Source organism: Pseudomonas sp. UBA1879 (assembly GCF_002338065.1).
In the GTDB taxonomy this organism is placed as follows: domain Bacteria; phylum Pseudomonadota; class Gammaproteobacteria; order Pseudomonadales; family Pseudomonadaceae; genus Aquipseudomonas.
The window spans coordinates 635-57,122 of sequence record NZ_DDHJ01000025.1; the positions used below are offsets into that span (position 1 = coordinate 635).

Consider the following 56,488-nt stretch of genomic DNA (forward strand, 5'->3'; position numbering starts at 1 on the left):
AGTTTTGTGAATCGCCGGCAAGCCGACTCGCGGGGTGCGAGTCATGCGAAAAATCCCGCCACACCCCAACCTTGCCGGCACTTCTTTGTACGTGCTGTACGAACAGGCGCACGCGCCACCGTGACTCAATGCGAATGGCGTGGCTCGCCGCTTCGGGCGATGACCCGCAGATGCAACGTCGCCGGTTCAAGGCAGCCGCCTGTGGACAACTGCCCTACCAACTGACGGTACAGCTCCTGCCACGGTGTTTGCGATGCAGGCATTTTCGGTTCGAACTGCGCGCGGCGCTCGGCCATTTCTTCGTCGCTGACTAGGACGTTCACGCTGCGATTGTTCAGGTCCACGCGCAGCCGATCATTGGTCTTCAACAGCGCCAGTCCCCCGCCGACCGCCGCTTCCGGCGACATGTTCAGAATCGAAGGGCTGGCCGACGTGCCGCTCTGGCGTCCGTCGCCCAGGCAGGGCAGAGAATCGATGCCGCGTTTGATCAGCTCGGCGGGTGGCGCCATGTTCACCACCTCGGCGCTGCCCGGATAACCCACGGTGCCTGCGCCACGGATCACCAGAATGCAACGCTCGTCGATGTCCAGCGATGGGTCGTTGATGCGCGCGTGATAATCCTCAGGCCCTTCAAACACGATAGCCCGCGCTTCAAAACTGTTCTCCGCGCCCGGTTCGGACAGGTACGTCTTGCGAAACGCCTCGCCGACCACCGACATTTTCATGATCGCGCTGTCGAAAAAATTCCCGCTCAGCACGATGAAACCCGCGCGGTGCTTGAGCGGATCTTCATAAGGCCGGATGACGTCGGCGTCGTGGGCGGCCGCGTTGCGCACAATCTCGCCAACGGTTTTGCCCGACACCGAGCCGCAATCTTCATGCAGCTTTCCGGCTTTCTGCAGTTCATGCATCACCGCCGGAACCCCGCCCGCGCGGTGGAAGCCTTCGCCAAGGTATTTGCCCGCCGGCATGCAATTGACCAGCAACGGCACGTCTTCGCCGATGCGTTGCCAGTCGTCCAGGCTCAGTTCGACTCCCATGTGCCGCGCAATGGCGATCAGATGCGGCGGGCAGTTGCTCGACGCGCCGAGGGCCGAGGCGACGGCGATGGCGTTCTCGAAGGCCTCGCGGGTCATGATTTGTGAGGGGCGCACGTCGTCGCGGACCAAGTCGCAGATGCGTTTGCCGGTCATGTACGCCATCTGGCCCCGTTCACGGTAGGCCGCCGGAATGCTAGCACAGCCGGGCAATGACATGCCCAGCGCCTCCGCCAGCGCGTTCATCGACAGCGCCGTGCCCATGGTGTTGCAGTGGCCCACCGACGGCGAGGCTGCGGTGGTCATTTCCATGAAGCCTTCGTAATTGATTTCGCCCGCCGAGAGCAGATTGCGCGCATGCCACAGCACAGTGCCGGAGCCGATGAGTTCGCCTTTGTGCCGACCGTCGAGCATCGGCCCGCCCGACAGGACAATGGCGGGCAGATCAGTGGTCGCGGCTGCCATCAGACACGCTGGGGTGGTTTTGTCGCAGCCGGTGGTGAGCACCACGCCGTCGAGCGGATAGCCGTGCAGGATCTCGACGAGGCCCAGATAGGCCAGATTTCGGTCCAGCGCGGCGGTCGGGCGACGGGTCTGTTCGGCCATAGGGTGGACCGGGAATTCCATGGGGATCCCGCCCGCGTCGCGAATTCCCGCTTTAACTCGCTGCGCGAGCTCCAGATGATGGCGATTGCAGGGGGCCAGGTCGCTGCCGGTCTGGGCGATCCCGATGATGGGCCGTCCAGATTGCAGCTCTTCCCGGGTCAGGCCGTAATTCATGTAGCGCTCGACGTAGAGGGCCGTCATGTCGGCGTGTGAGGGGTCGTCGAACCATTGCTGGCTGCGCAGGGGACGTTTCGGTGAGTCGGACATGGTTCGGGTTTCTCTTGTAATTGGGGTATCTGAAGGCGCCGCGACAGCATGGCGCCAACGCACGGATCAGCGCGACAGCAATCCACGTTCGGCCAGGTTGCGAAACAGTGCGCCTACGCCAAATGTCCACGGTGTCGCGAGGCTGCTGTGGGTCACTTCGTTGTGCAGGCCGCCGAGCAACCGGCTGCTGATGCTGACCTGGTCCAGCAGTTTATGGGTGAAGCCGCCGCCCACCGTGTCGCGGTCCTCGGTGGGGGCGAAGAGGGTGCCGAGGAACAGCAAGAAGCCGTCCGGGTACTGGTGATTTTCGTTGAGCGCCTGGGCTGCGATGTCTTCGGGATCGCGGCTGATCTGCGACATTGAACTGGAGCCCTTCATCACGTAGCCGTCTTCGCCTTTTACGTGCAGATCGACAACGCAACTGCGCACGTCGTCCATCGAAAAGGTCTCGTCGAACAGCCGAATGAACGGGCCAATGGCGCAAGACGCGTTGTTGTCCTTGGCCTTGCTGAGCAGCAACGCGCTGCGGCCCTCGAAATCACGCAGATTGACGTCGTTGCCGAGGGTCGCGCCTTGGATCTGCCCGCGACTGTTCACGGCCAGCACCACTTCCGGCTCGGGGTTGTTCCATTCCGATTTTGGGTGAATGCCGATCTGGCTGCCACTGGCGACCGAGGCCAGCACTGGCGCCTTGGTGAAAATCTCGGCATCCGGGCCGATGCCGACCTCCAGGTATTGCGACCACATTTTTTGCTCGATCAGCAGCGCCTTGAGGGTGCTGGCCTGATCGGAGCCGGGCTTGATATTGCGCAGGTTATCGCCAATGGCGCCTTGAACGATGGCGCGCACACTCTCGGCCTTGGCAGGGTCGCCTGCGGCCTGCTCTTCGATCACGCGCTCGATCATGCTGGCGGCGAAGGTCACCCCGGCGGCCTTGATCACTTGCAGGTCGGCAGGCGCCAGCAGGAAAGCTTTGCCGAGGTCCGGCGTGGTGCTGGAGTTGGCGAGCAAATCTTCGAGGCTGGCAATCAGCGTGCCTTGGGTTTCACGCACCGCCTTGAGGGGAGATTCCGATTCCAGCAACTCGCTCAACGTAGCGAAACGTTCAGACAAATCGAACACCCCGTCGCTGCGCAGGACCACGGGAGAGGGCCCGCTGACGTTGCCCGGCACCCAGGCGCGGCCAATCAAGGTTCCGTTCAGGCCGTCGGCAGGCAGTGTGTTCTCGGGAGTGAGTTGAATGGGCATGGCAGTCCTCGAAGGTTCTTGTGCTTTTGATACCGACCCTAATGAGCGTCGGCGATAAACTCCAATGACATCTGCTCAATTATCGATAACACTGGGTTATCGCCAATCGAGGCTGTCTCCATGTCCGATCTGTCTTTTTCAACGGTCTGTAACTGGCTCAAATTCAAGCATCTCGTGCTAATCGACACCCTGGCGCATACCCGAAACATGCACGCCGCCGCAGTGCACATGAACCTCAGCCAACCCGCTGTCAGCAAGATGCTGCGCGAGATCGAGCGGCTGCTGGGGTTCGACCTGTTCGAGCGTCTGCCACGCAACATGCCACCGACCGCGCTGGGTGAGCACGTGGTGCGGTATGCGCAGATCGCCCTGAACGACGCGAATAAGTTCGTCGACCAGATCAGCAGCCTGCGCGAAGGGGGTCACGGATTTTTGAAAGTGGGCGCTATCTTCGCGGCCACGGCCGTCGTGCTGCCCAGCGCCATCGTGCAGTTGAAACAGCGCTGGCCATTGCTGTCGATCGAGATCGTAGAGCAGACCAGCGACCATTTGATGGAAATGCTCGACGACAAGAAGCTCGATCTGGCCGTGGCCCGGTACACCGATGAGAACCAGCAGCAGGTCTATGACTTCCAGGCGCTGGCGCCCGAGCCCTTTTGCATGGTCGTCAACAGCCACCACCCGCTTAACGAATTGAAAGAGACGCCGCTCGAGGAATTGGGCAACTGGCCGTGGATTCTCTACCCGGTGGGCACTCCAATCCGCGCGCGGATGGAGCAGGCATTTGCCAAGGCGGGCATCCCGCTGCCCAGAAACACCATCGACACCATCTCGATGCAGACCTTCCTTCAAGTGCTGCAATCCGGCCCGATGATCGCGATGCTGCCTGCTGCAATGGCTCAGCCGCATCTGGAAAGTGGTCTGCTCAAGGTACTCAACACCCCGCTGAAACTGGCTCCGCAGGACTACGGAATCCTCACCCGCAAGGGCGAGCCATTGCTGGGCGCGGCGTCGGAATTTGCCAAAATTCTCCTGGCGAACACACAAGGGGGGTCGCTCGTGACGCGATAACTCCGGGTTATCGATCAATGGAAACATCTCATTATTCTTCATCTGTCGGTTGTCAGTAACATCCGCTCGTGTCTCGACCCCCATAACAACAATACAGGCGCGTCATGTGCCTGGAGGTCCCACCATGGCAACCGCATCTGATCGCCTGCCCGATTCCTCGGGCGCCGGGCAAGCCAGCTTCGAAGATCGCACCTACCGCAAGGTCATCCTGCGCATCCTCCCCATCCTGCTGCTGTGTTACATGGCGGCGTATCTCGACCGCGTGAACATTGGCTTCGCCAAGCTCGACATGCTCAATGACCTGCAATTCAGCAACACGGTCTACGCATTGGGCGCGAGCATCTTCTTCTGGGGCTATTTCATCTTCGAAGTGCCAAGCAACCTGCTGTTGCACCGGTTCGGCGCTCGGTTCTGGATCGCTCGGATCATGCTCAGTTGGGCCATCATCTCGATGGCCGTAGCGTTCACCGTGCCACTGGCGACGTTCTTTCACATCCAGTCGGAAACCATGTTCTACGTGCTGCGCTTTCTGCTCGGCATTTGTGAGGCGGGGTTCTTTCCGGGTGTCATCCTTTACCTCAATTACTGGTTTCCGACTCGCCGTCAGAGCCGCGTGATGTCCGGCTTCCTGATGGCCATGCCGATCAGTCTGACACTGGGCGGTGTGGTTTCCGGCTGGCTGATGACGCGCATGCAAGGTGTGCAGGGCATGGCCGGCTGGCAATGGCTGTTGATCATTGAAGGCATTCCGTCGGTGATCATGGCGTTCGTGGTGCTGGCGTTCATGGCCAACAACATCGATGCCGCCAAATGGCTCTCGCCAGAAGAGAAGGCGATGCTCAAGGCCAACCTGCAAACCGACAACATAGGCAAAGCGTCGAACCTGCGCGAGGTGTTTTTCAACGGTCGGGTCTGGTTGCTGGTGCTGATCCTGCTGACCTTCAACACCGGCTTCTACGGCCTGGCGTTCTGGATGCCCTCGATCATCAAAAGCGCCGGCATTTCCAACCCGCTGGACATTGGCCTGCTGACCGCCATTCCCTACGGCATCGCTGTCATCGCCATGACCCTCAACGCGCGCCACTCCAACAAGACCGGCGAGCGCCGATTGCATGCGGCGATTCCCGCCATAATCGGTGGCATTGGCCTGATCCTCAGCGCCTATTTCGCCAACAACGTCGTGCTGTCGATCATCTTCCTCAGCGTTTCGGCGTCCGGCGTCTTGAGCCTGATGCCGATCTACTGGACCCTGCCTGGCACGGTATTGTCGGGCGTGGCCGCCGCCGCAGGCATCGGCATGATCAACGCCATCGGCAACTTGTCGGGCTTTACCGGCTCGATGATCACCGCCGTCGCGGAGAACCTGACCGGCAACATCAACAACGGCACCTACGTACTGGGCGCCTGTTTGTTCGTCAGTGCAGGCCTGATCCTGTCGATTCCGCGTTCGATGCTGCAACGTCATGACCAAGCGGCGCCTGTGCCGAGTGGTGCGCTGCCCCAGGCCTGATGGTCCCCTTCCTTCACACACCTGCCATCGCCGTACGCGATGGCAGGCTCGTCAATGCCTGATATACGCCCCGCCCACGCACTCCTAACATCGGTCTGACATGACCACTCGCCACCGGCGAAATGAAGGAGAGCCCATGAAAAACTTTCGTATCGGCCAGATCGTTCCCAGCTCCAACACCACCATGGAAACCGAAATCCCGGCGATGCTGACCTCGCGCTACGGTCTGTTTCCGGAAGAGCACTTCACCTTCCACTCTTCGCGCATGCGCATGATGCATGTCAGCCCTGAAGAACTGAAAAAGATGGACATTGACAGCGACCGTTGCGCGCTGGAACTGAGCGATGCACGGGTGGATGTCATGGCCTATGCCTGCCTGGTGGCGATCATGTGTCAGGGTGCGGGTTACCACAAAGTCTCGCAGGAACGTCTGGGCAAAACGGTCGTTGCCAACAAGTCCAACGCCCCGGTACTCAGCTCGGCGGGCGCGCTGATCGACAGCCTCAACCTGCTCAACTACAAGAAAGTCTCGATCATCACCCCGTACATGAAGCCCCTGACCCAGCAAGTCATCGACTACATCGAAGCGGCGGGCATCGAAGTGGTGGATTCCATCAGCCTGGAAGTGTCCGACAACCTTGAAGTCGGTCGTCTGGACCCAATGAACCTCGTGGCCCACGCCGACAAGCTCAACATCGGACAAGCCGATGGCGTCGTTCTGTCGTGCTGCGTTCAGATGCCGTCGCTGCCAGCGATCCAGGTCGTACAGGACCGCCTCGACAAACCTGTGCTATCGGCCTCAGTGGCCACCGTCTACCAAATGCTGAAAACCCTGGGCCTCAAAGCACAGGTACCCAACGCTGGCCATCTGCTCTCGGGCCAGTTCTGACCCACCACGTGACGGGGTACTATGGCGGCCACACAGGCCAACGCCCGGTACCCCCCATGAAGCTCGACCCTGTCTCGCTGCGTCTTTTCGTCAGCGTCGTCGAAGAAGGCACCATTGCCGCCGCTGCCAAGCGTGAACACATCGCCGCGGCGGCAGTGAGCAAGCGGCTCAGCGAACTGGAAGAGCTGCTCGACTCCAAACTGCTCAACCGCACCAACAAAGGCATCGCCCCGACCGACGCAGGGTTGTCGCTGCTGTTCATGGCCCGCAGCGCCCTGAACAACCTCAATGAAATCGTTGTGCAAATGCGCGACTATTCCCACGGTCGGCGCGGCTCGGTCAGCGTTCTGGCCAACATCTCCGCCATCACCCAGTTCATGCCCAGCCTGATCAAATCCTTCATGGCTCACTACCCGCTGATCAACATCAGCCTCGAAGAACAGCAAAGCCTGTCCATCACCAAAGCTGTCGCCGAAAACCGCGCCGACATCGGCATCTTCACCCGCTTGCCCCACGGCGCCGACATCGAAGTCTTCCCCTTTCGCACCGATCGACTCGTCCTGCTCGTGCCAAACGACCACCCCTTGGCCGAGCGGGATTGCGTCTGCCTCAACGACACCCTCGACCATCAATACGTCACCCTGCGCAGCGGCACCCACCTCAACTTTCAACTGATCAAAGCCGCCAATGACCTCGGTCGCTCCCTGAAAATCCGCATGGAAGTCTCCAGCTACGACGCACTTTGCCTCATGGTCCAAGCAGGCGTCGGCATCGGCATAATGCCCGAGGGCAGCGTAGGCATTTACAAACTCGAGGGTGCAAAGGCGGTGCATCTGGATGAAGCGTGGGCGAGTCGGGAGTTGAGCGTTTGCGTGAGGGCGAAAGAAGGACTGTCGACAGCGGCGGGGCTGTTTCTTGAGCACATCCTAAAAGCCGAACCGCAGGCGGATTGATGCTTCTGGGCTACAAAAAACCTTTTTTGCATTGGTTTTGATGCTCGCGGGCTACAGCATCAGCCTTTCCGGTTTGCCTCCCGATCATTCTTGTCTTGAATTGTTGTGTCTCATGGGCTACAAAAATAGGCATTACCTACGTTTTTGATGCTTGAGGGCTACAACGTGTCTACTCTTTTCGATATCGCCGAGATGCTCAAGCACGCGCGCAGCGAGGCCCAACTAAGCCAAGAAGCCATCGCCAGTCGAGCGGGCGTGTCGCGCTCGACCGTCGCCCGCATGGAAACCCTGGCCAAAGGTGATATGAGCGTTTCAGCGTTAGTCCGCCTACTCGAAGCAGCAGGGTATAACTTGAAACTGGTGAGGGCCGGTCATCAACGGACGGTTGAGGACATCCTGGCAGAGCAGCGTTCAGGGGCGTTCGAATGATGCGCCTGGATGTGCATGTCGGCGCCAATAAGGTCGCCCAGCTTTATCGCGAGCGCGACGAGTATGTTCTCCACTACCTGCCGGGCACTTCCGTTACAGGTTTTGTGAGCCTTGCCTTACCGGTTCGTGAGGCGCCGTGGCGCTGGCCGCGCGATCTGTTTCCATTCTTCCGGCAAAACCTGCCTGAAGGGTATCTACTCGGCGTCATTCGGGAAGAATTCGGGCCGCTTCTGGATGGCACCGATCTGTCCTTGCTCGCTGTCATTGGCGGTGCGGGTATCGGGCGCGTCGCGGTGACCCCGGAAGGCGTCGCGCCTGGCGTGGCAATGGCCCCACTGGAAATCGAACAGCTGTTGAAAGCGGAGAACACCACCGAGCATTTCGCAGAGCTGGTCAGACGCTACGCCCGCGCAGCGGTCTCTGGGGTAGTCCCAAAATTCATCGCCCATGACGTCGAGCCAACTGACGTCCCGCTCGGAAAGCCGACGATCCGTACGGGCTTTCACATCATCAAGGGCTCGGACGACACCACGCCTTATCTGGGTTTCAACGAGTTCTACACGATGAGGGTGCTTGCGCGGCTACAGGTCGTGTCGGTCGCCACGTGCCAAATGTCCGAAGACGGTCGCGTGCTGGTCGTAGACCGTTTCGACGTCGACCAACAAGGGCGTCCGCTTTACGGCGTCGAAGATGCCTGCGGCCTTCTCGGCCTGCCGCCCCATGAAAAATATGCAACCACGACCGAGCGTGTGTGGAATGCCACTCGACCTTATATCCCCAGTGAGCGGATGCGGAATGCGCGGGAGCATTTTGGTTGGCAGATCCTGACGAACTACGTCGTTCGCAATGCTGATTGCCACGCTAAAAACATCGCGCTCTATTACACCTCTCGGGGCGACGTGACCTACACGCCAATCTATGACCTCGTCACCACTCAGGCCTATCCCCGTTTCGCGACCAATCCGCCAGGGCTGCCCGTTGGCGGGCGTCAGACCTGGACACCGGGGCGGACGCTGGAGGTCTTCTTTAACAGTGTTTTAGGCATCCCCCCGAGGCAATATGCGGCGATGGTCGAGCAGCTTTGCGAGTCTGCTGTTGAGGTGGGTAAAGAGCTGATCCAAGCGTCGAAAAATGAACCTGCGTGGCGGGACGTCGCCAAGCACATGGTTCATGCGTGGAACGAAGGTATGGAAACATTACGTAGCGCGAAATCTGCACCGCATCTGCGAGGGCTGGATGCCGCCATTAGCGAGGCGGGATTTTCAGGGCCGCGTGCAGCGGACAATGGACGTGTTCAGATTGGTCGTTCTGAACTATTGGCACCTCGGCGACCCAAGTAGCTTGCGTGACCCCATCGCTGCCAAGAACTGCGCGTACGCCATGTTTTCGCGCGGGCATGTCGCTGCCGTTGGCCACGGCGGTGCGCAGGTTGGCAGAAATCAGCTCGACGGCTTTCAGTGGGCAGACGTCGGTGATCGGCGTTGCGGCCGTTGAGACGTAGGCTTTGATGGCATGATTCAGTGCGTCGATGCCTGTGGTGGCGGTCAGGCCTTTCGGCATCGCAGCCATCAGCGAAGGGTTCGTTTACGGACAGAAGCGGGGTGACGTTGCGGTCAACGATGGCCATTTTCACGTGGCAGGTGAGATCTGCTATGGAACGGCGCGAGGCGCGGTCGTCATGACTTCAAGCCGACGGGTACTCGCCTGCCCTTGCAACAGGCGAGTATGAAAGTGCGGCTGAGCGTTAAGCGTTAGCCCGCAAGGCCCTGACCGACTCCTCAGCATTCGCCTTCCTCGCCATTTCGGCGACTTCCTTGGCTACGATGGTCTTCCCGATCGGTGCGAGGGCGATGCCAGCCAGTTTCAGATGTTGAATTCCGAAGGGGATGCCGATGATGGTGATGAAGCACGCGAGGGCCGACATCACATGCCCCAACGCCAGCCAGAATCCACCGAGGACAAACCAGACGATGTTGCCCAGCAGGCCTAGGCCGCCGGTGCCGATGTCATCCTTCAAGTGCAGTTCTTTACGGCTGATGGCTTCTTTGCCGAAGGGGAAGAAGGAAAACTGCCCGATCACAAAGCAGGCCCTGCCCCACGGGATGCCGATGATAGTCACAAAGGCGAGGACGCCGATGATCCACCAGGCCAGGCCCATGAAAAGACCACCGAGGATGAACCACAAAAAGTTGCCGATAGCGCGCATTGCTTACTCCTTGTTTGAGAACTCAGTCCATTGAGGTACAGCGGGGACGGAAGGCTAGCACGGTGCCTTCATCTGGAAAAGATGCTGAAACGTGCAAAGTCTCGATAAGCGGACATTAAAAAGCCGGCTTGTGGCCGGCTTCTCGGTGACAGGTTTGGTGAGTTTTTGGCTCATCGCACCCGTCCGCAAAAGTGCGCGCTGCGTGCAGGCGCTTGTGAGGTAGACCAGACGTGCCCCGTGGGAGCGTCTGGTCGGCCACCTGTCCGCGGGTAGCCGACCGGTGTTGAAACGAAGGCGTGCAGGATACGCACTCTGCTGCTGTCTGCCCAGTCTTGATGCGCCGCGCTACGTCTTTATCTCTCATATGCACAGGTTCAGCCATCGGGCAGGGTGGCGGGGTGGCGGCGATTGTTGAGGGTGGACCACCAGAAGATCCAGCCGAGAATGTGGATGTGTTGTTCCTGTATCTGCTCGGCGCTGAAGATTTCGTCCGGGTATTCGCTGGCGTTGTGGCTGCGCAGGCGAAGGCCGCCGCCGGGGAGGCGATAGAGGTATTTCACCCGCAGCATGCCGTCGTGTTCGATCGCATAGATTTCGCCGTCGATGACGTTGACGCGTCCACGGTCCACGCCGATGAGCGAGCCGTCCTGAATCTTGTCGGCCATGCTGTTGCCGACCATGGCGACGCAGATGGCGTTGTGCGGGTTCACGTCCATGGCGTCGAGCACGCGTCGCGCCAGACGCACTTTGTGATGAGGGATTTCGCCGACGACGCTCTGCCCGGGGGTGCGGGTTTCCAGTTCGCAATAGAACGGCATGTCCAGCTCTTCACGCGCGACGTGCCGTCCGGTGCGCTGTCGGGTCACGGCGTCCACGCCGGTTTTGTCGCGGCCTTCGCCGGGGTGTTTGGGGCCCTCGCCGCTGCGCAGCCAGCGCACGTTGACGCTGAGCAGTTCGGCCACTTCTTCCATGCGCGCCATGGGGATGCCGCGTTTGAACCAATTGTTCACGTGTTGCGGCGTTACCTTGCGGTTGGCGGCGAAGTCCGTTGCGGAGAGATGGCACTCCCGAAGAAGAACGCGTAGTCGATCACCTGATGTATTCATGAGGCGAAGTTTACGTGCGGTTCAAGTTTGTTTAAATGAACGAAGTGTTCAAATGCGCGGGCAGTCAAAGTTGCCAAAGATGGTGGGGATTACAACTTCCGACCGTAGTTGTAGGGCGATTCATTCACTGTTTTGCAGGCGCTCAACAATGGTTGAAAGGCGTGGACGGCCTGGCTTGGGGCTGTTGGCGCGAGAGGAGGCGAACTAGAGCCTTATTGGCGAGTACTGTTGCGGAGTTTCTTTCCAGAAATGCCGTGAGTAACGACTGCATTAAACACCGTGTTTGATGTGGCGCTGATTTAAACATTTCTTCGGTCGCACTGCTGCAAAAAAAGTGCGAAAGACATGACGAGGGGCAATATATGAGGTTGAAGGCGCAACGAAGTCGCGTGAGAGGTGACTGCTACCTCCGAAGCGACAGGCGCCTCGGAGGTGGCGATCCGGATCAGCCTTTGTAGGCAGCGACGGATTTGGTGATGGCTTCGCGTGCGGCATCAGCGCCTGCCCAGCCTTCGATCTTCACCCATTTGCCTTTTTCGAGGTCTTTGTAGTTGGCAAAGAAGTGCTCGATCTGCTGAATCAGCAGTGGCGGCAGGTCGGTGTATTCCTTCACGTCGACATACAGCTGGGACAGCTTGTCGTGCGGGACTGCGATGACTTTGGCATCGCCGCCGCCGTCGTCGGTCATGTTCAGCACTCCGACTGGGCGAGCGCGAATGACCGAACCTGGCGCAACCGGGTAAGGGGTCACGACCAGCACGTCGAGGGGGTCGCCGTCGTCAGCCAGGGTGTTCGGGATGAAACCGTAGTTGGCCGGGTAGAACATCGGGGTGGCCATGAAGCGGTCAACGAACAGAGCGTCGCTTTCTTTGTCGATTTCGTATTTGATCGGCGCGTGGTTGGCCGGGATCTCGATCGCGACGTAGATGTCATTCGGCACGTCTTTGCCGGCCGGAATCTTGCTGTAGCTCATTGGGCTTTGCCCCCCTTGGTTGACCATTCAGAATCTGGCGTCCAGCGCCAAAAGTGGCCCGGATTATAGGCACATTCCCGAAGCGTTGCCACGCGTGGCAGGCGTCTTCAGGCCTCGTGATTGCGCTTGATAGACCGGCGTTCGAGGACTAAGTGCCTTGATGGGCCATAAGTCGCGCCAGAGGGTCTTGCCGGTAGAAGGCTTTGAGTTGCGCGTAGACCTCGGGATAGGCCTCGACCAGCACATCCGGGGCGCTGAAGAAGTACTCGCTGGTGACGGCAAAGAACTCGGCGGGGTTCTCGGCGGCATAGGGATCGATGGCGGTTTCTGCGTCAGGGTCGGCGTCCAGCTGGCGGTTCATGTCATCGAACGCGCTTTGCATCGCACCGGCCCAGTCGGCGATGCGCATGTCGTTGTGCAGCGGCGGGTGACCATTGGCGTCGCCGTTGAGCATGTCGAGCTTGTGCGCCAACTCATGAATGACCAGGTTGTAAGCCTCCCATCCACCACTCGACAGCACGCCCGGCCACGCAAGAATCACCGGGCCTTGCGACCAGGCTTCGCCGCTGTGTTCGCCGTCCCATTCATGCTCGATACCGCTGGCGTCGCGATGCCGTTGCGGACTGATGAAATCGTCGCCGTAGAGGATGATTTCGTGGAAACCCTGATACCAGTTCAAATCCCCCAGCGCCAGCAACGGCAGCTGCGCCTGCGCAGCCAGGAACAGACGCGACTCGTCATCCAGCTCGACGCCTTCCAGTGCGGTGAGGTGTTTGGCGTGGAGGAACAGCACGCAACTGTCGAGCAGGTAGCGATCCTCTTCAGCGGTCAAACCGTCGAGGATCGGCAGGCGCTCGCGAACCCGGTTCCAGAGTGCTGGGTCGATCGGGTTGCGTGCCAGCGTGCGGCGTTTGAGCCAGTCGCCCAGCGACCACATGACTCAGCGCGCCGCGGCGGAACGGCCCATGCGGCTGCGGACCAGACCAACGATCATCGGCAGCAACGACAGCAGGATGATCGCCAGCACCAGCAGCGTCAGGTTCTTCTTGATGAACGGAATGTTGCCGAAGAAGTAACCCAGGGTGACCAGACCGCCGACCCAGAGGATCGACCCCAGCACGCTGAAGCCCAGGAAGCGGAAATAGTGCATTTTGCCGAGGCCCGCGACGAAGGGTGCGAAGGTGCGGATGATGGGCAGGAAGCGCGCAAGGGTGACTGTCTTACCGCCATGACGCTCATAAAACTCGTGGGTTTTGGTCAGGTAGTCGCGGCGGAAAATCTTCGAATCCGGGTTCTTGAACAGCCTGTCCCCCAAGGTGCGACCGATGACGTAGTTAGTGCTGTCGCCGATGATCGCAGCGGCCATCAACAGGCAGGCCAGCAGCACCGGGTCCATGCCGCCACCAGCTGCCACAGCGCCTGCGATGAACAGCAGCGAATCGCCCGGCAGGAATGGCATCACCACCAGACCTGTCTCGCAAAAGATCACCAGGAACAGGATCGCGTAGACCCAGGTGCCGTAATGGGTCACCAGCAAATCGAGGTAGACGTCGAGGTGGAGGATAAGGTCGAGCGGGTTGAAATCCATGTACGGCACCTGAGTGAAAGGCCTTGGCCGGGCCCTGTGCGGGTCGATGATGAGGGCGAAGTCGGACGCATTATAGAGGGAAGAAACCGGATGTTGCCGAGCGCGATAGTTGAATCGCAACATTTGGTAGTAACACCGCAGACGACGTCGAACCCGACCTGCGGGCGTGAGCAAGATCATGAAAGGGGCGCGGTGAAGCAGGCAGACGACCAGCGGCTTGCTCGCGAACCGGGTTGGGCGGTGACCGATGGGCTGTCTGACACACCGCCGTCACTGCCGCGGTGCGTCCGGCATGTCCCACTTCGACGCGTGGTGTCTGGATGCCTTGCAACATTCAATAAAAACGGCCTCCGAAGAGGCCGTCGTTCACACGCTATCGCCGAATCAGAAGAAGCCCAGCGGGTTGATGTCGTAGCTGACCAGCAGGTTTTTGGTCTGTTGGTAATGTTCCAGGGCGACCTTGTGGGTCTCGCGGCCAACGCCGGATTTTTTGTAACCACCGAACGCCGCGTGCGCCGGGTACAGGTGGTAGCAGTTGGTCCACACGCGACCGGCCTTGATGGCGCGGCCCACGCGGTAGGCGCGGTTGATGTCGCGAGTCCACACGCCTGCGCCGAGGCCGAATTCGGTGTCGTTGGCGATGGCAATGGCTTCCGCTTCATCCTTGAACGTGGTCACGCTGACCACCGGGCCGAAGATTTCTTCCTGGAACACGCGCATGGCGTTATTGCCTTTGAGCAGCGTCGGTTGGATGTAGTAGCCGGTGGCGAGCGAGCCTTCCATCTTCTCCACTTTGCCGCCAGTCAGCAGTTCGGCGCCTTCGCCCTGCGCGATTTCAAGGTAAGAGAGGATCTTGTCGAACTGCTGCTGCGAGGCCTGGGCGCCGACCATGGTCTCGGTGTCCAGCGGGTCGCCGCGCTTGATCTTCAGCACCTTGTTCATCACCACTTCCATGAATTGCGGGTAGATCGACTCTTGAACCAGGCAGCGCGAAGGGCAGGTGCAGACTTCCCCTTGGTTGAAGAACGCCAGCACCACGCCTTCAGCGGCTTTATCGATAAATTCCGGCTCGGCTTTCATCACGTCTTCGAAATAGATGTTGGGCGATTTGCCCCCTAATTCCACCGTGGACGGAATGATGCTGTCGGCCGCCAATTTCATGATGTGTGAGCCCACTGGCGTCGAGCCGGTGAACGCGATTTTGGCGATGCGTTTGCTGCTGGCCAAGGCTTCACCGGCTTCACGGCCATAGCCTTGCACCACGTTCAACACGCCTTTTGGCAGCAGATCGCCGATCAGCTCCATCAATACGCTGATGCCTAGCGGCGTTTGCTCGGCGGGCTTGAGCACGATGCAGTTACCGGCGGCGAGCGCGGGCGCGAGTTTCCAGGCGGCCATCAGCAACGGGAAGTTCCACGGGATGATCTGACCGACCACGCCCAGCGGTTCGTGAATGTGGTACGCCACGGTGTTGCCGTCGATTTCAGCGGCAGAGCCTTCCTGGGCACGCAGCACGCCGGCGAAGTAGCGGAAGTGATCGACCGCCAGCGGAATGTCAGCGTTGAGGGTTTCGCGCACGGCCTTGCCGTTGTCCCAGGTTTCGGTGACGGCCAGCAGCTCGAGGTTCTGCTCGATGCGATCAGCGATTTTCAGCAGGGTCAGCGACCGTTCCTGAACGGAGGTCTTGCCCCACGCATCAGCAGCGGCGTGTGCGGCGTCCAGCGCTTTATCGATGTCTTCGGCAGTGGAGCGAGGAAAGGTTGCGATCAGCTTGCCAGTGATGGGCGAGGTGTTTTCAAAGTACTGGCCTTTGACCGGCGGCACGAATTCGCCGCCGATGTAATTGCCGTATTGGGACTTGAAGGTAACGATCGAGCCTTCAGTACCGGGATGGGCATAACGCATGGTGAATATCTCCTTGCTCTTGTGATTGTGTGGGGAGAACGCGGCTTCACTTTTCATGAATGCGCTTATGGAAAGCGTAGAGCAAAGCGCGGGCCATTGCCGTGTGGTGCCCGGGCTATAGGCGTTTGAGCCAAAAAAGGGAGACTTGCTGGTGTCGCCTGTGTCGGTTGCGAAACAGGCTGCGTGACACTTTGTACCGAATGTGGGACAGCCGGCGCCGGTACGGTTGGCCCAGCATTGCAATGGCTCAAAGTGAGGAGGATGCTGGTCAACGAATCCCCAAGCCCTCACTGGGACGAACAACAAAAATGCACAGCAATCCGTTCGCACGCCACGCCCAGCAAGTTCTGACGGTCGCTCAAGGTCACGTGCCCCATCGTTATGGCCCCGGTGCCGATCCTTCCATCGCCCGCTCATGGGTGCGTTGCCTTGAGGACTACCACCTCGACCCCGCCCAAGCGATGGCGCCGACCGTCCTGGAACATGCCCGCGTGCTGGAAAGCCGAGAGCGCCTGCAGCAGGTATTGACGATTGCGGGCAGCGAGATGAACAGCCTGCATCAGCAGCTCTCGGGCGGTAACGCGGTGTTGCTGACCGATGCGCGCGGTGTGATCCTCAACTGCGTGACCGAGCCGAGCGAGCGCAAGATTTTCGAACGTGCCGGTCTTTGGCTCGGTGCGGACTGGAGCGAGGCCCGGGAAGGCACCAACGGCATTGGCACCTGTGTGGTCGAGCGACAGTCGGTGACGATCCATCGAGACGAGCATTTCCGAGGCCGCCATACGGGGCTCACCTGTTCGGCCAGCCCGGTATTCGATCCCCACGGCGAACTGCTGGCCGTTCTCGACGTTTCATCAGCGCGGCACGATGTCTCGCGGCAAAGCCAGTTTCACACCATGGCGTTGGTCAACCTGTCGGCGAAGATGATCGAAAGCAGCTATTTCCTGCGCCATTTCGACGATCAGTGGCTGCTTCGCTTCCATCTGCAGGCCGGTTCGGTCGGGCTGTTCAGCGAGGGGTTGCTGGCGTTCGATGGCGAAGGGCGACTCAACGCGCTGAATCAGAGTGCTCTGAACCTGTTGAGCCTGAATCGGGCTGATCTGGTAGGGCAGTCAGTCGAAGCCCTGTTCGATTGTTCACTTGATGAGCTGATGAGCCGCGCGGCACCCGATGCCGCTGCCAGCTGGCCGCTGCGCACCCGCGATGGGCGAGGATTCTTCGCCGTTGTGCGTGGGCAATCGCGGCCAGGGCTGAAAGCCATTCCGACGCCGGTTGTCGCCAAGGTCGCGGCGCAGCCTGCCTTCAACGGCATCTGTCTGAGCGATGAAGCGCTGCGTAGCCACTTCCGCCGCGGGATGAAGGTGTTCGAGCGGGATGTGCCGCTGTTGCTCAATGGCGAAACCGGCTCGGGCAAAGAGGCGTTCGCCAAGGCGGTGCATCAAGCCAGCCAGCGCGCAGACAAGCCGTTCGTGGCGCTGAATTGCGCGGCGATCCCGGAAAGCCTGATTGAAAGCGAGTTGTTCGGTTATCGCGGCGGCAGTTTCACCGGCGCGCGCAAGGAAGGCATGCGCGGCAAGTTGCAGCAAGCCGATGGCGGGACGTTGTTCCTCGACGAAATCGGCGACATGCCGGTGGCGTTGCAGACGCGTCTGCTGCGCGTGCTGGAAGACCGTCTGGTGGTGCCGATCGGTGGCGAACCGCAACCTGTCGATGTGCGAATCATCAGTGCGACTCATAGGGATCTGCTCGGTCGGGTGGAGGACGGCAGCTTTCGAGAAGACCTCTATTACCGGCTCAACGGCTTGGAAATCGCCTTGCCGCCGTTGCGTGAGCGCAGTGACAAATCACAGTTGCTCGACTTCTTGCTGAAAGAGGAGGCGGGCGGGCATCCGGTGCAGATCGATGCCGATGCGCGAGCGGCGCTAATGGGTTTCAACTGGCCGGGCAATGTGCGGCAAATGCGCAATGTGTTGAGGACGCTGGCGGCGTTGTGTGAGGACGGGGTCATCGGTGTGAGTGATCTGCCGCAGGTGATCTGCCAAAGGGCGGCGCAAAAGGTCGACGCCCCCGAGCTTTCGGATTCTCCGCTGGAATGCGCCGAGCGTTCAGCGCTGATCGCCACCCTCGACGCTCAACGCTGGCACATGACCCACGCAGCGCGGGAGTTGGGGGTGAGTCGCAACACCTTATATAGAAAGCTGCGCAAGCATGGGATCACTCGCTAGGCACCCCTGCGGGTGCGGTCCAAATTGTGGGAGCCGGGTCCTACCCATGACATCGCGTGGCGACCTGCACCTGTAGGAGTGAGCTTGCTCGCGATAGCGATGAGTCATATGGCTGCTTTGCTTCTGAAAGGGCGCGATCGCGAGCAAGCTCACTCCTACAGTGGAATGCATCTCCCAGTTGATTCCGAATTGCCCTGTGCGAACCGACCCTCTCTACGCTAACCTGCGCCCATGTTTTAAGAGGTCGGTCATGCACATTCATATTCTGGGTATTTGCGGCACGTTCATGGGGTCGCTGGCGGTACTGGCCAAGGACTTGGGCCATAAAGTCACGGGCTCTGACGCCAACGTCTATCCGCCGATGAGCACGCAGCTCGAAGCGCAGGGCATTGAGTTGATGCAGGGTTATGACCCTTCACACCTCGAACCGGCGCCGGATCTGGTGGTGGTCGGCAACGCCATGTCGCGGGGAAACCCGGCTGTCGAATACGTTCTGAACAAAGGACTACCTTACGTTTCTGGCCCGCAATGGCTGGCGGACCACGTGTTGCGCGGTCGTTGGGTGCTGGCCGTTGCCGGGACCCACGGGAAGACCACCACCAGCAGCATGCTGGCCTGGGTGTTGGAACACGCGGGCATGGCACCGGGTTTTTTGATCGGTGGCGTGCCCCAGAACTTCGCTGTCTCGGCGCGTTTGGGCGACACACCGTTCTTCGTGGTTGAAGCCGACGAATACGACAGCGCCTTTTTCGACAAGCGCTCGAAGTTCGTCCACTACGGCCCGCGCACGGCGATCCTTAACAACCTTGAGTTCGATCACGCCGACATCTTCCCTGACTTGCCCGCCATCGAGCGGCAATTCCATCACTTGGTGCGCACGATCCCCAGCGAAGGCCTGGTCATTCATCCGACCACCGAGCCGGCGCTGGAACGCGTGATTCAGATGGGCTGCTGGACCCCGGTGCAGACCACAGGGGAGGGCGGCCAGTGGCAGGCGAAGCTGCTGAGCGAAGACGGTTCGAAATTCGAAGTGCTGTTCGAAGGTGTGGCGCAAGGCGTTGTCGATTGGGGCATGACCGGCCAACACAATGTGGCCAACGCTTTGGCCACATTGGCAGCGGCCCGCCATGTCGGCGTCGTCCCGCAGCAAGGCGTCGAAGCGTTGAGCGCGTTCAAGAGTGTTAAGCGTCGGATGGAAAAGGTCGCCGACGTGCGTGGCATCATTATCTATGACGACTTCGCTCACCACCCGACCGCCATCGCCACCACGCTGGACGGCCTGCGCAAGAAGGTCGGCGACGCGCCGATCATCGCCATCGTCGAACCGCGCTCCAACTCCATGAAGCTCGGCGCCCACCGTGACGGCTTGCCCGAAAGTGTCGATCAGGCCGATCAGGTGGTCTGGTACGCCCCCGCCAATCTGGGCTGGGACCTGGCCGCGACCGCCGCGCTGTGCACGACCCCTTCGGTCGTCTGCGATTCGCTGGATGCCATCATCGCGTGCGTGAAGGGCCAGGCCCAGCCCGGTACGCACATCGTGATCATGAGCAACGGCGGTTTCGGCGGCCTGCACGGCAAACTCGCCGAGGCGTTGAAATGAGTGGGCCAGAGCGCATCACCCTGGCGATGACCGGTGCGTCAGGCGCGCAATATGGCCTGCGCCTGCTGGATTGTCTGGTGCGCGAAGACCGCGAAGTGCACTTCCTGATTTCCAAGGCAGCGCAGTTGGTGATGGCGACTGAAACCGACGTCACGCTGCCGCCCAAGCCGCAAATGATGCAGGCGTTTCTGACGGAATACACCGGCGCGGCGGACGGCCAGATTCGCGTGTACGGCAAGGAGGACTGGATGTCCCCCGTGGCGTCCGGCTCGGGTTCGCCCGCCGCGATGGTCGTCGTGCCGTGCTCGACCGGCACACTGTCGGCCATTGCGACCGGCGCCTGCAACAACCTGATCGAACGCGCCGCCGATGTGACCCTCAAGGAGCGTCGCCAGCTGATTCTGGTGCCTCGCGAGGCGCCGTTTTCCAGCATTCATCTGGAGAACATGCTCAAGCTGTCGAACCTGGGCGCGGTGATTCTTCCGGCATCGCCGGGCTTTTATCACCAGCCACAGACGATCGACGATCTGGTCGATTTCGTCGTGGCGCGGATTCTCAATCTGCTGAACATTCCTCAAGACATGCTGCCGCGTTGGGGCGAGCATCATTTTGGCGCCGATGAATAAGAAGCTGTTTGTCCTCACCCTGGGGCTGGTCATGGCCACCGGTTGCTCGACCGTGCGCACGTTGGACGCCAATCAACCGGGCGCACCGGTGGTGTATTCCGGCACTCGGCTGGATCTCTACGCGATTCGAGGCGGGTGCTGCGAGAAGGACCGGTTCGGCGCCGAAGCCCCGAAATACCCAATGCTGGACCTGCCCGGCAGTGCGTTGCTGGACACGGTGCTGTTGCCGCTGTCATTGCTGACGGCATTGGGTGTGGGGTATGGCGCGACGGGCGGGTTGTAGGCTTGATGCAGCCACCTCGGTGTGGCTGACATGACCTTTCCCTGTATGAGTGAGCTTGCTCGCGATTGAGGCATATCAGGCATTGCGAATGTATATGCCCCGGCGCCTTCGCGAGCAAGCTCACTCCTACAGAGAAGCTCCATCTGGATACGGTGCTGTTGCCGCTGTCGGTGCTGACGGCATTGGGTGTGGGGTATGGCGCGACGGGCGGGTTGTAGGCTTATTAAAGCCACCTCGGTGTGGCTGAAATGACCTTTCCCTGTAGGAGTGAGCTTGCTCGCGATTGCGGCATATCAGACATTGCGAATGTATGTGTCCCAACGCCGTCGCGAGCAAGCTCACTCCTACAGAGAAGCTTCATCTGGATACGGTGCTGTTGCCGCTGTCGGTGCTGACGGCATTGGGTGTGGGGTATGGCGCGACGGGCGGGTTGTAGGCTTGTTACAGCCACCTCGGTGTGGCTGACATGACCTTTCCCTTGTGGGAGCCGGCTTGCTGGCGAATACGGCTTTTCTGCACCAGAAGCATCAACTGACACGCCGCCTTCGCCAACAAGCCGGCTCCCACAACAGCCGATCTGTCGATTTGCGTGAATCCCCTATTTACCCAACCGCCGAAGTTCATCCGATTCCACAATCCGCACTCCGTCCTGCTCTTCCAGGGCCAGACGCCACAGCGCGCGGGCCAGGTTGCACGCCTCAATGCCGCCGTATTTGCCGGGGATCAGCTTGGCAATGGGCGCCGCCAACTGCTCGACGAGACGCTGATCCTCGCGTTCGCCAATCAACAGTGAGGGGCGGGCGATGGTCAATTGCGGCCAGTTCTGCGTCTTGAGCGCTTCTTCCATTTCGCCTTTGACACGACTGTAGAAAATGCTCGACTCGGGGTCCGCATTCACTGCGCTGATCACCAGCAGATGACGCGCGCCCAGTTCGCGCGCGCGTTTGCCGAAGGCGACCACCATGTTCATGTCGACGGCACGAAACGCGTCCTGCGAACCCGCTTGTTTGATCGTGCTGCCCAGGCAACAAAAGGCGATATCAATCTGGCCGCCGAGCGCGGGCAGCAAGGACATGAAGTCGCCAACAGGGTTTTCCAGATGGGGATGTTCGGCCAGCGGTCTGCGGCTGGGGGCCAGGACACGGCTGACGGTGGGTTCGGCGAGCAGGCGGTCGAGCAGATGCTCGCCGGTCAATCCGGTCGCACCGGCAAGCAAAATATGTTGTGGCGTCAAGTACATGGTCAGTCTCCCTTGATACGCCACAAGCATAGGCGCTCTAACGGAACAGACTGCGGACCGACCGGGCTGGTTTCACAAAAGCCATGAAATATTCATCCGAGCTGCCAGACCGTTAACGTTTGACGGTATTCAGCGCTCGCTCCGCCTGGCTTTTGCGCAGTTTCTGCCAGTGAGAAATGACGCCTTTCGGTGCCCAGATCTGAGGTTCGGAGGCTTCGAAGTTTTCGTCGATCTCCCGCTGCGCGACGATGGCCTTGGCGCTCTCGAAGGCCTGCTGCAAGTCATCGGTCTCTACCAGGGCTTTGGCGAACAGGGCTTCGCCAAAATAGGTGAAATCCGCCTCTTCCGAGCAGCCGAACGACACCCGGTCTTCACGTGACGCGGTGATGACCAGGGTTTTGTCGTCTTTGATGGCCGGGATGAAACCGCCCGAGTAACAGGCTGAAATCACCACGATCTTGTCGCGGTTTTTCAGCGGTGCCAGCACGCCGGCCATTTCATTGGCAGGCAGGTCTGACAGCTCCAGTCGCGGCTGATCCAGCACCAATTCGTGCTCGTGCGTGCCGTGGCTGGTGAGGTAAATGAAGATCAAGTCTTCAGGGCCGCTGCGCTGGGCAAGGGTTTGCACGGCGCGGGAAATGTTCTCGCGGGTGGCCAGGGGGCGATCGGCCATGTGATCGCGGTGGTTGACCAGCGCCACCTGGCCGAAGGCGCCGAAACGGCTGGCCAGCAGTTTGTTGACGTAATCGGCTTCGCGCATGAAGACGCTTTGCTTGCCATCGCCGCCGACGACGAGGCTGTACAGCTCGACAGCCGGAGTCGACGCCGGAACCGCGGCCAACGCTTTGTCCAGCAGAGGGCCTTGGGCCAGCAAGCCCGTTTCCAACGGGTCGGGCAGCAGCTTGCCCATGGCGTCGCGCACGCGCTGACCGTTGGCCCAGGTGCCGCTTTGCACGCTGCCGTCTGCCGACGTCAGGGTGCCGACGCCTTGGTAGTTGTCGTTGTCGAATCGGCCTACGTACACACTGCCGTCGGGCATCTGCAAGCGGCCCTCGCCGGAGAAGCGCCAGTTCTGGAATTGCCCCTGATAGTTGGTGCCGTCGGAGCCGATCAGTTCGCCCTTGCCGGAGAAGGCCCCGTCCTTGAACTGCCCGGACCACACGTCACCGTCAGCGTTTTCATAACGCCCGCGACCGTTCAATTGATTGTCGTGAAAGCCACCGACGTATTGGTCGCCGTCGGCGCTGGTGAAGTTACCGACGCCCTGCAACTGGCCGTCGACGAATTTGCCGCTGAATTGGTTACCCGCTGCGTCGCTGCGCTGGCCTTCGCCATTGGGTTTGCCGTGGGCGAACTCGCCTTGATATTCGCTGCCGTCTTCCAGCACGAGATGACCGGGGCCGTCATACAGGTCGGCTTTGAATTGGCCGCGATAGCTCATGCCATGCTCTTTGAGCGTGCCTTCGCCTTCGCGTCGCCCCAATTTGTAGCCGCCGACGTAGCTGCCCGCGCTGGTGGTCAGCTGACCTTGTCCGTGAAACAGACCGTCCTGAAACCCGCCTTTATAGACGTCGCCGTTGCTGGCGTGCCATTCGCCCTGGCCGTTCCACTGACCGTTTTTGAACTCACCGGCATACCAGCTGCCGTTGGGGTAGTCGATGCGGCCTTTGCCCTGCAGCACCCCATTGACCACATCGCCCCGGTAGCGACCGCCATCGGGCAGGCGGGCGTCCGGCGGCAATATCGATTCGCCGTCACCGCAAGCGGTAATCAAAAGGGTAAGGGCCAGAGGAGCAAGCGCGCGCATGGTAAATCCCGAAAATGAGGTGTTTCGGCGTGATCGGATCGCGAACGTGGTCCGGTCGCTCACACAGCCGCGCCGAGTATGCCGCAGCCGGGAAGCGTCATGAAACAGTCAGTTACGACTGTTTCATATTTTGTGAGGTTTATACGAAGCAGAGGGAAAGCGGTTCAGCGATGAACGCCGGCTTCTCCTGACCCTCGATTTCAAGCGTCGCCGTGGCTTTGAGCAGCCATTGCCCGGGCTTTTTCTCGATGACTTCGGCGAGGGTAACTTTTAGACGAACGCGCGAGTCGACTTTCACCGGCTGGATGAAACGCACGCTGTCGAGCCCGTAGTTCACGACCATCTTCATGCCTTCGGGCATCACCAGCAACGACTCCATGAGTTTCGGCATCAGCGACAACGACAGAAAACCGTGTGCGATGGTCGAACCGAATGGCGTCTGCGCTGCCTTGTCCGGGTCGACATGAATGAATTGGAAATCGCCAGTGGCTTCGGCAAACAGATTGATGCGCGCCTGGTCAATCAGCAGCCAGTCGGAGCTTCCCAGTTCCTTGCCTTCATAGTGCTTGAGTTCTGCAACGGGTACGTAGGGCATCGATACTCTCCTTGTGGATCGGTGGTGTTTTTTCATACGCGCGCGGCGAGCGGCGCTGTTATTGCTTCGCCTCAAGGGTCGCTCCTGAGGGTGTAGGAGTGAGCTTGCTCGCGATGGCGATCCGTCAGTGACAGTTAAAGGGCTTGGCACACCGCATTCGCGGGCAAGCGCGCTCCTACAGGATCAGGTACGTTTCTGATGGAGAGATCAGCACGCCACCCCAGGCCGGTCAAGAACCCTGCACGCCGCGAATACCGCATCATGCGTTGGCAAGCTGCGTGCTTATAATGTCGCCGCGAATGGGCGGGAGTTTTTCTATGTTGTTAAGAGGCCTGACATGGCTGGTGCTGTTCCAGTTGCTGGGAACGGCGTTGAATCATTTATTTCTGTCGATACTGCCGGGGCCAATCATCGGTCTGGTCTTGCTGATCATTTACCTCATGATTCGGGGCGAGGTCAGCGAACCTGTCAGCCTCGCGGCTAGCAGCCTGTTGCGCTACCTGCCGCTGTTGCTCGTACCGCCAGCGGTGGGGGTCATGGTATACGCCAGTCAGATCGCCGACGATTTCTGGGCCATTGTCGGTTCGTTGGTGCTGTCGTTGATGGTCTCGCTCACGTTCGCGGGCTGGTTGATGCAGAAGCTCATCGACCGCCAGGCTCGCCGTGAAGCTCTGCAGCGGGAACCGTCATGAATCTGGACTGGCAAGGCGCCTGGCTGTCGGTGATCCATCACCCGCTGTTCGGCATCGCGATCACCTTGGGGGCTTATCAATTGGTGCTCGCGGGGTATGAGAAAACCCGCTGGGTCTTTCTACAGCCAGTGCTGGTGTCGATGGCGGTGGTGATCGGTGTGCTGGTCGGTTGCGGAGTGGACTACGCCGAATACCGCAAAAGCACCGAGATCCTCAGCATTCTGCTCGGCCCCGCAACCGTGGCCCTGGCGGTGCCGCTGTATCTGAATCTGCGGCGGATTCGGCAGTTGTTCTGGCCGGTCTTGACTACGCTGGTGATGGGCGGCGTAGCGGCGACCGGGCTGTGCCTGTTGATCGGCTGGGGATTGGGGGCCAACCACATGATCCTGATGACCATGGCGCCGAAGTCGGTCACGTCGCCGATTGCCATGCTGGTGGCTGAGCAGATCGGCGGCGTGGCGGCGCTGGCGGCGGTTTTCGTGTTGATCACCGGCGTCATTGGGGGCATATTCGGCCCGGGCCTGTTGACCCTCGCGGGCGTGCAAAGCCCGGAAGCGCGCGGCATGGCGCTGGGGCTGACAGCCCACGCGGTCGGCACCTCGGCAGCGTTGCAGGAAGGCGAAGAATGCGGGGCCTTTGCGGCACTCGCCATGAGTTTGATGGGGGTCGCCACGGCGTTGTTCTTGCCACTGGCGGTGTCTCTGGTTGCGTGAGGGTGGGTCTATGTCGTTGCCGTTGTTTCCGTTGAACGCCGTGCTGTTTCCAGGGTGTGTCCTCGATTTACAGATATTCGAGGCGCGCTACCTGGACATGATTGGCCGCTGCATGAAACAAGGCGAAGGATTCGGCGTGGTGTGCATCACCGAAGGCAGTGAAGTCGGGGACGTGCCGGAAGGGTTTTCGCAGGTGGGGTGCGAGGCGCTGGTGACCGATTTTCAGCAGCAGGATAACGGCTTGCTGGGTATCCGCGTGATGGGCGGTCGGCGCTTTCGCGTCATCAGCGCCGAGGCCCAGCGCGACAATCTGCTGATGGCAGACGTCGAGTGGCTGGAAGAGCCCGAGGACAAGCCGCTGCAAGAAGAAGACGACGATCTGGTGGCATTGCTTGCGGCCCTGGCCGAGCACCCGATGGTGGCTGCCCTGAACATGGGACTCACCGCCAGCGGGCAGCAATCCTTGTCAAACCAGTTGGCGTACCTGCTGCCGTTTGCCGAAGAAGACAAGATCGAACTGCTGGAAATCGACGATGCCGAGGAGCGGCTAGACGCCATTCAGGACCTGCTCGATGAGATGCAGGGGGACATGCAGGCCTGACCGACATGCATGTCATGGGTAGGAGCGTGGCCTGTCCCGCGATCTGACGCGCAGCGGCAGAAAAATCTGGGAAGGTGTTTGTCTGTCACATCGCGTTTGCTGAATGTACTGCCGGTTCCCGGCAGATGGCGGGACAAGCCACGCGCCTACAATTCGGCGGTGCGTCAGTATTCGTACCTGACCAACCCATGGGTCAGCGAATGCGCTGCAAACCCGCCCAATATCAGCACAATTGCCGGCAATATCATCCACCACACCCGCAACGGAAGGGCAGGCAACGACTGTTTGTTCTGCACGAACGCCAGGCTTGTGGCGCAGGTGAAGAACGCCAGCAGCATCCCCGCCAGCACATCCGTGGGCCAGTGCACACCCAGGTAGACCCGCGAGACGCAGATAGACGCTGCGGGGATCACGCCGAGGGCCAGCCAGGTCAGCCGTAACCGCACCGGCTGCCCACGGCCAGCCAGCACCGCCAGCGTCATGAACAGCGCAAACGACGCCGACGAATGGCCGCTGGGCATGCTGAAGGTCGTCAAGGGTTCGGCCAGAATCTCGGGGCGCGCGCGGGCGAAGGTGTGTTTCATGGTCTGGTTGAGGATGGCCGTGCCCAACGTGGTCGAGCAGGCAAAGATCGCGTGGCGCCACTGGCGAGCCAGCACCAGGAGAATCAGCAATGCCCCCGCCGCACAAAATTGCGTCCTGAAATCTCCCAGCCCGGTGACCAGCACGACGAAGGTTTCCGCTGCTTCGCTGCGATGCTCTTGCACCAGCGTCATCACGCCCTGGTCGAGTTGTGCCAGGTACGGCCAGCCGAGGAACACCGCCGTCAGCAGGATCAGACAGGTCAAGGCGATGAGTTTGGTCGCATAATGCTTGCCCCGTGCGCTGGCCTGAATCCCTACCCCCAACAGAAGCGCCAGTCCCGCGCCGACCACTGCGGCTTCCGGCCAGAAACCTTCGGGCAGCGGCAAGCGGATGGCAGCCCCGGTGGCCCAGCCCGGCAGAATGTAGGCGACTGTCCAGCCGGCCGCCGCGACGACGCTGACCACGGCGAAACGTACGAAGGGCATGTCGAACATCCCCGCCACCATCGGCAGCATCGGGCGCAGCGGACCAATGAAACGCCCCACCAACAGGCTCGCGATGCCATAACGCTGAAAGTAGGTTTCTGCCCCTGCAATCCATTCCGGGTGTTGCCGCAGCCCTGGAAGTCGTCGAATGTTCTGATGGAAACGTCGACCCAGGAAGTAGGAAATGAAGTCCCCCAGCAGCCCGCCGAGGAAACCCAGCAGCAGTGCTTGGCTCAGCGGTAGAATCCCGCTGCCGGCCAATGCGGCGATCGCGAACAGCGCCACGGTGCCCGGCACAATGATTCCGGCGATGGCCATGCATTCGAGAAACGACACCAGAAACACCGCCGCCCCCAGCCAGGACGGGTTTGCGCTCAGCCATGAGGTGATGCTGTCGATCCATGAGCTCATGGGTCAGTTTCCTTGCTCGATGATGAGGTAGTCGCGGCCTTCGACTTGCCCGCGGCGCACCGGGTTCCGCGTGCAGAACCGCGCATACGCGGCGTCCACGAAGCGGTACATCAGGTGTTCGTCTCGCCCGGAAGGAATGCCCAAGCGGGTGGTCTGGATGATTCGCGCAGGCCGTTGGCCCACATCGTCGACGAAAATCTGCTCGTCATCGAAGCGCTTGCCGTCCCACATCGGCACCTTCAGGCCCAACGCTTTGCACAGTAGCGTCTGCCCCGCGCACAGCCGCTCTGGCGCGCGGACGTTGCCGCTGGCATCAGGGTTGTTGAGCAGCATCTGCGCAAGGCTGTTCTCGCCCGACAGCGTGTCGACCCACGGATAGGCGGATTTGATCAGCACGGCATTGCCCGGCCCTCCGGCGCTGAAGTTCAGCGAGTCGCCGCCACGCGCGTAATACATATAAATGTGGCCGCCATCCAGAAACAAAGCCTTACGTTTTTCTGTGTAGCCGAGGGACGCGTGGCTGCCTTTTTCCTCGAGGTAATACGCTTCGGTCTCTATGATGCGCGCCGACAACCACAACTCCCCAACCTTGTGCCGTACCACCTTGCCCAGCAAATCGCGGGCGAGCGTCTGAGCATCGCGGTTGAAGAAGCTGTCGGGCAGGGCACGGCGGGCGTGGTCGGGCATAAATAGGCAACGTGGTGAAGTGGCTGGCGATCATAGCAATCCTGGGCTTAATTGCAGCTGAATGGCGGGGCGCCTTTCCCGCCGTTACCGATCAGGGCACTCCCACAGGCGCCCGCGTGAGCCAGGTAAAAACGTGGCGGGACGTGGCCAGGGCGAAAACTTCACCCGACAAATCCCGCCTATTTCGACCATCCGCCCGTCGCCGCTGTCGTTCGTCACGCCCGACAGCTATAATCGGCCGCTTTCCTCTCTGCCAAGACCTCTGAGACCATGACTGAGTCCGTTCTTGACTACATGACCCGACTGGGTCGCGCCGCCCGCGACGCGTCGCGTGTGATCGGCCGCGCCAGCACTGCGCAGAAAAACCGTGCTCTGGCGGGCACTGCCGCCGCGCTGGATGCTGCCCGCGATGAGCTGGCCGCCGCCAACGAGCAGGACTTGGCCGCAGGCCGCGCTAATGGTCTGGAACCCGCACTCCTTGAACGTCTCGCTCTGACCCCGGCTCGCATCGACAGCATGATCGCCGGTTTGCGTCAGGTCGCCAGCCTGCCGGACCCGATCGGCACTCTGCGCGACATGAATTTCCAGCCGTCCGGCATTCAGGTCGGCAAGATGCGCGTCCCGCTGGGCGTGGTCGGCATCATTTATGAGTCGCGCCCGAACGTGACCATCGACGCCGCCAGCCTGTGTCTCAAGTCCGGCAACGCCACCATCCTGCGCGGCGGTTCCGAGGCCATTCACTCCAATCGCGCCATTGCCGCCTGCATTCAACGCGGCCTGGACGAAGCCGGTCTGCCGGCAGCGGTCGTGCAAGTCGTCGAGACCACTGACCGCGCTGCCGTGGGCGCGCTGATCACCATGCCTGATTATGTGGACGTCATCGTCCCGCGCGGTGGCAAAGGGCTGATCGAGCGCGTCAGTCGCGATGCCAAGGTGCCGGTCATCAAGCACCTGGACGGTATTTGCCATGTCTACGTCAGTGCCCACGCGGACCTTGCCTCAGCGCTGCGCATCGCGTTCAACGCCAAGACTTACCGCTACGGCATCTGTGGCGCGATGGAAACGCTGCTGGTCGACCAAGCCATCGCCGCTGATTTCCTGCCACAGATGGCCGCGCAGTTGCGCGAAAAAGGTGTCGAGCTGCGCGGTTGCGAGCGCACCCGTGAACTGATCGACGCGATTCCCGCGACCGAAGAAGACTGGCACACCGAATACCTGGCGCCGATCCTGTCGATCCGGATAGTCACCGGGCTGGATCAGGCCATCGAACACATCAATCATTACGGCTCGCACCACAGCGACGCGATCATCTCCGACTCTCAGGCTCAGACTCGCCGTTTCATGACCGAGGTCGACTCCAGTTCGGTGATGATCAACGCGCCGACCAGCTTCGCGGACGGCTTCGAGTACGGCCTTGGCGCCGAGATCGGTATTTCCACCGACAAGATTCACGCCCGTGGCCCGGTCGGTCTGGAAGGGCTGACCTGCGAGAAGTACATCGTGGTCGGCGACGGTCGTCAGTTGCGTGGGCAGGGGCCGGCCTGACTTGGTCGATCTTCGGCCGCCTGCAGGCAACAAGGCGAACACGGTGACCGAGCCTGCCGGGAAAACGGCGTCTGTCCCGCGCGGCCCGAAACGCATCGGCATGCTGGGTGGGACGTTCGACCCCGTTCACATCGGCCATTTGCGCGGCGCGCTGGAAGTCGCCGCATTGCTTGAACTCGATGAGTTGCGCCTGACGCCCAGCGCCAGGCCGCCTCATCGCGACACGCCCAGTGTGTCGGCGCAGGACCGTCTGGCGATGGTCCGCAGTGCCGTGCAGGGCGTATCGCCATTGACGGTGGATGACCGCGAACTGTTGCGGGACAAACCGTCGTACACCATCGACACGCTGGAATCGATGCGCGCTGAGTTGGCCGTCGATGATCAGCTGTTTTTGTTGTTGGGATGGGACGCCTTTTGTGGGCTGCCCTCCTGGCACCGTTGGGAAGAGTTGCTGGAGCACTGCCATATCGTGGTGCTGCAACGCCCGGACGCCGACAGCGAGTCGCCAGACGCCATGCGTAACCTGCTGGCGGCGCGCGCCGTCAGCGATCCGAAAGCCCTGAAGGGGCCGGGCGGACACATTACATTCGTCTGGCAGACGCCGTTGTCGGTGTCTGCCACCCAGATCCGTCACCTGCTGGCCAGCGGGAAGTCGGTACGTTTTCTGGTGCCAGACGCAGTACTGGCCTACATCGAGGCGCACGGGCTGTACCGTGCGCCCAATTGAAATTGAATGAGTTTTTTATGACACAGCAAAAACACAACGTATCCGGCGAAGAGCTGGTTGAACTGGCCAAGGCCGCTCTGGAAGACGTCAAGGCTCAGGACATCCTGGTCATCGACGTCAAGGACAAGCACAGCCTGACCGACTACATGGTGATCGCCACCGGTACGTCGAACCGCCAGATCAACGCCATGCTCGACAAGGTTCGCGAGAACGTCAAAGCCAAGGGCGCTCAGCCCCTGGGTGAAGAAGGCAAAGGCGAAAGCGATTGGGTACTGCTCGATCTGGGCGACGTGATCGTGCACATGATGACGGCGGCCGCTCGCCAGTTCTACGACCTGGAACGCCTGTGGCAGGGTGCCGAGCAGAGCCGTGCCGCCAGTGGCGCGCACCACACGCCGGGCAATGAATAAGGGCTCGTCGTGCGTCTGCGTCTGATTGCTGTCGGTTCACGCATGCCGAAATGGGTGGAAGAGGGTTGGCACGAATATGCCAAGCGTCTGCCCTCCGAACTGGCCCTTGAACTGGTAGAGATTCCGCTCAACACCCGAGGCAAGAACGCCGACGTGGCGCGCCTGATCCGTCAGGAAGGTGAGGCCATGCTGGCGAAGGTGCAACCGGGCGAGCGGATCGTCACGCTCGAGGTTCACGGCAAGCCGTGGAGCACCGAGCAGCTGGCAACGGAGCTGGATCGCTGGCGTCTGGATTCGCGCACGGTGAACCTCATGGTGGGCGGTCCTGAAGGCCTGGCGCCGGAGGTGTGCGCCCGCGCCGAGCAGCGCTGGTCGTTGTCGCCGCTGACGTTGCCGCACCCGTTGGTGCGCATCCTAATCGGTGAGCAGATTTATCGTGCCTGGACGGTATTGTCCGGTCACCCTTATCACAAGTAGCGCTGCTGCCTTGACTGTGAACACGCCCTAAATGTCTCAGCCGATTCGCCTGAAAGATCACGAAAAGGACGCACGCCTGGTGCGCAACCGGGTCGTGGTCGGTGCCGTGATCGTGATCGTGCTGATCTGCGTGCTGGTGGCGCGTCTCTATTTTCTGCAGGTCATTCAGTACGAGTACCACTCGACCCTGTCGGAAAACAACCGGGTCCATGTGCAACCGATTCCGCCGAGTCGCGGGCTGATTTTTGATCGCAATGGCGTGGTGATCGCCGACAACCGGCCCAGCTTCAACCTGAGCATGACCCGCGAGCGCTCTGGCGGGGAATGGGCCAAGGTGCTCGACACCATCGTCGAGGTGCTGGAGCTGACCCCGGACGACCGGATCATCTTCGAAAAACGCATGAAACAAGGGCGGCGGCCGTTCGAGCCGGTGCCGATTCTGTTCGAGCTGACCGAAGAGCAGATCGCCCGGATCGCCGTGAATCAGTTCCGCTTGCCCGGCGTCGAGGTGGTCGCGCAGTTGATGCGGCATTACCCGCAGGGCGCGCATTTCGCCCATTCTGTCGGCTACATGGGGCGGATCAACGAGAAAGAGCTGAAAAGCCTCGACTCGGTGAATTACAGCGGCACACACCACATCGGCAAGACCGGCATCGAGCGCTTCTACGAGCCGGAGCTGCATGGTCAGGTTGGCTACGAAGAGGTCGAAACCAACGCCCGCGGCCGCGTACTGCGCGTGCTGAAACGCACTGACCCGGTGCCCGGCAAGGACATCGTTCTGAGCCTCGACATTCAACTGCAAGAAGCCGCCGAAGTCGCCCTGGGCGGGCGGCGCGGAGCGGTGGTGGCGCTGGACCCGAATACCGGGGAAGTGCTGGCGATGGTCAGCCAACCAAGTTTCGACCCGAACCTGTTCGTCACCGGGATCAGCTTCAAAGCCTATTCCGAACTGCGGGATTCGGTGGACCGTCCGCTGTTCAACCGCATTCTGCGCGGCCTGTACCCACCGGGTTCGACCATCAAGCCCGCTGTGGCCATCGCCGGTCTGGACACGGGCGTCGTGACCGCCAGTACGCGGGTGTTCGACCCCGGCTATTACATGCTGCCGAACTATGACCACAAATACCGCAACTGGAACCGCACCGGTGACGGCTGGGTCGACCTCGACACCGCGATCATGCGCTCCAACGACACTTATTTTTACGACCTGGCCCACAAGGTCGGCATCGATCGGCTGTCCGCGTACCTCAATAAATTCGGCATCGGGCAGAAAGTCTCGCTGGACATGTTCGAAGAGTCGCCAGGCCTGATGCCATCGCGCGACTGGAAACGCATCACCCGCCGCCAGGCCTGGTTCCCTGGGGAAACGCTGATCCTCGGGATCGGTCAGGGCTACATGCAGGCCACCCCGCTGCAACTGGCCCAAGCCACGGCGCTGGTGGCGAACAAGGGCAAGTGGAACCGGCCGCATCTGGCCCGGACCATCGAAGGCCAGAAGCCGGTGGATGAGAACCCCATGCCCGATATCGTGCTGCGTGACCCGTCCGACTGGGCGAAGGTCAACCATGGCATGCAGCAGGTCATGCACGGCGCCCGGGGCACCGCACGCAAAGCAGCGATCGGCGCGCAATATCGCATTGCGGGCAAGAGTGGTACGGCGCAGGTCGTGGCCATTCGTCAGGGCGAGAAATACGACCGCTCGAAAGTGCAGGAGCGTCACCGCGACCACGCGCTTTTCGTAGGCTTCGCGCCGGCCGACAACCCCAAGATTGTCGTGGCGGTCATGATCGAAAACGGCGAGTCCGGCTCCGGTGCCGCCGCGCCCGTGGTACGCCAGGTCATGGACGCCTGGTTGCTCGACCCGCAAGGTCATTTGAAACCCGAATACGCCGCCAACACACAGCCTCCGGAGACCGCGGCCCGTGAAGAGTAATTTCGACCGCATCCTCTCCAGCGAAGACGTGATGCGCCGACGTGCCACGTTCCTGCAGAAAATCCACGTCGACGGTCCGCTGCTGATCCTGCTGCTGACACTGGCGGCCGGCAGCCTGTTCGTCCTGTATTCCGCCAGCGGCAAAAGCTGGGACCTGCTGATCAAGCAGGCCACGTCGTTCGGCATCGGGCTGGTGTCGATGTTCGTCATTGCGCAGTTGGAACCGCGTTTCATGGCGCGCTGGGTGCCGATTGCCTACGTGCTCGGGGTGTTGCTGCTGGTGGCGGTAGACGTGATGGGGCACAACGCCATGGGCGCGACCCGGTGGATCAACATCCCGGGGGTCATCCGTTTTCAGCCGTCGGAATTCATGAAAATCATCATGCCGGCCACCATCGCCTGGTACCTGTCCAAACGCACGCTACCGCCGCATCTGAAGCACGTTGCAGTGAGTCTCGGACTGATCGGCCTGCCGTTCATCCTGATCGTGCGTCAGCCTGACCTTGGCACGTCGCTGCTGATTCTGGCGTCCGGCACCTTCGTACTGTTCATGGCCGGTCTGCGCTGGCGCTGGATCATCGGCGTGATCGCAGCGGCGGTCCCGGTGGCTGTGGCCATGTGGTTCTTCTTCATGCACGACTACCAGAAGCAGCGCATCCTCACGTTCCTCGACCCGGAAAGCGATCCCCTCGGCACTGGCTGGAACATCATTCAGTCCAAGGCCGCCATCGGCTCGGGCGGAGTGTTCGGCAAAGGCTGGCTGCTCGGTACGCAGTCGCACCTCGACTTTCTGCCGGAAAGCCACACGGACTTCATCATCGCGGTCCTTGGCGAAGAGTTCGGGCTGGTGGGCATTTGCGCGCTGTTGTTGATTTATCTGCTGCTAATCGGTCGTGGGCTGGTGATCACCGCTCAGGCGCAAACGCTCTACGGCAAGCTGCTCGCAGGTAGCCTGACCATGACATTTTTTGTTTACGTTTTCGTCAACATCGGTATGGTCAGCGGTTTGCTGCCGGTGGTTGGGGTGCCGTTGCCCTTCATTAGCTACGGCGGAACTTCGCTGGTGACGCTGCTGTCAGCGTTTGGTGTTTTGATGTCGATCCATACCCACCGCAAATGGATCGCTCAGGTTTGATTAAGGTGAACAACTCAATGCAAGTAGTGCGTGGCTGGGCTGCTCGATATGCGCCGCTGGTCGGTCTGATGGGCATCCTCGGGTCCGTGCAGGAGTCGTTTGGCGGTGATTATGAAGGCTCGCCCCAAGTGGCTCAGTTCGTCAGCGACATGACCCGGGATTACGGGTTTGCAGGCGAGCAGCTGATCGAGGTTTTTCGCAACGTCGAGCGCAAACAGTCCATTCTCGACGCCATTTCACGCCCCGCCGAGCGAGTGAAACCCTGGAAAGATTACCGCCCTATGTTCCTCACCGATGCGCGCATCGCGCGGGGCGTGGATTTCTGGCGGCAGCATGAAGCGACCCTCGCCCGTGCGGAGCAGGAGTACGGTGTGCCGGCGCAGGTGATCGTGGCGATCATCGGCGTCGAAACCTTTTTCGGACGCAATACCGGAAATTATCGGGTGATCGATGCCTTATCGACGCTGGGTTTCGACTACCCGCCGCGCGCCGACTTCTTCCGCAAGGAGTTGCGTGAGTTCTTATTGCTGGCCCGGGAAGAACAGGTGGACCCGCTGACCTTGAAAGGCTCTTACGCCGGGGCGATGGGCCTGCCGCAGTTCATGCCGAGCAGCTTCCGTGCGTATGCGGTGGATTTCGATGGCGATGGCCACATCAACATCTGGAACGATCCGGATGACGCAATTGGCAGTGTCGCCAGCTATTTCAAGCGTCATGGCTGGGTCGCGGGTGAGCCGGTGGTCAGCCTGGCGACCGTTCGCGGCGACCGTGCCGATGAAGGATTGAGTCCCGGCATCGAGCCAGTAAAGACCGTCGGGGAGTTGCGAGCCTTGGGGTGGGCGAGTCATGATGCGCTGCGCGATGATATGCCGGTCACGGCGTTTCGCCTGGAAGGCGACAAAGGCCCTGAATACTGGATGGGTTTGAAGAATTTTTACGCAATCACGCGTTACAACCGCAGCGTGATGTACGCGATGGCCGTGCATCAGCTGTCTGAACTGCTTGTTCAAGCTCGGGGCGTCAAGTAATGCGGTCATTGCCGATCAAACAACCATTGAAGCTGATGGCCTTCACGGCGCTGACCTTGCTCGTCGCCAGTTGCTCCAGCACTCACAGCAGTCGACCGACGCAGCAGGGCAACATCATCCGTGCGCAACCGGGGCTGGACATCAACCGCGCGCACAAAGACGGTGCGCCGTGGTGGGACGTCGACGTGTCGCGCATCCCCGATGCCGTACCGACGCTGCACACCGGCCCTTATAAAGCCAACCCTTACACCGTACTGGGCAAGACCTACTTTCCGCTGAGCGACTCTGCAAGCTACAACCAGACCGGCACGGCCTCGTGGTACGGCACCAAATTCCATGGCCAGAACACGGCCAACGGCGAAGTGTACGACCTGTACGGTATGAGCGCGGCGCACAAGACGCTGCCGCTGCCCAGCTATGTTCGCGTGACCAATCTGGACAACAACCGCACGGTGATCCTGCGGGTCAACGACCGTGGGCCGTTCTATTCCGACCGGATCATCGACTTGTCCTACGCTGCCGCGAAGAAGCTCGGTTATGCCGAAATCGGTACAGCGCGGGTGAAAGTCGAGGGCATCGACCCGGCTCAGTACTGGGCGCAGCGCGGCAAACCGGCCCCATTGATGCTCGATCAACCGCAAGTGGCAATCAGTGGCCCCACTGCCAGACCGCAACCTGCAGCGCCGGTGATCACGGCGTCGGCAGGCACCATCGAGCAATGGACGCCGCCACCGCAACAGCACGCCGCACCGGTATCGCCCGTTCCGATCGACGCAAAAAAAAACGCTTCCGGACAAGTGTCTGGGCTGTTTCTCCAGGTGGGAGCCTTCGCCAACCCGGACGCTGCGGAACTCCTGAGGTCGAAACTGAGCGGGATGGTTCGGGCCCCGGTTTTCGTCAGCTCGATAGCGCGCAATCAACAGACGCTCTATCGCGTGCGGATGGGGCCGGTCGGCACGCCGGGTGAAGCCCAGCAACTGCAGAACAGCGTACGGTCGGCCAACCTGGGTTCGCCGAGCGTCGTGACGTCGGATCAATGAAACGAGCGATGATTCGAACCTTGGCAACGAGGCCGGATCGAAGTGGCCTGGCAGACGACCGGCCACCAGAGCGAGCGTTGTCAGCAGCTTTTCACGGGGGCATCTGTAGAATGTCACCCCGTTCGCCAGGGTAGCCTGGCATTACCGCTTTGCCCGCGAGGGCATGTTTGCCCATTAGCAATTTCGAGAGACGGATGAACATCACCACCTTTGCAAAACGCCTTTGCCTTTTAATCCCGCTTTTCACCGCGCCTGCCGTGTTGGCTGCGGAGCAGATGACGCCATCGGCACCGCAGCTGGCTGCCAAGGCGTATGTGCTGATGGACGCCAACAGCGGTAACGTGCTGGTCGAAAACAATGGCGATCAGAAACTGCCTCCGGCAAGCCTGACCAAGCTGATGACCGCTTACATCGCGACGCTGGAAATTCGTCGTGGTCAGATCGGTGAAAACGATCCGGTGACGGTCAGCGAAAATGCCTGGCGTACTGGCGGTTCGCGGATGTTCATCAAAGTCGGCAGCCAGGTGACGGTGAGCGATCTGTTGCATGGCATCATCATTCAATCCGGTAACGACGCCAGTGTCGCCCTGTCCGAGCACATCGCCGGCAGCGAAGATGCGTTCGCCGACATGATGAACAAGACTGCGGGTGATCTGGGGATGGTGAACAGCCACTTCATGAACCCGACGGGCCTGCCAAACCCTGATCACTACGCCACCGCCCATGACATGGCGCTGCTGGCCCGCGCGATCATCCACGAAGACCCGGCTCACTACGCGATCTACTCGCAGAAAGAGTTCTTCTGGAACGGCATCAAACAGCCAAACCGTAACCTGCTGCTGTGGCGTGACAAGACCGTCGACGGTCTGAAAACCGGTCACACCGAAGAAGCGGGCTATTGCATGGTCTCCTCGGCTGTGCGCGACGGCATGCGTCTGATCGCCGTGGTTTTCGGTACCAACAGTGAACAGGCTCGTGCGGCTGAAACCCAGAAGCTGCTGACTTACGGTTTCCGTTTCTTCGAAACCCAGACCTTCTACCAGAAAGGCACCGAACTGGCTCAAGCGCCGGTCTGGAAAGGCACCGAACGTCAGATCAAGGCCGGTCTGGCTGACGATCTGTCCATGACCATGCCAAAAGGCGAGATGAAAAAGCTCACCGCCAGCATGAGCATCAACCCGAAACTGGTCGCGCCTATCGCCAAAGGCGACGTGATTGGTCAGGTTGAGGTGAAGCTGGACGACAAGGTCGTTCGCACCGCTAATCTCATCGCCATGGACTCCGTTGAGGAAGGTGGTATCTTCCGCCGCCTGTGGGACAGCATTCGCATGTTCTTCTACAGTCTGTTCAACTGATCGCGGGTTTATCACCGACCGACCGTTGACCCTATGCCCCTGCCGCTGATCGCGGTGGGGGACTGTCCGTTTTCCGGCTTACGAGGCCGTTACTGCCATGACAGATTCCGACGTTAAAGCGCCAAAGATCGAATTCCCCTGCCAGGACTACCCGATCAAAGTGATCGGCGATACCGGCGTGGGCTTCAAAGACGAAGTGATCGCGATCGTCACCAAACACGCGACCATCAACGACGAAAAAGTCGCCGAGCGGCAGAGCAGCAACGGCAAATACACCACGTTGCAGCTGCACATTGTCGCCACCGGGCAGGATCAGCTCTATGACATCAACAGCGAGCTGCGTGCCACGGGCAAAGTGCACATGGTGCTGTGATGGGGGAGCGTCTGGGCTTCCGCGATCTCGGATTGATCGACTACGAGCCCACCTGGCAAGCCATGCAGCGCTTTACCGACAGCCGCACTGGCGAGACGCCCGATGAAGTGTGGCTGGTGCAGCACCCCCCGGTTTTCACCCAAGGACAGTCTGGAAAACCCGAGCATCTGCTACTTCCGGGCGATATTCCGGTGGTACAGGTCGATCGCGGTGGCCAAGTGACTTATCATGGGCCCGGTCAACTGGTGGCGTATCTGCTGCTGGATGTGCGTCGCCTTGGGTTCGGCGTGCGCGAACTGGTCACCCGGATCGAACATAGCCTGATCGACCTGCTGGCCAGTTATGGCGTCATGGCAGCGGCCAAACCCGAAGCGCCGGGGGTTTACGTCGACGGGGCGAAGATCGCTTCTCTGGGTCTTCGTATCCGAAACGGCCGTTCCTTCCATGGCCTGGCGCTGAACGTCGACATGGATCTGGACCCGTTTAAACGGATTAATCCCTGCGGGTATGCGGGGCTGGCCATGACCCAGCTGCGCGAACAGGCAGGCCCGATTGAATTTGCCGAGGTTAGTGCCCGGCTGCGTGCGCAGCTCGTCAAACACCTCGACTACGCTGAGCAGACGACCCTAATGGGCGGAATCGATTGATATGACTACTGCGCATGAGACGGCCGATGCCGTGCAAACCCTGATCCCGACAGTGAACGTGGTGACGCCCGAGCGCGCGGCACGTCCGAAAGTAGAAGCTGGCGTAAAGCTGCGCGGCGCGGAAAAAGTGGCGCGCATTCCGGTGAAGATCATTCCCACGGTTGAACTGCCGAAGAAACCGGACTGGATTCGCGTCCGCATCCCGGTGTCGCCAGAGGTCGACCGGATCAAGGCCCTGCTGCGCAAGCACAAGCTGCACAGCGTGTGCGAAGAGGCCTCTTGCCCGAACCTGGGCGAATGCTTCTCCGGCGGCACCGCGACGTTCATGATCATGGGCGACATCTGCACCCGTCGTTGTCCGTTCTGCGACGTCGGCCATGGCCGTCCCAAGGCGCTGGACGTGGACGAGCCGAAAAACCTGGCGGTGGCCATCGCTGACCTGAAACTCAAGTACGTTGTGATCACTTCGGTGGACCGTGACGACCTGCGCGACGGCGGCGCTCAGCACTTTGCCGACTGCATCCGCGAAATCCGTGAACTGTCGCCAAACGTACAGCTGGAAACCCTGGTTCCGGATTACCGTGGCCGCATGGACATTGCGCTGGAAATCACCGCCGCGACTCCACCGGACGTGTTCAACCACAACCTGGAAACCGTGCCGCGTCTGTACAAGGCCGCGCGTCCGGGCTCGGATTACCAGTGGTCGTTGACCCTGCTCAAGCGCTTCAAGGAAATGGTCCCTCACGTACCGACCAAATCCGGCCTGATGCTGGGCCTGGGCGAAACCGACGACGAAGTGATCGAAGTGATGCAGCGCATGCGTGAGCACAACATCGACATGCTGACCTTGGGCCAATACCTGCAACCTTCCCGCAATCACTTGCCGGTTCAGCGTTTCGTGCACCCGGACACCTTCGCCTGGTTCGCCGAAGAAGGTTACAAGATGGGCTTCAAGAACGTGGCTTCGGGGCCGCTGGTGCGCTCTTCCTACCACGCTGACGAACAAGCCAAGCTGACCAAGTCTTTGCTGACGGCGGGCTGATTCTTCACGGACTGCGCGCAAAACCAAAAAGGGCCGGATAGCGATATCCGGCCCTTTTTTTGAAATGCTATTAATTATCGGTCTCAAATCCCGTGGGAGCCGGCTTGGTGCGGGCGGCGTTCCGACGAAGGCGTTGTGTCAGTCAACTGCTTCATAGCTGATGCACCGCATTCGCCAGCAAGCCGGCTCCCACAGAGAAGTGTGTGAGCCGGAGGGACTACGGTTTACGCAAACTCTCCAACAACTCCTGCGTCGGATACCCGTCCGCTGGCCAGCCGAACGATTGTTGGGCGCTGCGGATGGCTTTGCGCGTATTCGCGCCGATGATGCCGTCGGGTGCACCGGCGTCGTATTGGCGAGCGGAGAGCAGGGTTTGCAGTTCGATACGCTCGGTTCGGCTCAACGGACGATCGCCCCGTGGCCATTGGCCGAGTACATAACCGCCGCCTGTGAACCGCTCGGACAACAGCCCGATGCCCAGCGCATAAGACGACGAATTGTTGTACTTGAGGATGGCGCGGAAGTTGTCCATCACCAGAAACGCGGGGCCTTTGTAACCAGCGGGCAGCAACAGCGCCGCCTGCTGTTGCAACAGGTTGGCGGGAAGGGCAGACCCATTGGGCAGGGTCAGGCCCAGCTGCTGCCACTCTGCAATGGTTTTGCGCGTGGAGGCATCCGCCATGGCGTAATCAAAACCTTGGCGCAACTGCACCTCGAAGCCCCAAGGCTGACCTTTCTGCCAACCCGAGCTTTGCAGGTAATGGGCCGTCGAAGCCAGTGCATCGGCAGGCGAATTCCAGATGTCGCGCCGGCCATCCCCGTCGAAGTCCACGGCGTGGGTGTTGTAGGTCGTGGGAATGAACTGCGTTTGCCCCATGGCCCCGGCCCAGGAACCCAGCATATTTGGCGCATCGATGTCGCCGTGCTGAATGATCTGCAGCGCGGCGATCAACTGATCCTGCGCGAACTGTGGACGGCGGCCTTCGTAGGCCAGCGTGGCCAGCGAGCGGATTACCAACTGCGTCCCCTGGAACTGGCCGAAGCTGCTCTCCATGCCCCAGACGGCGATCAACGCCTGGCGATCCACGCCGTAACGTTGCTCGATCTGGGACAGCACGTCGGCGTACTGCGTGAGCAAGGCCTGACCCTTACGCACGCGCACCGCCGACATCGCGCCGTCGAGGTATTCCCAGACCGGGCGAGTGAATTCAGGTTGGCTGCGATCGGCCTTCACCACGCTCATGTCCGGCGTTACGCCTGCGAACGCACGGTCGAAGACATCAGGGCGAATGCCTGCGCTCAAGGCCTGTGCGCGGAACGTTGTCTGCCATTCGGCGAACGTCACGGCGGGCTGGATTTCGAAATTGGCGTCGTCGGGCTCGGCCACTGCGGTAGACGGCGTGGGCGCGGCTTTGGCGACATTCAGAGGGGCGGCTTGAAGCGGAGTGGCGACGGCGGCGGTGGGTTGTTCCGCACAGGCGACCAGCCCGAAGAGGCTGGAGGCGGCGATCAATTGGCGGACATGCCAACGACGGGGAAAGCTAAAGGGCATTCTGGGGTCCACAGGGATAAACCGTAAGGTGCAGACCTTACCATGTCGGCCCTGTCGGCGGGGCGCCAGTCAGTACCTGAAATGTTTCAAGCCGCCATAACGGAAGAAGCCTCCCAATCTCTCGACTGGAAGGCTTCGCGGCGGTAGCTGCCTTTGCCCTTGGTGGGTTGTTCCTGACGGCTGCGGAACAGAGGCTGGGCGATGATGGACTTGGCCTTGTTCGGCCGCTTTTTGGCTTTGCTCATGGCGATGCTCTCTTGAGGTGATGGGTGAAGCGGCGGGAATGATGCGGCTGAATGGAGCGGTGGTCTAATTGATCTGTGCTATCGCGGCCGATCATGTCCCGGTAGGCGTGAGCTTGCTCGCGATCCATTTATCCAGACAATACCGCGGGCCAGGATATATCTCATCGCGAGCAAGCTCACACCCACAGTTCGTTCGTGCTGGCCTTTGAGATTACTCAGACGGCAACGCCAACCGCTGTCCAGCCATGTGCAGCGACAACAGGCTCAAACTGTTCCACACCGATCCTTGGGCCTGGCCTTTGATCTGCGCATCAATATGCTGGGCGTCTATCAACAGCTGTGCCCAGCGTCGGGCGGAGTGGCGTTGCAGGGCCTTACTCATTAACGGTTTGCGCTTGTCCCATATCGGCGGGCGGGCCTGGCTGAACGCTTTGTCGAGCGGTACGCCTTGGCTGTATTGCAACGCCAGGTTCGCCAGCACGCGCAACTCGCGAGACAGCGCCCAGAGAATCACGGGCGGCTCGACACCTTCGCCGCGCAAGCCTTCCAGCATGCGTAGTGCGTGAGAGGCCTCGCCGTTGAGGATCGCATCGGTCAGGCCGAATACATCGAAGCGCGCACTGTCGGCCACGGCCGCCTGCACGGTTTCGACGGTGATCTGGCCTTGCTCGGCCATCAGCTTGAGCTTTTCGATCTCCTGGGCGGCGGCGAGCAAGTTGCCTTCCACCCTGGCTGCAATCAGCTCCACCGCATCGGGACTGGCCGCCAGCCCGGCCTGCGCCAGACGCTGGCGAATCCACTGCGGGAGTTGGCCGGCATCCACGGGCCAGATTTGCACGAATTGGGTGTGCTGCCCCTCGACCAGTGCCTTGCCCCACTTGGTCTTCTGCGCAGCGCCGTCCAGTTTTGGCAGGCTGATCAGCAGCAAGGTGTCTTCCGCCGGACGACCACAGTACTCCAGCAACGCAGCGGCGCCTTTGTCCCCCGGTTTGCCGGAAGGCAGGCGCAGCTCCAGCAGGCGTCGTTCAGCGAACAGCGACATGCTGGCCCCGGCTTGCAGCAGAGTGCCCCAATCGAAATTCGAATCGGCGCTGAACACCTGACGCTCATCGAAACCCTGCTGACGCGCAGCCGAGCGAATGGCGTCGCACGCTTCCTGACATTGCAGCGGGTCATCGCCGCTGACGATGTAGACAGGCGACAACGCACCTTGAAGGTGTTTGGAAAGCTGGGCGGGGGCGAGTTTCATGGGTCAGAAAAGATCAGGGCCGGCGAACCGGCCCTGATGCCATCACTTGGACGGGATTTCGATCGGAGACTGTTGCGGCGTCTCGTCACGAATACGTTGAGCAGCGGCTTCGGCATCGGCCTGGGCACGAGCGGCGGCGTCAGCCTTGGCTTGCAGTTCGTCCAGACGTTGCGGTGACAGTTGCTGCAGGCGCGCAATCAACTTCTGCACCAGGTCGCTGCGTATCTCTTTGCGGATCTGCTCGGCTTCCTGATCGGAGCCAATCAAGTTGTTGCCGTCGTGCACGTAGGTTTTGGTGGACTGTACGTTGTCATCGAGCAGCAGAACGTTCTTGGTGCCGAGGATTTCGTATTTCACCACGGTGGTCAGCTCATACTCGGCCGAGTTGCCGGAGCCTGCGTAACTCGCGGTGCGCTGACTCTCGTCTTCGCGGGCGAGGAACAGTTTGTACTGCGCGCCGGTGTAAACGTGTACGCCGCTGTTGCTCAGCGTGTTTTTCAAGTCCGTGACGACCTGGCCGTAGGCGTCGCGGGCGCTGACATCCAGTTCCTTGATCGACAAGGCGTTGGTGCCCGTGCCGCGCAGCTGGAAACCGCAGGCGCTCAGCAATACCGCGAGGCCCATTACCAGCAGATTGCGTTTGATCATCTTGTTGCTCCCCTTGAATCCGTTTGAGCCCGAAGTGCGGGCTCTGGAAGTGTGTTGGGCGCCTGACCGTGCCAGGCGCCTGATCCAATCAGCTGGCGACGATGTTCACCAATTTGCCGGGTACGACGATCACTTTGCGAATCGTCAGGCCGTCGATGAAACGCAGCACGTTTTCGTTGGTCCGGGCGGCGGCTTCGACATCCTCGCGGCTGGCGCTGGCAGGCATCTCGATCTGACCGCGCAGCTTGCCGTTGACCTGTACCACCAGTTGCAGCGTGTCTTGCACCAGTGCGGACTCATCCACCGCTGGCCAGCCGGCGTCGATGACCGGATCGGCGTGGCCCAGTGCGTTCCACAGCTCATGGCTGATGTGCGGCGTGATCGGGGCCAGCAGCAGGGCAACGGTCTCCAGACCTTCCTGCAACAGCGCGCGATCCTGCTGCGACGCCGTTAGGGCTTTTTCAAGCACGTTCATCAACGTCATCACCTGGGCGATGGCAGTGTTGAATTTGTGGTGCTGCCCCACGTCCTGACCGGCTTGTTTGATCGCCAGGTGAATCGCACGGCGAACGGCTTTTTGATCGTCGGACAGGGTGGCCTTGTCGAGCGCGGCCGGCAGACCGGCGCTGACGTGGGCCTGGGCCAGACGCCATACGCGCTTGAGGAAGCGGTGCGAGCCTTCGACGCCGGAGTCGGACCACTCCAGGCTCATGTCAGGCGGCGAGGCGAACATCATGAACAGACGGCAGGTGTCGGCACCGTACTGGTCAATCATCGATTGCGGATCAACGCCGTTATTCTTCGACTTGGCCATCTTCTCGATGCCACCGATTTCCACCGGCAGGCCGTCGGCAATCAGCTTGGCGCCGATGATCTTGGCCTTGCTGTCGCGTTCGAACTCGACGTCAGCCGGGTTGAACCAAGTCTTGCTGCCGTTGGCTTCCAGACGATAGAAGGTCTCGGCGACCACCATGCCCTGAGTCAGCAGGTTCTTGAACGGCTCGTTGGAACTGACCAGGCCTTCATCGCGCATCAGTTTGTGAAAGAAGCGCGCGTACAGCAGGTGCAGGATCGCGTGTTCGATACCGCCGATGTACTGATCGACCGGCAGCCAGTGGTTCGCGGCCTTCGGGTCGACCATGCCGCCTTCGTAGTGAGGCGAGGCGTAGCGGGCGAAGTACCAGGACGACTCGACGAAGGTGTCCATGGTGTCGGTTTCGCGCTTGGCCGGTGCGCCGCATTTCGGGCAGGTGCACTCGTAGAACTCAGGCATGCGCGCGAGGGGCGAACCGGCGCCATCCGGTACGACGTCTTCCGGCAGCTTGACCGGCAGTTGGTCTTCAGGGACCGGCACGTCGCCGCAGCTATCGCAATGAATGATCGGGATCGGGCAGCCCCAGTAGCGCTGACGGCTGATGCCCCAGTCGCGGAGACGGAACTGGGTGCGCGATTTGCCGAGGTCTTTCCTGGCCAGTGCGGCTTCGATGGCGTCAAAAGCGCCCGCGAAGTCCAGACCGTCGAACTCGCCGGAGTTGATCAGCACGCCGTGCTCGTTGTACGCATCCTGCCACGGGGCGGGTGTTTCATCCCCTGCGCTGGTGCGCACGACCGGCTTGACCGGCAGGTTGTACTTGGTGGCGAATTCGAAATCGCGCTCGTCGTGAGCAGGTACGGCCATGACCGCGCCGTCGCCGTAGTGCATCAGCACGTAGTTGGCGACCCACACCGGCAGCTTCTCGCCGGTCAGTGGGTGCAAGACGAAAAGAGACGTAGGAACGCCTTTTTTCTCTTGAGTGGCAACGTCGGCTTCCGCCACGCTGCCGCTCTTGCATTCGTTGATGAACGCTTGCAGCTCTTGATTGTTCTGGGCGGCGAGTGTCGCCAAGGGGTGTTCCGCAGCCACCGCCACGTACGTTGCGCCCATCAGCGTGTCGGCGCGGGTGGTGAAGACTTTCAGGGCACCGGCTTCGCCGATGGACGCCTGGTCGTACGGGAACTGCACTTCCATGCCGCGGGACTTGCCGATCCAGTTGCGCTGCATGGTCTTGACCTGTTCAGGCCAGCCCGGCAATTCGTCGAGGCTCTCCAGCAGCTCATCGGCGTAGGCCGTGATCTTGAAGTAGTACATCGGGATTTCGCGTTTCTCGATCACCGCGCCCGAACGCCAGCCACGGCCGTCGATCACTTGCTCGTTGGCCAGAACGGTCTGATCGACCGGGTCCCAGTTCACGGTGCCGTTCTTGCGGTAGATCACGCCTTTCTCGAACAGGCGCGTGAACAGCCATTGTTCCCAGCGGTAATAATCAGGCTTGCAGGTCGTGACTTCACGTGACCAGTCGATCGCCAGGCCCAGGCTCTTGAGCTGGGTCTTCATGTAGGCGATGTTTTCGTAGGTCCACTTGGCGGGAGCGACGTTGTTCTTCATCGCGGCGTTTTCCGCCGGCATCCCGAACGCGTCCCAGCCCATGGGTTGCAGCACATTCTTGCCCTGCATGCGCTGATAGCGGGCGATCACGTCACCGATGGTGTAGTTGCGCACGTGCCCCATGTGTAGCTTGCCGCTTGGGTAAGGGAACATCGACAGGCAATAGTAGGTGTCCTTGCCTGGCTGTTCACTGACTTCAAAGGACTTTTGCTCTTCCCAGAAGGTCTGGGCGGCGGCTTCGATTTCGCGGGGCTGATAGAGTTCGTGCATGGCTACTTTTGGCTAAAGATTGGTGACCCTTGACCTCTTCGCTGCCGTCCCGGACTGGAGGGGTGTCGCGTGTCAGGCGGTGCCTTTGCCAACGCGACGGGTTCGAACCCGGAGGAGCGGAAGTGGAATAACAGGAAGCGCCGTAGCATACATGAGGGCAGACTATCGAGGGAAACCTTTGATTGCATGGCTGATGCTCTCCAACCCACGTCAATCGCCGTTGGTCGCGGCATCGCGCCGGTTTTTGCAGTGCCGCTAAGCTCACTGTCGAGGGTATGTGGTTATCTTCAGTGAGGTGGACGGATGGCAGAGCTGCGGCACCAAGTAAATAAACCTGATCTGTATGACCGTTTGATTGATCGTCTGGGGCTAGCCCTGGACATGGCGAAAACAGCAGTCCGGCTTCGCAATGAATACCCCGCCGAACTGGAACTTCGCGGGTTGAGCCACGCAGAGTTTCAGTTGATCGAGGCTTATCTGGATCGCAAGGAAGTCGTTGTCGAAGAGGGCGCACTGAATATCAAGCAGGGCAGTGCCAGTCATTCCCGGGAGCCTTCGGAGCCGATTCGCGGCCCGCGGCCCTCAACCAACGTCATCTGGTTGAAGGATCAGCGTCGCGCCAAGGTATCGGCAAAGTTGAGTCGCTACAGTTCCAGTAAACATTTCAAGCGGTAACGTGTACGGGTTCCATTCCCGTCTGATTAAGCATTGTTGCTTAGCGTCAATCCTTCTAGGCTTCGGGGCATCTTCTGGAGATGCCCGATGCCTTTTCGTTACGCCATCAAAAACCTGCTGCTGCCCCCCGGCATCTTTCTTCTTGTTCTGTTGTGCGCCTGGTGGCTGAGATCGGCCAGGCCGCGTCTGGCGCGGGCGCTGTTCGTGGTTGGGCTGGGCGGTGTGTGGCTGACCAGCCTGCCGATCGTGGTGGAGTGGTCGGCCAAGGGCATCGAACGTCTGCCGCCATTGCAGCAGGATCAGTGGGCGACGCTGGCGCAGCGTGCTGACGCCATCGTGGTGCTGGGGTCGGGGCGCGAGCGTAAGGATCCGAGCTGGGGCACAGACATTCCCACCGGCACGGCCCTTGAGCGGATGCGGTATGCCGCGCGTCTGGCCAAGGCTTCAGGGCTGCCGATCCTGACCACCGGCGGGCTCCATTACGGTGAGCCGCCAAGTGAGGCGGCGATCATGGCTGATGCATTACGCGATGATTTTGGGGTGACTGTGCGATGGCAAGAGGGTGAAAGCCGCACGACCTGGGAAAACGCGACCATGACGGCCGCAGTGTTGCAGCCTCTGGGGATCAAGCGAGTGGTGGTGGTGACGCAGGCCTGGCACATGCCGCGTTCGGTCTGGAGTTTCCAGAAAGCGGGGTTCGACGTCGTGCCGGCGCCCGTCGGGTTTTTAAGCGTGGACAACGCCAGGCCGTTCGGCGGCTGGCTCCCCGAATCCCGAGCCGTGTGGCAGATGGGGCAGTTGATCAATGAAGCGGCGGGGTGGGTGGGGTATCGGATGTTTTACCGGTAACCCGACACTGTAGGAGCGTGGCTTGTCCCGCGATCTGCCGGGCACCGGCAGCAAAACCGGCGTTCCGGCTATGTCAGACAAATCACGACGGCAGGGTTTGCTTCCGCTACGCGCCAGATCGCGGGACAAGCCACGCTCCTACAGATATGCGCGACTCATCAAACCGTCTTGGAAACCCGGCTCGCCAGCAGCGCCCAGCCCACCAGCAACACAGACAAGATGATCAGCGGCCAGGAACGCCAATGCAGGTACGGGGTGAGGTTTTGCATCGGCGTGACTTCGCCGTACATCACCGCCCGTTCGAACTGCGGCACGGTGGTGGTGATCTCGCCGAACGGGTCGATCAGCGCGCTTTTGCCATTGTTGGTGGCGCGGATCATCCAGCGGCCGGCTTCCAGCGCGCGCATTTGCGCCATCTGCAGGTGTTGGAGCGGGCCGATGGAGGTGCCGAACCACGTGTCGTTGCTCACCGTCAGCAACAGATCGCTTTGTGCCGAAAGCCCGGCGGCGAACTCCGGATACACCACTTCGTAGCAAATGAACGGCGCGATCTCGTAACCTTTGGCTTGCAGCAGCGCCTGTTCAGCCGGACCGCGCGCGAAGTCGGACATGGGCAGATCGAAGAAGGTGATCAGCCCGCGCAGCACATCCTGCAATGGCACGTATTCACCAAAGGGCACCAGCTTCTGCTTCAGATACGTGCCGTCGCCTTCGCCTGTCACCGTGATGGCGTTGTAGTAACGGAATTCCCCACGTCCGCCTTTCTGCCGCAGCGGCACGCCGGTGATCAGCGCCGAATCCCGATCCGCCGCAAATTTACCCATCATCGACAGGTAGCCTTCAACCGATTCCTTGAGTACCGGCACCGCCGTTTCGGGCCAGATGATCAGGTCGGCTTTTTGCGAGGTGAACGTCATGTCGCGGTAGAGCGCCAATTGGGCATTCAGCGCAGCAGGGTCCCATTTCATGCTCTGCTCGACATTACCCTGCATGGCCGCGACTTTCAGCGGGGCGCTGGAAGGCTCGGTCCACGCGTGATTTTTCAGCGCCAGGCCGATCACCCAAGGCGCCAGCAACAGCGCGACGCCCGCAGCCAGGAAGCTTCTCCGCGCGCGCAACCGGGGCAGGTTGCACAGCAATGCCGCAGTCAGCGCCAGACTGAACGAGATCAGCCACATCCCCCCCAGCGGTGCGAGGCCTTTGAGCGGGCCGTCGAGCTGGCTGTAGCCGGAATAGAGCCACGGGAAACCAGTGAGAAACCAGCCGCGAAACATCTCTTGACCGAACCACAGTGCGGCGAACGCAAGGGCATCGGCCAAGGGCGCTTCGTTGCGGCGAATCCAGCGTGCCCAGAGCCAGGCGGGAAGGGCAAAGAAAAAGGCCACCGAGGCGCAAAACAGCACCATCAGGAACCCGGCCAGCCAGACCGGCGCTTCGCCGTAGGTGTGAATGCTGACGTAGATCCAGCTGGTGCCGCCGCCGAACAGGCCGAATCCGTAACACCAGCCCCGCCACAACGCCTGACGTGGTTTCAGGTCGCGCAGTCCGAGGTAGAACATCACCAGCGCAACGATCGCCAGTGGCCAGATATCGAACGGCGCCAAGGCCAGGGTGATCAGTGCGCCAGCCGCGACGGCCAGCAGGTTACCGGGCCAGCCGGGGCGGGTGATCCAGCGCATTTACCTTCCTTATGACAAACGGATACGACGTTACGAGCGCGAAATCGGACTCAGGCGCAGCAGGTGAATCCGGCGGCTGTCCGCGTTCAGAATGCGGAAACGATACGCGCCGATTTCGGTGATTTCGTTACGCTTGGGCAGATGCCCGAACGCATTCATCACCAGGCCGCCCACGGTATCGAATTCGTCATCGGAGAACTCGCTGTCGAAGAACTCGTTGAAGCTGTCGATGGGCGTCAGTGCCTTGACCAGGAAGTCGCCGCTGGGCAGCGGTTTGATGTAGCTGTCTTCCTCGACGTCGTGTTCGTCCTCGATATCGCCGACGATCTGCTCCAGCACGTCTTCGATCGTCACCAGACCTGCCACGCCGCCGTATTCGTCGATGACGATGGCCATGTGATTGTGGTTGGCGCGGAATTCACGCAGCAACACGTTCAGTCGCTTGGACTCCGGCACGAATGTCGCCGGACGCAGCAGGCCCTTGATGTCACTCGCGTCGCCGTTTTCCTTGAGGATCAGTGGCAGCAGGTCTTTGGCTAGCAGCACGCCGAGCACGTCATCGTGGCTTTCGCCAATCACCGGGTAGCGGGAGTGGGCCGAATCGATCACTGCTGGCAGCAGTTCGCGGGCGCTCTGGCTGGCCTTGATGCTGACCATCTGCGAGCGCGGGACCATGATGTCCCGGACCTGCAAGTCGGCGACCTGGATGGCGCCTTCGGCGATGGCCAGCGCTTCGCTGTCCAGCAGTTTGTTCTGATGGGCTTCGCGCAGCAGCTCCAGCAGCTCCTGGCGGTTTTTCGGCTCATGGGCAAATGCCTGGGTCAGTTTGCCCAACCATGACTTTTGCCCGTTGCTCGATCGGTCTTCGCTCATAGCCCTTACTCGTGGTCCTTGCCTGGTGTTTCTGAAGGTAATGTGTCGACGATTTCGTCGTCGGCGTAAGGATCGGGATAGCCCAACTCTGCAAGCAACTCTCGTTCCAGTGCTTCCATTTCTTCGGCTTCGTCATCGTCGATGTGATCGTAGCCCAACAAATGCAGACAGCCATGAATGACAAGGTGCGCCCAATGTGCGTCTGGCGCCTTGCCCTGTTCGGCTGCCTCGCGGGCCACGACCGGCACGCAGATCACCAGATCGCCCAACAGCGGAATATCGAGGAGTTCGTCAGGGACGTCAGCCGGGAAGGACAGCACGTTGGTGGCGTAGTCTTTGTGACGCCACGTGTTGTTCAACTCCCGCCCCTCGGTTTCATCGACCAGGCGAATGGTCATTTCCCAGTCGGCCGCGCGCTGGCGCAGGCCCATTTCACACCAGAGGCGGAATTGGGCTTCGCTGGGGGCACTGGCTTCACTGGCGACTTGCAGATCCAGCTCAAGCATCGCGGCGGATGTCCCGAGCGCCGTTCTGATCGTTGCGTTCTTCGAAGCGCTCGTAGGCTTCGACGATGCGCTGCACCAGCGGATGGCGCACGACGTCCTTGGGCTTGAAGTGGGTGAAGCTGATGCCTGGCACGTCCTTGAGCACTTCGATGACATGGGTCAGCCCGGATTTGGTGCCTTTTGGCAGGTCGATCTGGGTAATGTCACCCGTGATCACGGCGGTAGATCCGAAGCCGATACGGGTCAGGAACATCTTCATCTGCTCGACAGTGGTGTTCTGACTCTCGTCGAGAATGATGAAGCTGTTATTAAGGGTACGCCCGCGCATGTAGGCCAGTGGCGCGACTTCGATCACCTGTTTCTCGATCAGCTTGGCCACGTACTCGAAGCCCAGCATCTCGTAGAGCGCGTCGTAGAGCGGTCGCAGGTAGGGGTCGATCTTCTGCGCGAGGTCGCCTGGCAGGAAACCCAGTTTCTCGCCCGCTTCGACCGCTGGACGCACCAGCAGGATCCGACGGATCTGCTCGCGTTCCAGCGCGTCGACGGCTGCGGCCACGGCCAGATAGGTCTTGCCCGTACCGGCCGGGCCGATGCCGAAATTGATGTCGTTGGCGAGAATTTCTTTCACGTACCGCTGCTGATTCAGGCCGCGCGGGCGAATCATGCCTTTTTTGGTACGCAGGGCAACGCCAACTTCGGCGGCAGGGTGGTTATCCAGCTCTTCGACACCGGATTCCTGCAGGAACAGATGGACCATGTCCGGCGACAGTTCGGTACTTTTGGTTTCCCGATACAGTCGGCGGAGCAGGTTTTCAGCCGAAGTGGTCTGTTTGCGCTCGCCGATCATCTCGAATTGACCTCCGCGATTGCGGATCTCGATGTCCAGGCGTTGTTCGATCAGGCGCAAATGCTCGTCGAATTGCCCGCACAGATTGGCGAAGCGGTGGGCCTCGATAGGTTCGAGGCTGAAACGATGTGGTTCGATAGGTGCGTTCAAAGTGGTTTTTAGCCGCCCGACGGCAATGAATGTGAAACGAAGGATAACCCCTGTAGACAGTGTCCGGAAGGGCTCACTTACTAATGGTTGGATCGGATGTTGCGACGAGCACTGTAGGAGCGCGGCTTGTCCCGCGATCTGGTGCGCAGCGCCAGCAAAACCAGACCCTCGGTATGCCAGAGACATTGAGATGTCTGGCTTTGCTGCCGGTTCCCGGCAGATCGCGGGACAAGCCGCGCTCCTACAGGCTAAGGGCAACGTCTAGATTCATTGCACCAACGACCCCCGCAGCGAGTGGGGTTGTGCGCTGTCGATGTACACGTCAGCGAATTGCCCGATCAGCATGGGGTTGTCGCAGCGGAAGTTGACGATCCGGTTATTCTCGGTACGCCCTTGCAGCTCGCCGGGGTCTTTCTTCGAATAGTCGGTGACGAGAATCCGCTGAACGGTGCCGGCCATGCGGCGACTGATTTCGAAGCCTTGCCGGTCGATCAGATTTTGCAGCTGCTTCAGGCGTTCCTTTTTCACCTCTTCCGGAGTGTCGTCCGCAAGATCCGCCGCAGGCGTGCCCGGACGCTGGCTGTAGACGAAGGAGTAGGAGAAGTCCATGCCGACCTCTTCAACCAGCTTCAGGGTCTGCAAATGATCTTTTTCGGTTTCGCCGGGGAAACCGACGATGAAATCCGAACTGATGCAAATGTCAGGCACGGCCGCCCGCAGTTTGCGCAGGCGAGACTTGTATTCGAGGACAGTGTGGTTGCGTTTCATCGCCGCCAGAATACGGTCCGAACCCGATTGCACCGGCAAATGCAGGTGTTTCACCAACTCCGGCACCTCGGCGTGGGCCTGGATCAGACTGTCGGAAAACTCCAGCGGGTGCGACGTGGTGTAGCGAATGCGGTCGATGCCGTCGATGGCCGCCACCACGCGGATCAGCTCGGCGAGATCAGCCACGCGCCCGTCGTGGGTCGTGCCGCGGTAGCCGTTGACGTTCTGGCCGAGCAGCGTGACTTCACGCACGCCGTTTTCAGCAAGGTGGAAGACTTCGGTGATCACGTCGTCGAAAGGCCGGCTGACCTCTTCACCCCGCGTGTAGGGCACCACGCAGAACGTGCAATATTTGCTGCAACCTTCCATCACCGACACATAGGCACTAGGGCCATCGACGCGCGGCTCGGGCAAATGGTCGAATTTTTCGATTTCCGGAAACGACACGTCCACCTGAGGCAAGCGGGTAATGCGCGCCGCGTCGATCATGTCCGGCAGGCGATGCAGGGTTTGCGGGCCGAACACTACGTCGACGTAGGGCGCGCGATCGCGGATCGCCGCACCTTCCTGGCTGGCCACGCAGCCACCAACGGCGATGACCATTTCCGGATTCGCCAGTTTCAGTTCGCGCCAGCGGCCAAGCTGGGAATAGACGCGGTCCTGCGCCCGCTCGCGAATCGAGCAGGTGTTGAGCAGAATGACATCGGCGTCTTCCGCGCGAGCGGTGACTTCCAGCGCTTGATGCTCGCCCAGCAGGTCGACCATGCGCGAGCTGTCGTACTCGTTCATCTGGCAACCGTGGGTTTCGATATAAAGCTTCTTGGCCATGCGGGTTCGGATTCATCAGGTGATTCGAAGAACCGCGCATTATAGGGACCATGGCCTCGGGTTCCTAGCGTTGCCTAACCAGCGGCATGCTATAGTTCGCGCCCTTTTCAAAACACCGATCATTGCCTGCCTGTTATGACCAAACGCGAAGCTCCAATCTATAAGGTGATTTTTCTCAACCAGGGCCAGGTGTACGAGATGTACGCCAAACAGATCTATCAAAGCGATCTGTGGGGCTTTCTGGAGGTTGAGGAATTCGTCTTCGGCGAGCGCACGACCGTGGTAGTCGATCCCAGCGAAGAGAAGCTGAAGGCCCAGTTCGACGGCGTCGTGCGCAGTTTCGTACCGATGCATTCCATCGTGCGGATCGACGAAGTCGAGCGGATGGGGACAGCGAAGATCAGCGAAGCGCGTCAGACCGGCAACGTCATGCCGTTCCCGATGCCCATGCCGGAGAAGTGAGCCCGGACGATTCGGTCAGGGTTTGCTGGTATCCGGGAACGGCGCAAACGGCGTGCGACCTTCGGCGGTTTGCAGTTCCAGCAGATACTTGCGGAAGATTTGCCCCAGTACTTGAGTGGCGACTTCCAGGTCTTCCTTCTTCATTTGCCCGGACACTTCGTCAGCCTGATCGAGCGCATCTTCCGACCCATTGACCGCCGCCATCTTCAGGACGATATAAGCCTGGATGTTATTGGCTTGCACGCCCTCGCCCCGGAAGAACATCAAGCCCAGTTGATACTGCGCCTGAGCATGACCCTGCAATGAGGCCTGTTCGAAGTAGTTGAGTGCCTGAGTAAGATCGCGCGGCGTGTTCTTGCCGTCGTAATAGAACTGTCCCAACTCGTATTGCGCCTGCGCATCCCCACCTTTTGCCGCCTGCTGACACGCCGACAGGGCGGCTGGCAGGTTGTCTGGCTGGGTATTCAGGGTGCAGCGACCCACCGCTGGTATTAACAACGAGTTGCCACCTGCATTCACCAGCAGGGGATGAAGAAGCAACAGGCAGCCCAATGCAAGGGTGCGGCCGGTGCGATTCATGGAAGTCGACTTACCTCTGAAAAAGGTGCGGGCGTGCCCGTCCAGCTAAACGTGCTGGCTGCGCATTATGAAATAAGCAGGGCCAACCTTACAAAGTCTTTACTGATTTTCTGCTGCGCGGGCTTGAATCGCCTGAATTCAGGCGCTTTCAAAGTGGCACAGAACTAAGCATCTAACAAAATATTTGCTTGTCTGAAAGATATCGGTTGTGGCTTCCCACGAATTCACCGGTGCTTGCTGCGATGAGTGTAGGAGCGTGGCTTGTCCCGCGACCTGCCGCGTAGCGGCAGCGAATCCGGTAAACCCGGTGGGTCAGATAAAATCGGGTTGCCTGATTTTGCTGCCGCTGCGCGGCAGGTCGCAGGACAAGCCAGCTCCTACAGTGGATCGCGTTAGCGTACACGATCCTCGATCTTCCACTATTTCAACTGCGCGAACGCTTTTTCGGCTGCATCCAGGGTCAGTTGCAGCTCCGCGTCGCCGTGGGCAATGGAGGTGAAGCCGGCTTCGAATGCGCTTGGCGCCAAGTACACCCCGCCTTCGAGCATCAGGTGGAAGAAGCGTTTGAAGCGGTCGGCGTCGCTGCTCATCACATCCTTGAAGGTGACGATCTGTTTCGCGTCGGTGAAGTACAGGCCGAACATGCCGCCCGCTTGCGTGGTCACGAACGGGATGCCCGCCGCGTCGGCGCGTTGTTGCAGGCCATCCAGCATGCGGGTGGTATAGGCGCTCAGCTCATCGTGAAAACCCGGCCGGCTGATCAGGCGCAACGTGGTCAGACCGGCTGCCATCGCCAGCGGATTGCCCGACAGCGTGCCTGCCTGATAGACCGGCCCCAGCGGCGCGATGTGAGACATGATTTCGCGCTTGCCGCCGAAGCAGCCCACCGGCATGCCACCGCCGATGATCTTGCCGAAAGTGCTCAGATCCGGCTTCACGTTGTAATACGCCTGAGCCCCACCAAGGGCCACGCGGAAACCAGTCATCACTTCGTCGAAAATCAACACCACGCCGTGCTTGTCGCATTCCTCACGCAGGCCTTGCAGGAAACCCGGCGCAGGCGGTACGCAGTTCATGTTGCCCGCCACCGGCTCGACTATGATGCACGCCACTTCCTGACCCACCTCGGCCAACATCGCTTTCACCGCGTCGATGTCGTTGAACGGCAGTGTCAGCGTGTGTTTGGCGAATGCCGCCGGTACGCCCGGCGAGCTGGGTACGCCCAGGGTCAGCGCGCCCGAACCGGCCTTGACCAACAGGCTGTCGGAGTGACCGTGGTAGCAGCCTTCGAACTTGATGATGCTGTCGCGGCCGGTGTAGCCACGCGCGAGGCGAATGGCACTCATGGTCGCTTCAGTGCCGGAACTGACCATGCGCACCATCTCCATCGACGGCACGATCGAGCAGACCAGGTCGGCCATCTCGGTTTCCATCGCGGTCGGCGCCCCATAGGAAAGGCCGTGCTCCAGTTGCTTGCGCACGGCATCGAGCACGCCCGGGTGGCTGTGCCCCAAAATCATCGGACCCCACGAACCCACGTAATCGACATAACGCTTGTCGTCTTCGTCAGTGACGTAGGCGCCCGCTGCGTGCTTGAAGAACAGCGGAGTGCCGCCGACGCTTTTGAACGCACGAACCGGCGAGTTGACGCCGCCGGGGATGTGTTTTTGGGCATTGGCGAACAGGGTTTCCGAACGGGACATGATGAAGGTCTCTGTTTGAATCGAATGGGGGTCAGTCGGCCTGAAGCGTGATCAAGCCGATTTCTTGAACAGGTCGTTGAAGGCGCGGGCGCGGCGGGTCACTTCCTGCGTGCTGTCGGCGCCGAACAGG

The 56,488-nt window shown here is 60.6% G+C and carries 55 protein-coding genes and 2 pseudogenes (1 of these 57 only partly in view); 30 read left to right on the forward strand and 27 right to left on the reverse strand.

What is annotated here, in order from left to right:
* Positions 1-125: 125 nt before the first annotated feature.
* A complete protein-coding gene (locus B3N48_RS25785; RefSeq protein ID WP_296188548.1) occupies positions 126-1,910 on the reverse strand; it encodes an IlvD/Edd family dehydratase in 1,785 nt (594 codons plus the stop codon).
* A 66-nt stretch (positions 1,911-1,976) separates the two neighbouring features.
* Positions 1,977-3,158 (reverse strand): fumarylacetoacetate hydrolase family protein, encoded by a 1,182-nt coding sequence (locus B3N48_RS25790; protein WP_296188550.1) that lies wholly within the window; start codon positions 3,156-3,158, stop codon positions 1,977-1,979.
* Between the two features lie 120 nt (positions 3,159-3,278).
* Here B3N48_RS25790 and B3N48_RS25795 point away from each other — a divergent pair, with 120 nt between their 5' ends.
* The 6 genes from B3N48_RS25795 to B3N48_RS25820 all read left to right on the forward strand — a co-directional run bounded on the left by B3N48_RS25795 (position 3,279) and on the right by B3N48_RS25820 (position 9,350).
* Entirely contained in the window at positions 3,279-4,229 is a 951-nt protein-coding gene (locus B3N48_RS25795; protein ID WP_296188552.1) for a LysR family transcriptional regulator, read from the forward strand.
* 124 nt (positions 4,230-4,353) lie between these two features.
* Positions 4,354-5,739, forward strand: coding sequence for an MFS transporter (locus B3N48_RS25800; protein WP_296188553.1), 1,386 nt, complete (start codon positions 4,354-4,356; stop codon positions 5,737-5,739).
* A 136-nt stretch (positions 5,740-5,875) separates the two neighbouring features.
* The gene (locus B3N48_RS25805; RefSeq protein WP_296188555.1) at positions 5,876-6,628 is read left to right on the forward strand and encodes a maleate cis-trans isomerase family protein; all 753 of its coding nucleotides are present in this window, start codon (positions 5,876-5,878) and stop codon (positions 6,626-6,628) included.
* Between the two features lie 56 nt (positions 6,629-6,684).
* On the forward strand, positions 6,685-7,581 hold the full coding sequence (locus B3N48_RS25810; protein WP_296188557.1) for a LysR family transcriptional regulator: 897 nt from the start codon (positions 6,685-6,687) through the stop codon (positions 7,579-7,581).
* Positions 7,582-7,746: 165 nt separating this feature from the next.
* Positions 7,747-8,010 carry a helix-turn-helix domain-containing protein gene (locus tag B3N48_RS25815; RefSeq protein ID WP_296188558.1) on the forward strand — a complete coding sequence of 88 codons (264 nt, stop codon included), beginning with the start codon at positions 7,747-7,749 and terminating at the stop codon, positions 8,008-8,010.
* Positions 8,007-9,350 (forward strand): type II toxin-antitoxin system HipA family toxin, encoded by a 1,344-nt coding sequence (locus B3N48_RS25820; RefSeq protein ID WP_296188560.1) that lies wholly within the window; start codon positions 8,007-8,009, stop codon positions 9,348-9,350. Before B3N48_RS25815 ends, B3N48_RS25820 begins: the two co-directional genes overlap by 4 nt.
* Before the next feature lie 12 nt (positions 9,351-9,362).
* On the opposite strand, the pseudogene B3N48_RS25825 reads toward B3N48_RS25820, so the two are convergent.
* The 7 genes and pseudogenes from B3N48_RS25825 to B3N48_RS25855 form a co-directional block, all read right to left on the reverse strand.
* A pseudogene (locus B3N48_RS25825) lies at positions 9,363-9,664 on the reverse strand (L-threonine dehydrogenase); the annotation flags it as partial.
* Between the two features lie 90 nt (positions 9,665-9,754).
* Complete coding sequence (locus tag B3N48_RS25830; protein WP_296188562.1) at positions 9,755-10,216, reverse strand: YccF domain-containing protein; 462 nt, start codon at positions 10,214-10,216, stop codon at positions 9,755-9,757.
* Between the two features lie 374 nt (positions 10,217-10,590).
* Entirely contained in the window at positions 10,591-11,322 is a 732-nt protein-coding gene (locus B3N48_RS25835; RefSeq protein WP_296188564.1) for a LexA family transcriptional regulator, read from the reverse strand.
* Positions 11,323-11,767: 445 nt separating this feature from the next.
* Positions 11,768-12,295: an inorganic diphosphatase gene (gene ppa, locus B3N48_RS25840; protein WP_166597457.1), complete on the reverse strand. Its 528-nt coding sequence runs from the start codon at positions 12,293-12,295 to the stop codon at positions 11,768-11,770.
* A 148-nt stretch (positions 12,296-12,443) separates the two neighbouring features.
* Positions 12,444-13,232, reverse strand: coding sequence for a zinc-dependent peptidase (locus B3N48_RS25845; RefSeq protein ID WP_296188566.1), 789 nt, complete (start codon positions 13,230-13,232; stop codon positions 12,444-12,446).
* A gap of 3 nt (positions 13,233-13,235) precedes the next feature.
* Positions 13,236-13,883, reverse strand: a complete 648-nt coding sequence (locus B3N48_RS25850) for a DedA family protein (protein ID WP_296188568.1) — start codon at positions 13,881-13,883, stop codon at positions 13,236-13,238.
* Between the two features lie 384 nt (positions 13,884-14,267).
* Positions 14,268-15,788 (reverse strand): aldehyde dehydrogenase family protein, encoded by a 1,521-nt coding sequence (locus tag B3N48_RS25855; protein WP_296188569.1) that lies wholly within the window; start codon positions 15,786-15,788, stop codon positions 14,268-14,270.
* A 308-nt stretch (positions 15,789-16,096) separates the two neighbouring features.
* Between B3N48_RS25855 and B3N48_RS25860 the strand changes: the two genes are divergently transcribed.
* The 6 genes and pseudogenes from B3N48_RS25860 (at position 16,097) to B3N48_RS27015 (ending at position 20,958) form a co-directional block, all read left to right on the forward strand.
* Positions 16,097-18,013: a sigma-54-dependent Fis family transcriptional regulator gene (locus B3N48_RS25860; protein ID WP_296188570.1), complete on the forward strand. Its 1,917-nt coding sequence runs from the start codon at positions 16,097-16,099 to the stop codon at positions 18,011-18,013.
* A 250-nt stretch (positions 18,014-18,263) separates the two neighbouring features.
* Positions 18,264-19,613, forward strand: a complete 1,350-nt coding sequence (mpl, locus tag B3N48_RS25865) for a UDP-N-acetylmuramate:L-alanyl-gamma-D-glutamyl-meso-diaminopimelate ligase (protein ID WP_296188572.1) — start codon at positions 18,264-18,266, stop codon at positions 19,611-19,613.
* Positions 19,610-20,239 (forward strand): flavin prenyltransferase UbiX, encoded by a 630-nt coding sequence (gene ubiX, locus B3N48_RS25870; RefSeq protein WP_296188574.1) that lies wholly within the window; start codon positions 19,610-19,612, stop codon positions 20,237-20,239. The genes mpl and ubiX overlap by 4 nt, the downstream gene beginning before the upstream one ends.
* Positions 20,232-20,522: a YceK/YidQ family lipoprotein gene (locus B3N48_RS25875; RefSeq protein ID WP_296188575.1), complete on the forward strand. Its 291-nt coding sequence runs from the start codon at positions 20,232-20,234 to the stop codon at positions 20,520-20,522. Before ubiX ends, B3N48_RS25875 begins: the two co-directional genes overlap by 8 nt.
* Positions 20,523-20,665: 143 nt before the next feature.
* Positions 20,666-20,740 (forward strand): annotated as a pseudogene (locus B3N48_RS25880) (YceK/YidQ family lipoprotein); the annotation flags it as partial.
* A gap of 92 nt (positions 20,741-20,832) precedes the next feature.
* A complete protein-coding gene (locus tag B3N48_RS27015; protein ID WP_414704288.1) occupies positions 20,833-20,958 on the forward strand; it encodes a hypothetical protein in 126 nt (41 codons plus the stop codon).
* Between the two features lie 162 nt (positions 20,959-21,120).
* Here the strand turns inward: B3N48_RS27015 and B3N48_RS25890 are convergent, their stop codons facing one another.
* From B3N48_RS25890 to B3N48_RS25900, 3 genes are all read right to left on the reverse strand, one after another.
* Complete coding sequence (locus B3N48_RS25890) at positions 21,121-21,762, reverse strand: oxidoreductase (RefSeq protein WP_296188577.1); 642 nt, start codon at positions 21,760-21,762, stop codon at positions 21,121-21,123.
* A 112-nt stretch (positions 21,763-21,874) separates the two neighbouring features.
* A complete protein-coding gene (locus B3N48_RS25895; protein ID WP_296188579.1) occupies positions 21,875-23,569 on the reverse strand; it encodes a C13 family peptidase in 1,695 nt (564 codons plus the stop codon).
* Positions 23,570-23,708: 139 nt separating this feature from the next.
* Positions 23,709-24,164, reverse strand: a complete 456-nt coding sequence (locus B3N48_RS25900; protein ID WP_296188580.1) for a MaoC family dehydratase — start codon at positions 24,162-24,164, stop codon at positions 23,709-23,711.
* Between the two features lie 317 nt (positions 24,165-24,481).
* Between B3N48_RS25900 and B3N48_RS25905 the strand changes: the two genes are divergently transcribed.
* The 3 genes from B3N48_RS25905 to B3N48_RS25915 are packed head-to-tail and all read left to right on the forward strand — an operon-like array spanning position 24,482 to position 26,170.
* Positions 24,482-24,856 carry a CidA/LrgA family protein gene (locus B3N48_RS25905; protein WP_296188582.1) on the forward strand — a complete coding sequence of 125 codons (375 nt, stop codon included), beginning with the start codon at positions 24,482-24,484 and terminating at the stop codon, positions 24,854-24,856.
* Between the two features lie 2 nt (positions 24,857-24,858).
* Positions 24,859-25,569, forward strand: a complete 711-nt coding sequence (locus B3N48_RS25910; RefSeq protein WP_414704290.1) for an LrgB family protein — start codon at positions 24,859-24,861, stop codon at positions 25,567-25,569.
* A 10-nt stretch (positions 25,570-25,579) separates the two neighbouring features.
* Entirely contained in the window at positions 25,580-26,170 is a 591-nt protein-coding gene (locus B3N48_RS25915) for an LON peptidase substrate-binding domain-containing protein (RefSeq protein WP_296188584.1), read from the forward strand.
* A 164-nt stretch (positions 26,171-26,334) separates the two neighbouring features.
* Here the strand turns inward: B3N48_RS25915 and B3N48_RS25920 are convergent, their stop codons facing one another.
* Together B3N48_RS25920 and B3N48_RS25925 are read right to left on the reverse strand one after the other, a co-directional pair.
* A complete protein-coding gene (locus tag B3N48_RS25920; RefSeq protein ID WP_296188586.1) occupies positions 26,335-27,651 on the reverse strand; it encodes a bifunctional DedA family/phosphatase PAP2 family protein in 1,317 nt (438 codons plus the stop codon).
* Between the two features lie 3 nt (positions 27,652-27,654).
* Positions 27,655-28,338 carry a DNA-3-methyladenine glycosylase gene (locus B3N48_RS25925; protein WP_296188587.1) on the reverse strand — a complete coding sequence of 228 codons (684 nt, stop codon included), beginning with the start codon at positions 28,336-28,338 and terminating at the stop codon, positions 27,655-27,657.
* 270 nt (positions 28,339-28,608) lie between these two features.
* Between B3N48_RS25925 and B3N48_RS25930 the strand changes: the two genes are divergently transcribed.
* From B3N48_RS25930 to lipA, 12 genes are all read left to right on the forward strand, one after another.
* A complete protein-coding gene (locus B3N48_RS25930; RefSeq protein ID WP_296188588.1) occupies positions 28,609-29,883 on the forward strand; it encodes a glutamate-5-semialdehyde dehydrogenase in 1,275 nt (424 codons plus the stop codon).
* Between the two features lie 100 nt (positions 29,884-29,983).
* Positions 29,984-30,610, forward strand: coding sequence for a nicotinate-nucleotide adenylyltransferase (gene nadD, locus B3N48_RS25935; RefSeq protein ID WP_296188710.1), 627 nt, complete (start codon positions 29,984-29,986; stop codon positions 30,608-30,610).
* A gap of 17 nt (positions 30,611-30,627) precedes the next feature.
* Positions 30,628-31,020, forward strand: coding sequence for a ribosome silencing factor (rsfS, locus tag B3N48_RS25940; RefSeq protein WP_296188591.1), 393 nt, complete (start codon positions 30,628-30,630; stop codon positions 31,018-31,020).
* A 9-nt stretch (positions 31,021-31,029) separates the two neighbouring features.
* A complete protein-coding gene (gene rlmH / locus B3N48_RS25945; protein WP_166597476.1) occupies positions 31,030-31,497 on the forward strand; it encodes a 23S rRNA (pseudouridine(1915)-N(3))-methyltransferase RlmH in 468 nt (155 codons plus the stop codon).
* A 31-nt stretch (positions 31,498-31,528) separates the two neighbouring features.
* On the forward strand, positions 31,529-33,430 hold the full coding sequence (gene mrdA / locus B3N48_RS25950) for a penicillin-binding protein 2 (RefSeq protein ID WP_296188593.1): 1,902 nt from the start codon (positions 31,529-31,531) through the stop codon (positions 33,428-33,430).
* A gap of 31 nt (positions 33,431-33,461) precedes the next feature.
* Complete coding sequence (gene rodA, locus B3N48_RS25955; RefSeq protein WP_296188712.1) at positions 33,462-34,565, forward strand: rod shape-determining protein RodA; 1,104 nt, start codon at positions 33,462-33,464, stop codon at positions 34,563-34,565.
* 17 nt (positions 34,566-34,582) lie between these two features.
* Positions 34,583-35,593, forward strand: coding sequence for a lytic murein transglycosylase B (mltB, locus tag B3N48_RS25960; RefSeq protein WP_296188595.1), 1,011 nt, complete (start codon positions 34,583-34,585; stop codon positions 35,591-35,593).
* Positions 35,593-36,633, forward strand: coding sequence for a septal ring lytic transglycosylase RlpA family protein (locus B3N48_RS25965; protein ID WP_296188597.1), 1,041 nt, complete (start codon positions 35,593-35,595; stop codon positions 36,631-36,633). Before mltB ends, B3N48_RS25965 begins: the two co-directional genes overlap by 1 nt.
* 194 nt (positions 36,634-36,827) lie before the next feature.
* Positions 36,828-37,988, forward strand: a complete 1,161-nt coding sequence (locus B3N48_RS25970; RefSeq protein WP_296188599.1) for a D-alanyl-D-alanine carboxypeptidase family protein — start codon at positions 36,828-36,830, stop codon at positions 37,986-37,988.
* Between the two features lie 97 nt (positions 37,989-38,085).
* Positions 38,086-38,361, forward strand: coding sequence for a DUF493 domain-containing protein (locus B3N48_RS25975; protein ID WP_296188600.1), 276 nt, complete (start codon positions 38,086-38,088; stop codon positions 38,359-38,361).
* On the forward strand, positions 38,361-39,008 hold the full coding sequence (gene lipB, locus B3N48_RS25980; protein WP_296188601.1) for a lipoyl(octanoyl) transferase LipB: 648 nt from the start codon (positions 38,361-38,363) through the stop codon (positions 39,006-39,008). Before B3N48_RS25975 ends, lipB begins: the two co-directional genes overlap by 1 nt.
* Position 39,009: 1 nt before the next feature.
* Positions 39,010-40,050: a lipoyl synthase gene (gene lipA / locus B3N48_RS25985; RefSeq protein WP_296188602.1), complete on the forward strand. Its 1,041-nt coding sequence runs from the start codon at positions 39,010-39,012 to the stop codon at positions 40,048-40,050.
* Between the two features lie 217 nt (positions 40,051-40,267).
* Here the strand turns inward: lipA and B3N48_RS25990 are convergent, their stop codons facing one another.
* From B3N48_RS25990 to leuS, 5 genes are all read right to left on the reverse strand, one after another.
* A complete protein-coding gene (locus tag B3N48_RS25990) occupies positions 40,268-41,602 on the reverse strand; it encodes a lytic murein transglycosylase (protein WP_296188603.1) in 1,335 nt (444 codons plus the stop codon).
* An 86-nt stretch (positions 41,603-41,688) separates the two neighbouring features.
* Entirely contained in the window at positions 41,689-41,847 is a 159-nt protein-coding gene (gene arfA, locus B3N48_RS25995) for an alternative ribosome rescue factor ArfA (RefSeq protein WP_166597484.1), read from the reverse strand.
* Positions 41,848-42,058: 211 nt separating this feature from the next.
* Positions 42,059-43,096 carry a DNA polymerase III subunit delta gene (holA, locus tag B3N48_RS26000; RefSeq protein WP_296188605.1) on the reverse strand — a complete coding sequence of 346 codons (1,038 nt, stop codon included), beginning with the start codon at positions 43,094-43,096 and terminating at the stop codon, positions 42,059-42,061.
* 42 nt (positions 43,097-43,138) lie between these two features.
* On the reverse strand, positions 43,139-43,744 hold the full coding sequence (gene lptE, locus B3N48_RS26005; protein ID WP_296188607.1) for an LPS assembly lipoprotein LptE: 606 nt from the start codon (positions 43,742-43,744) through the stop codon (positions 43,139-43,141).
* Positions 43,745-43,832: 88 nt separating this feature from the next.
* Positions 43,833-46,439 carry a leucine--tRNA ligase gene (leuS, locus tag B3N48_RS26010; protein WP_296188609.1) on the reverse strand — a complete coding sequence of 869 codons (2,607 nt, stop codon included), beginning with the start codon at positions 46,437-46,439 and terminating at the stop codon, positions 43,833-43,835.
* A gap of 303 nt (positions 46,440-46,742) precedes the next feature.
* On the opposite strand from leuS, the gene B3N48_RS26015 reads away from it, so the two are divergent.
* Together B3N48_RS26015 and B3N48_RS26020 are read left to right on the forward strand one after the other, a co-directional pair.
* On the forward strand, positions 46,743-47,114 hold the full coding sequence (locus B3N48_RS26015; RefSeq protein ID WP_296188610.1) for a hypothetical protein: 372 nt from the start codon (positions 46,743-46,745) through the stop codon (positions 47,112-47,114).
* A gap of 87 nt (positions 47,115-47,201) precedes the next feature.
* Positions 47,202-47,963 carry a YdcF family protein gene (locus B3N48_RS26020; RefSeq protein ID WP_296188612.1) on the forward strand — a complete coding sequence of 254 codons (762 nt, stop codon included), beginning with the start codon at positions 47,202-47,204 and terminating at the stop codon, positions 47,961-47,963.
* Between the two features lie 158 nt (positions 47,964-48,121).
* On the opposite strand, the gene lnt is transcribed toward B3N48_RS26020, so the two are convergent.
* From lnt to miaB, 5 genes are all read right to left on the reverse strand, one after another.
* A complete protein-coding gene (gene lnt / locus B3N48_RS26025) occupies positions 48,122-49,642 on the reverse strand; it encodes an apolipoprotein N-acyltransferase (RefSeq protein WP_296188613.1) in 1,521 nt (506 codons plus the stop codon).
* A gap of 30 nt (positions 49,643-49,672) precedes the next feature.
* Positions 49,673-50,515, reverse strand: a complete 843-nt coding sequence (locus B3N48_RS26030; RefSeq protein WP_296188615.1) for an HlyC/CorC family transporter — start codon at positions 50,513-50,515, stop codon at positions 49,673-49,675.
* 5 nt (positions 50,516-50,520) lie between these two features.
* Positions 50,521-51,021, reverse strand: coding sequence for an rRNA maturation RNase YbeY (gene ybeY / locus B3N48_RS26035; protein ID WP_296188617.1), 501 nt, complete (start codon positions 51,019-51,021; stop codon positions 50,521-50,523).
* A complete protein-coding gene (locus B3N48_RS26040; RefSeq protein WP_296188619.1) occupies positions 51,014-52,018 on the reverse strand; it encodes a PhoH family protein in 1,005 nt (334 codons plus the stop codon). The genes ybeY and B3N48_RS26040 overlap by 8 nt, the downstream gene beginning before the upstream one ends.
* Positions 52,019-52,285: 267 nt before the next feature.
* Entirely contained in the window at positions 52,286-53,614 is a 1,329-nt protein-coding gene (miaB, locus tag B3N48_RS26045) for a tRNA (N6-isopentenyl adenosine(37)-C2)-methylthiotransferase MiaB (protein WP_296188620.1), read from the reverse strand.
* A gap of 135 nt (positions 53,615-53,749) precedes the next feature.
* On the opposite strand from miaB, the gene B3N48_RS26050 reads away from it, so the two are divergent.
* The gene (locus tag B3N48_RS26050) at positions 53,750-54,076 is read left to right on the forward strand and encodes a DUF1820 family protein (RefSeq protein WP_296188622.1); all 327 of its coding nucleotides are present in this window, start codon (positions 53,750-53,752) and stop codon (positions 54,074-54,076) included.
* Positions 54,077-54,091: 15 nt separating this feature from the next.
* On the opposite strand, the gene B3N48_RS26055 is transcribed toward B3N48_RS26050, so the two are convergent.
* From B3N48_RS26055 to thiE, 3 genes are all read right to left on the reverse strand, one after another.
* The gene (locus B3N48_RS26055) at positions 54,092-54,655 is read right to left on the reverse strand and encodes a tetratricopeptide repeat protein (protein ID WP_296188624.1); all 564 of its coding nucleotides are present in this window, start codon (positions 54,653-54,655) and stop codon (positions 54,092-54,094) included.
* A gap of 419 nt (positions 54,656-55,074) precedes the next feature.
* Positions 55,075-56,358 (reverse strand): glutamate-1-semialdehyde 2,1-aminomutase, encoded by a 1,284-nt coding sequence (hemL, locus tag B3N48_RS26060; protein WP_296188625.1) that lies wholly within the window; start codon positions 56,356-56,358, stop codon positions 55,075-55,077.
* 51 nt (positions 56,359-56,409) lie between these two features.
* On the reverse strand, positions 56,410-56,488 hold the final stretch of the coding sequence (gene thiE / locus B3N48_RS26065; protein WP_296188627.1) for a thiamine phosphate synthase. The gene runs 551 nt beyond the window's last position; 79 of the gene's 630 nt are visible here — the last part of the coding sequence; its start codon lies beyond the right edge, outside the window — the gene reads right to left on this strand; the stop codon is at positions 56,410-56,412.

Bases quoted from the DNA above. Each gene is read 5' to 3' on its own strand.
- B3N48_RS25975 (WP_296188600.1), top strand. From the start codon at position 38,086: ATGACAGATTCCGACGTTAAAGCGCCAAAGATCGAATTCCCCTGCCAG.
- lipA (WP_296188602.1), top strand. From the start codon at position 39,010: ATGACTACTGCGCATGAGACGGCCGATGCCGTGCAAACCCTGATCCCG.
- B3N48_RS25855 (WP_296188569.1), bottom strand. From the start codon at position 15,788: ATGCGTTATGCCCATCCCGGTACTGAAGGCTCGATCGTTACCTTCAAG.
- B3N48_RS25835 (WP_296188564.1), bottom strand. From the start codon at position 11,322: ATGAATACATCAGGTGATCGACTACGCGTTCTTCTTCGGGAGTGCCAT.
- B3N48_RS25970 (WP_296188599.1), top strand. From the start codon at position 36,828: ATGAACATCACCACCTTTGCAAAACGCCTTTGCCTTTTAATCCCGCTT.
- B3N48_RS25790 (WP_296188550.1), bottom strand. From the start codon at position 3,158: ATGCCCATTCAACTCACTCCCGAGAACACACTGCCTGCCGACGGCCTG.
- B3N48_RS25810 (WP_296188557.1), top strand. From the start codon at position 6,685: ATGAAGCTCGACCCTGTCTCGCTGCGTCTTTTCGTCAGCGTCGTCGAA.
- lptE (WP_296188607.1), bottom strand. From the start codon at position 43,744: ATGATCAAACGCAATCTGCTGGTAATGGGCCTCGCGGTATTGCTGAGC.
- mltB (WP_296188595.1), top strand. From the start codon at position 34,583: ATGCAAGTAGTGCGTGGCTGGGCTGCTCGATATGCGCCGCTGGTCGGT.
- miaB (WP_296188620.1), bottom strand. From the start codon at position 53,614: ATGGCCAAGAAGCTTTATATCGAAACCCACGGTTGCCAGATGAACGAG.
- B3N48_RS26015 (WP_296188610.1), top strand. From the start codon at position 46,743: ATGGCAGAGCTGCGGCACCAAGTAAATAAACCTGATCTGTATGACCGT.
- ppa (WP_166597457.1), bottom strand. From the start codon at position 12,295: ATGAGCTACAGCAAGATTCCGGCCGGCAAAGACGTGCCGAATGACATC.
- B3N48_RS25895 (WP_296188579.1), bottom strand. From the start codon at position 23,569: ATGCGCGCGCTTGCTCCTCTGGCCCTTACCCTTTTGATTACCGCTTGC.
- arfA (WP_166597484.1), bottom strand. From the start codon at position 41,847: ATGAGCAAAGCCAAAAAGCGGCCGAACAAGGCCAAGTCCATCATCGCC.
- rsfS (WP_296188591.1), top strand. From the start codon at position 30,628: ATGACACAGCAAAAACACAACGTATCCGGCGAAGAGCTGGTTGAACTG.
- B3N48_RS25805 (WP_296188555.1), top strand. From the start codon at position 5,876: ATGAAAAACTTTCGTATCGGCCAGATCGTTCCCAGCTCCAACACCACC.
- ubiX (WP_296188574.1), top strand. From the start codon at position 19,610: ATGAGTGGGCCAGAGCGCATCACCCTGGCGATGACCGGTGCGTCAGGC.
- B3N48_RS25930 (WP_296188588.1), top strand. From the start codon at position 28,609: ATGACTGAGTCCGTTCTTGACTACATGACCCGACTGGGTCGCGCCGCC.
- nadD (WP_296188710.1), top strand. From the start codon at position 29,984: ATGCTGGGTGGGACGTTCGACCCCGTTCACATCGGCCATTTGCGCGGC.
- ybeY (WP_296188617.1), bottom strand. From the start codon at position 51,021: ATGCTTGAGCTGGATCTGCAAGTCGCCAGTGAAGCCAGTGCCCCCAGC.
- rodA (WP_296188712.1), top strand. From the start codon at position 33,462: ATGCGCCGACGTGCCACGTTCCTGCAGAAAATCCACGTCGACGGTCCG.
- B3N48_RS25875 (WP_296188575.1), top strand. From the start codon at position 20,232: ATGAATAAGAAGCTGTTTGTCCTCACCCTGGGGCTGGTCATGGCCACC.
- B3N48_RS25925 (WP_296188587.1), bottom strand. From the start codon at position 28,338: ATGCCCGACCACGCCCGCCGTGCCCTGCCCGACAGCTTCTTCAACCGC.
- B3N48_RS25820 (WP_296188560.1), top strand. From the start codon at position 8,007: ATGATGCGCCTGGATGTGCATGTCGGCGCCAATAAGGTCGCCCAGCTT.
- B3N48_RS26020 (WP_296188612.1), top strand. From the start codon at position 47,202: ATGCCTTTTCGTTACGCCATCAAAAACCTGCTGCTGCCCCCCGGCATC.
- lipB (WP_296188601.1), top strand. From the start codon at position 38,361: ATGGGGGAGCGTCTGGGCTTCCGCGATCTCGGATTGATCGACTACGAG.
- B3N48_RS25900 (WP_296188580.1), bottom strand. From the start codon at position 24,164: ATGCCCTACGTACCCGTTGCAGAACTCAAGCACTATGAAGGCAAGGAA.
- B3N48_RS25785 (WP_296188548.1), bottom strand. From the start codon at position 1,910: ATGTCCGACTCACCGAAACGTCCCCTGCGCAGCCAGCAATGGTTCGAC.
- B3N48_RS25845 (WP_296188566.1), bottom strand. From the start codon at position 13,232: ATGTGGTCGCTGGGCGACTGGCTCAAACGCCGCACGCTGGCACGCAAC.
- mpl (WP_296188572.1), top strand. From the start codon at position 18,264: ATGCACATTCATATTCTGGGTATTTGCGGCACGTTCATGGGGTCGCTG.
- B3N48_RS25990 (WP_296188603.1), bottom strand. From the start codon at position 41,602: ATGCCCTTTAGCTTTCCCCGTCGTTGGCATGTCCGCCAATTGATCGCC.
- lnt (WP_296188613.1), bottom strand. From the start codon at position 49,642: ATGCGCTGGATCACCCGCCCCGGCTGGCCCGGTAACCTGCTGGCCGTC.
- hemL (WP_296188625.1), bottom strand. From the start codon at position 56,358: ATGTCCCGTTCGGAAACCCTGTTCGCCAATGCCCAAAAACACATCCCC.
- B3N48_RS25860 (WP_296188570.1), top strand. From the start codon at position 16,097: ATGCACAGCAATCCGTTCGCACGCCACGCCCAGCAAGTTCTGACGGTC.
- B3N48_RS25850 (WP_296188568.1), bottom strand. From the start codon at position 13,883: ATGGATTTCAACCCGCTCGACCTTATCCTCCACCTCGACGTCTACCTC.
- B3N48_RS26030 (WP_296188615.1), bottom strand. From the start codon at position 50,515: ATGAGCGAAGACCGATCGAGCAACGGGCAAAAGTCATGGTTGGGCAAA.
- B3N48_RS25890 (WP_296188577.1), bottom strand. From the start codon at position 21,762: ATGTACTTGACGCCACAACATATTTTGCTTGCCGGTGCGACCGGATTG.
- leuS (WP_296188609.1), bottom strand. From the start codon at position 46,439: ATGCACGAACTCTATCAGCCCCGCGAAATCGAAGCCGCCGCCCAGACC.
- B3N48_RS25920 (WP_296188586.1), bottom strand. From the start codon at position 27,651: ATGAGCTCATGGATCGACAGCATCACCTCATGGCTGAGCGCAAACCCG.
- B3N48_RS25905 (WP_296188582.1), top strand. From the start codon at position 24,482: ATGTTGTTAAGAGGCCTGACATGGCTGGTGCTGTTCCAGTTGCTGGGA.
- B3N48_RS25915 (WP_296188584.1), top strand. From the start codon at position 25,580: ATGTCGTTGCCGTTGTTTCCGTTGAACGCCGTGCTGTTTCCAGGGTGT.
- B3N48_RS25800 (WP_296188553.1), top strand. From the start codon at position 4,354: ATGGCAACCGCATCTGATCGCCTGCCCGATTCCTCGGGCGCCGGGCAA.
- B3N48_RS27015 (WP_414704288.1), top strand. From the start codon at position 20,833: ATGTGTCCCAACGCCGTCGCGAGCAAGCTCACTCCTACAGAGAAGCTT.
- B3N48_RS26055 (WP_296188624.1), bottom strand. From the start codon at position 54,655: ATGAATCGCACCGGCCGCACCCTTGCATTGGGCTGCCTGTTGCTTCTT.
- B3N48_RS26050 (WP_296188622.1), top strand. From the start codon at position 53,750: ATGACCAAACGCGAAGCTCCAATCTATAAGGTGATTTTTCTCAACCAG.
- B3N48_RS25830 (WP_296188562.1), bottom strand. From the start codon at position 10,216: ATGCGCGCTATCGGCAACTTTTTGTGGTTCATCCTCGGTGGTCTTTTC.
- B3N48_RS25795 (WP_296188552.1), top strand. From the start codon at position 3,279: ATGTCCGATCTGTCTTTTTCAACGGTCTGTAACTGGCTCAAATTCAAG.
- holA (WP_296188605.1), bottom strand. From the start codon at position 43,096: ATGAAACTCGCCCCCGCCCAGCTTTCCAAACACCTTCAAGGTGCGTTG.
- mrdA (WP_296188593.1), top strand. From the start codon at position 31,529: ATGTCTCAGCCGATTCGCCTGAAAGATCACGAAAAGGACGCACGCCTG.
- B3N48_RS25965 (WP_296188597.1), top strand. From the start codon at position 35,593: ATGCGGTCATTGCCGATCAAACAACCATTGAAGCTGATGGCCTTCACG.